The organism is Bacillus sp. FSL K6-2944, from assembly GCF_038005385.1.
In the GTDB taxonomy this organism is placed as follows: domain Bacteria; phylum Bacillota; class Bacilli; order Bacillales; family Bacillaceae_G; genus Bacillus_A; species Bacillus_A cereus.
Window position 1 is genome coordinate 1 of sequence record NZ_JBBOTE010000001.1, and the last position, 57,671, is coordinate 57,671.

Sequence of the window (57,671 nt, forward strand, 5' to 3'; positions counted from 1 at the left end):
TCATTCAAACTTCAAAATGCTGAATTAGGTCAAAATGCTAGTGAAGCGGATAAGTTGGAATTGGCGCAGAAACAACTACGTCAGCAAATGGAAATGACTGATAGGGTCGTCCACAACCTAGAACAACAATTAAGTGCCGCAAAGCGTGTGTATGGTGAGAACTCTACTGAAGTGCAGCAACTTGAAACTAAATTAAACCAAGCAAAAACGACAGTAAAGCAATTCGAAAACTCCTTGCAGAGTGTCGGGCGAAGCGGCTCACAAGCTGCGGATGGTATGGCGGAAATCAATAAGAAACTTGACATGAACAATGTAATGGAAGCCGCTGAAGTCCTACAAGGAATATCTGAAAAGTTAATTGAAATGGGAAAGTCGATTGTAAATACAGCAATAGAGTTTGATGGATCGCAGAGGAAAATTCAAGCTTCATTAGGGTTGACTGGAAAAGGTGCTGAAAATCTGCAAAAGATTGCTGTTGATACTTGGAAAAAAGGTTTTGGTGAAAATCTTGAAGAGGTAGACAATGCACTGATAAAAGTCTATCAAAACATGAGAGATGTTCCATATGATGAGCTCCAAATGGCATCGGAGGATGTTTTAACATTAGCTAAAGTTTACGATGTTGATTTAAACGAAGCGACTCGTGGTGCAGGGCAGTTGATGAGTCAATTTGGTTTATCTACACAAGAAACATTTGATTTACTTGCCGCCGGTGCTCAAGAAGGTTTAAATTATTCGGATGAGTTATTTGATAACCTCTCTGAATATGCGCCTTTATTCAAACAAGGTGGTTTTAGTGCGCAAGAAATGTTTACGATTTTAGCAAATGGAACAAAAAGCGGTTCGTATAACTTAGACTATATCAATGACCTGGTGAAGGAATTTGGTATACGTGTACAAGATGGTTCGAAAGGTGTATCAGAAGGATTTGGCGATTTATCTGAAGGGACACAAAAAGTGTGGAAATCATTTAATGAAGGTAAGGGAACGGCAGCTGATGTATTCAATGCTGTATTAGGTGATTTACGTAAAATGGATGATAAAGTAAAGGCAAACCAGATTGGTGTCGCTTTATTTGGTACCAAATGGGAAGACATGGGCGCTGAAGCTGTACTTAGTCTAAATAATGTACATGGTGGTCTTGGTGATGTAACTGGACGTATGGATGAAATGAAGAAACTTCAGGAAGAATCTTTGGGGCAGCAATTTCAAAAAGCATTAAGAGAAACGCAGGCTGCGTTAGAACCACTTGGAAAGAAATTTGCAGAATTAGCTAAAGATATTTTACCCCCAATTGTCGATGGAGTTAAAGCTGTAATGGATTGGTTTAGTAAATTGTCTGAAGCCGATCAAACGCTTTTAATCGTGATGGGTGCATTGAGTGCTGCGTTTATTATTCTAATTCCAATTGTAGCTGCTCTCGCCGTTTCATTTGGTGCGTTGAATCTGGCGTTTTTACCTGTGATAGCTACCATTGCAGCAGTTTCCTTGGTGATAACTGGTATTATCATGTTAATAAGAAACTGGGGTGCCATAACTGACTGGCTTTCTGAAAAATGGTCACAATTTAAAGAGTGGTTTGGCGAATTGTGGGCAGGTATAGTTCAGGCATGTAGCGATGGATGGTCTGCCACAGTTGAATATTTTTCGGAAGCGTGGTCTTCATTTATTGAGATGATGCATGAATTTTTTGATCCGATAGGTCAGTTTTTTAGCGATTTATGGTCGGGAATTGTCGAAACAGTATCTTCCTGGTGGTCGAATCTTGTTACGACTGCATCTGAATTGTGGAGTCAACTGACTCAAGCCTGGCAAGAAACTTGGAATACGATACTTACCGTCTTAGATCCAATTATTTCGGCGATATCTGTCGTTTTAGAAGCAGGTTGGTTATTAATACAGGCAGGTACACAAATTGCCTGGGCTTTAATAAGTAAGTATATTATTGATCCGATTATTGAAGCGTACAACTGGTGTAAAAATCAGCTTGGTGATCTCGTTTTCTGGTTAAATTCACAGTGGGAAACAGCGAAATCTTATACATTTGCAGCTTGGAATTTGGTAAAACAGTATGTTATCCAACCAGTTCAGGAATTGTGGAATACAACGAAACAAAAACTGTCAGATTTAGCAAATTGGATATTAATAAACTGGGATACTATAAAATCCTATACGCTAACAGCTTGGAATTTGATAAAAAAATACGTGATTGATCCAGTAACAGAGGCTTACAATTCAGCTAAGCAAAAATTTACTGACTTATATAATTCAGCACAAGAAAAATTTGATTCTGTAAAGAATGCAGCGCAAGAAAAATTTGATGCAGCAAAGAGATTTATCGTTGATCCGATAAAAGATGCGGTAGATAAAGTAAAGGGATTCATTGATAAAATCAAAGGGTTTTTCAGTGATTTGAAATTAAAGATTCCGAAACCGGAAATGCCTAAAATGCCACACTTCAGTCTGCAGACTAGTACGAAAAATATTTTGGGTAAAGACATTACTTTCCCATCTGGGATCGATGTGCAATGGCGTGCAAAAGGCGGTATCTTTACTAGACCTACAATTTTCGGTATGAGTAATGGTCAGTTGCAAGGTGCAGGGGAAGCGGGGCGAGAAGCAGTTTTACCGTTGAATAAAAAGACATTAGGTGAGATTGGTGAAGGGATTGCAGCAACGATGTCTACTGAACCAACTGTAATTCATATTTATAATCCGTCGGTGAGGGATGATCGTGATATCGACCGCATGGTCGGAAAAATAGATGATGCACTTGCTCAAAAAGGGCGTAATTCAAAAATAGGAATAGGGAGGACTTAAATTGCTAGACATAGGTATCGATAATCAGTTAGCAAGTGACTACGGAATATGTATGGTAGAACGCCCTGTTATTCCTACAGCAGAACAAGAAGTAGAACATATTGAAGTGTCTGGTAGACATGGTTCACTTACAAAAAAAGGGGCGTTTAAAGACGTTCCTTTAAAAATAAAGTTCAATATGCTTGAAGAAGAGAATATTAAGCCGTTAGTGCGACGTATGAAGTCGTGGTTGATGAATGGAAAAACATTATACTTTACTGATGATGATGTGTATCGAAAAATTAAACATGTTGTAGTAGGTGATATTGTAAATGAAATTGAAGGACACGGTGAATTTGAAGTGGATTTTAAGCTAGATCCCTTTGAATATACAGAGGATGTAAATCTAAAGCTCACCAAACCTGATGTAATTTATAATCCAGGTACAATTGAATCTGATCCTAAGTTTTGGATTGTGGGAAATGGTACTGTCCGTATAACGATCAATGACGTCTCTTTTCAAATAAAAGATGTGAATGGTTCTGTTATCATAGACTCAGAAATACTTGAAGCATATACCGATACCATATCAATGAATCATAAAATGGTTGGGCAGTTCCCTATATTTAACGTAGGAGAAAATACAATAGAGTGGTCAGGAGCCATTCAATTTATGGAAATCAGGCCAAGGTGGAGATACAAATGATTACTTTATATAAACCAAATGAGACTGATTTTACACACAATGGTATAGGAGCTTTAGATAAAAATATTTATAGCGCAGCTGTTGAGGAAGAACTCAACGGTTTATTTGCATTTACGTTTCGTTATCCGTTGTTTGCTCCACACGGCATAGAAATAGATGGTATGAGCATCATCAAGGCACCCACTCCTGATGGAGAACAGCTATTTCGAGTTGTTACTCCTAAAGTCAGTATGGGTGAGATGACAGCACAATGTTATCACATCTTTTACGATTTAACAGAAAATCTGATTGAAGATATTTTTGTTGAATCAACAAATGGCAATGGAGCTATGAATCGAATGTCAACAGGCTGCCAATATAAGCATCCTTTTACTTTTTATTCGGATATTCCTACTATTGCAAGTGCACGCATGGTCCGTAAAAATCCTGTGGAAGCATTACTGGATTCTAGTCAAGACAATTCATTTGTAAATCGTTGGGGTGGCGAATTAAAACGAGATAATTTTGATGTGAAGATGCTACAAAATCGTGGTATGGATCGTGGGGTAGTGATTCGTCATAAGAAAGATTTAGTAGGATATGAAGGGAATGTGGATTGGAAAAGTCCTATAACTAGAATCATGCCACAAGGTTTTGATGGGTTATTTCTTCCTGAAAAATATGTGGATAGCCCACTTATAAATAAGTATCCTCACCCTAAAATTAGAGTGGTTGAGTTTAAACATATTAAAGCGGCTATTGGTGAAAATGCTGATGATGAAGATGCAGTTCCGTTAGAAGAAGCATATAGATTATTACGCCAGGCAGCTAAGGATATGTTTGCTATTCAAAAGGTTGATCAGCCTAAAGCAAATTATAATGTTAAGTTTCAGGAGTTATCACAAACGGAAGAGTATAAGGATTATAAGCATTTACAAAGTGTTTATATGGCAGATACGGTTACGGTTGAGCATCAAGAAGATGGTATTGATATAAAGGCGAAGGTAATTGCTTATAAATATGATCCAATAAAAAAAGAGTATCTGGATATAACCATTGGTAACTTCAAAGAATCCTTTACGGACGTTTCCGGTAGGGTTGACCTGGTACAAGAAGAGTTATCCAATATGCCAAGCTCTATTTTGGATGCAGCAAAAGCAAATGCTACAAGCCTTATTAATTCAGGATTCGGAGGACATGTACGTATTTATCCAGATCGTATTTTAATTATGGACACGAAAGATGAAAAGAGTGCGAAAAAGGTTTGGCAATGGAACTTGAATGGATTAGGGTATTCTTCCACAGGTGTGAATGGACCATACGGAACTGCCATTACAAGTGATGGAAGAATTGTTGCTGATTTTATTACTGCAGGTACATTAAGCGGGAACGTTGTTCGAGGGGGAGAAATAACAGGTTCAACATTACGAACTTCAGATAGTGTGAACTATGTAAATATTTCAAAGCAATTTATACGCTTGTATGAGTCATCTAAAACAAGGGTGTTTGTAGGGTATTACAAAAATAGTAGAAATGAAATACAGCCTACTCTTATTTTAGGTGGAGATTCAGATTCCACAGGAGCAAATGGTGCTATTATGGTGTACCAATTCTCAGATACAAGTGTTAAGTCTGGTGGAATTGGTATTACAAAAGGACTCGATGGTAATGGATACTTGAATGCAGCTTCTTTATACTTTTCGCAAACAGGGAATGCAATGCTTGATGCTGATAAAATGATTGTCCTAAATGCCGAAAGTGAAATGAGATTTAAGGTTAAAGATCAGTTCCGCTTTTATCGTAATGACAATTGGATTGCAAGTATTGGAGTTGCATCTGGAGGGGATACGGATATTATGCTCCCAAATGCGATCATACGAAATTCGAGTTGGGACAATGGGTATATCCAAGTGAAAACCGCTCTTGGGACATATTATCAAGGAGTAATTGCTTCAGACTTCAAAGTTTCTTCAAAAGAAACCTATAAAACCAATATCCGTCCTGTTGCATTCAGCGCACTTGAAAAGGTAATGGAATGGGAAATTAAACAATACAATTTGAAAACCGACATTCCAAAACTGTATGAGATGCGTATGAATCGTAAGGAAGGAGAGCCGACAATTACTACAGATGCAATCCCTACACATTATGGTTTAGTTATTCCAAAAGAAGCAAAAGAAAATGGTGTAGGTCTATACGGGATGCTTTCACAATTGACGAGCGCATTTCAAGAGTATGTGATGAAAACGGATGCCAGATTGGAAGAATTAGAGCCGTTAAAACCTAAAGGAAACATAAAGAATAGGAACAGAGTAAAACGTCAGAGAAGACCACTTAGACACGTAAAAAGGAGTAGCTAGAAAGAGGTGTAGTTATGCGAAATGAGGAAATTATGATAGATTTAGCAGATCCTGTGTTTACAAAAACAATTCGTTCTCGGCAGAATGACAAGAATGGATTGAAGCTTACGGTGTATGTAAGAGAAAAAGGGGAGAAGGTGGATTTAACAGGATATGTGGTTAAATATGAAGCGACAAATCATACAGGAGTATTCATTCGAGATGATGCTCAAATAGTTGATGCAAAGAATGGTGTGTTTTCATATACGTTTACATCTCAAGCTGTTTCTACATCAGATGATTGGACAGCTTATTTTGTGATGGAAAAAAATACAGAACGAATGAGTACACCAGACATTCGTATTGCATTAAGACGTGATGTGAAAGAAGGAAATATTAAAATAGAAAATTATATTTCTGATTTTGAGACTCTTAAGAAAACGATAGATGCTTTACAGCTAGCGGTTGATAAAATGGACGTCGTAAAGCGGTCAGGCGGGATGATGACAGGGTATCTAACAATGAGACCGACACTTGGCTCGAATATCGGAGTTGGATTTAATAGTGAGGATAAGGTATTAGATACTGGTCTTGTAGGGGTTGCGGATGGTCAATTATATTTAAAAGACTGGAAAAATAATAAAGTATTGTTTGAAAAATCGCCTACTGGAACATTCAATGTTTTTGCTGATAATCTTCTAAAAAAGGCTGGCGACATTATAAATGGATTACTTGAATTTAAGAGCGATAATGCAATTGTTTTGGGAAGTCGTTCTTTCAAGTCAGTTATTCATAAAGGGGCGCAAGGAGAACTGATCTTTGCACCTTCCACTCAAGAACAAGGTGATTCTTGGGATTGGTCTAAAAGGGTAGAATTCCGAACAAATGGAACAATTAGACAAGCGTATGATACAGGATGGATTAACCTTCCTACAACTGGGGTAGAGAATGTTCCTGATAGAATTTTAAAGTACAAGAGAAGTGGGGATCAGGTTACTGTAATCGGTTCTATTCGAAACCCAGTAAACACCACGATTTTTGCGACGCTTCCAACTGCGTTTAGACCTGTACAAAATATTGCTTTTCCGGCACTGGCATATGGTGCTGTACCAACAGTTTGTGAGGTCACAGTGAAAAGTGATGGTGGAATTTTCGTGAATGGTGTTCAGAGTGGGAATACCATTCATATTGCGCTGACTTTTACGTTATAAACGAAGTTTGTTAACAAGAGGGACAACACTGTCTCTCTTTTTTTATAGATGAGGAGCTGAAAAACATGAGTATTGAAATTGGCGTACTGATTGGAGCATTATCACTCGTCATCAGCTATTTTGGTTATGCACTGAATAAGTCCAAGTCCATAAAAGCGGATGGGCAACAAAGTGCAGAAGTAAAGGCAGAACTTGGATATATCCGAAAAGGTGTGGATGATATTCGGATTGACTTAAAAGCGAGTGAAAAACAAATGGTAGCACTCGGGGAACGCGTCACAAGGGTGGAGGAAAGTGCCAAACAAGCGCATAAGAGACTCGATACAATCGAAAAGGAGAGTAATTAGACATGAATTTATCAAAAGAAAATATAAAAAAACGATTCCGCAACTGGAAAACATGGGTCGCGTTTTTTTCCTTGCTTGGCTTTTTATGTACGAAATTTGGTTTATCAGAGGCGAAAACGTTCTTAGATGAATTGGCGCCTTATTTGTTAACGGTGGGGATTGCACTCGGGATTTGGTCAGATCATGAAGGAAATGATAAGGGAGATATGGAGTAATGGAAATCAGAAAAAAATTAGTTGATCCAAGTAAATATGATACGAAGTGTCCGTATACAATGCCTCCAGAGTTTATCACCATTCATAACACGTATAATGATGCAACGGCAGAAAACGAAATTGCTTATATGATACGAAATAATAATGAAGTGTCATTTCACATTGTGGTAGATGATAAAGAAGCTGTACAAGGTCTTCCGTTAGAGCGCAATGCATGGGCTTGTGGAGATGGGAATGGTTCAGGTAATCGGAAGTCTATTAGCGTGGAAATTTGTTATTCTTTAAGCGGTGGGGATAGATATAATAAAGCGGAAAATAATGCAGCGGTAGTTGTTGCCGGGCTCATGAAACAATACAATATTCCCATTAGCAAAGTACGCACACACCAATCGTGGAGTGGAAAGTACTGCCCACATCGTATGTTAGATGAAGGACGTTGGAATTCCTTTATAGAAAGGGTACAAAACGCCTATAACGGTGCAGGTGCATCCACACAATCATTAAATGGGGTAGGCGTTGTTACGATTACAGCGGATATATTACGCGTTCGTACAAGCCCAGGAACGAATTCTCGTATTGTGAAGAATGTGTACCGAGGAGAAAGATATCAATCTTGGGGGATTCAAAATGGTTGGTACAACGTTGGTGGAAATCAATGGGTGTCTGGAGATTATGTAAGATTTGAAAGGTAGATGCGCACATACTATAAATCTCAAGCAAAACCCATGAAATTTGTCGAGTAGCTCAACAAAGAAGTAAACGTTGCCATGTGCCATAAAAATCCAATCTTTTAATTTGAAAAACTGGACTTTTTATGTTTATAGTGCAAAATAACTCCTAAAAATAGTGAATTGCATCATAAGGGGCATTGTAGATGAACTGTTTTTAATCAATACAGAAATAATATTTTTTTCTTAAAATTCATATTATTAATAACCTTAAAAAATTAAATATTCCATTGTTTAAAAAAATGTATTATACTTTGAATTGCTGAGGGATATAAATCAGTGTTTTCTGGTAACTATTCAATTTGTTAAGGTGTTATTAATATTATGGTAATGAAAAATGTATACTTCCCCTTGAAGCTAAAACAATAACGGCAATCATATCGGAAAATCATAATAATAATTATTTTCTTAACAATATCACAGAGTTATAAAACAGAAAATTCAAACCCTTAAGTAATATTAAAGTGCTAAATAGAAATATTTAGACGAGAAGAGGAAGATAAATAAATGGAACAGAAAAAAAATTTAGATATTAAATTAACAGAATCAGGAAAAATTAATTATGCTCATGTACCTGATAGCCCTGGATGTGCTGGAGGATGCGTTGGAACAACATCTTGTACAGGTGTAGATCCTACAAAACCTGGTGTATGGCAAAGATGTTCTGGTAAATAATCAAAAAATCCATAAGTGGTTTTTAATTCAAGGGGAAATATTTTATTTAACAGGATAGTAAAAGAGAGTATCTCTTTTACTATCCAAATTGTATTTCTATGAAATTAGTTTAATAAGGAAATAGGAAGGGTAATGCTGGATGGAGAATGAACTACTTAATTATAAACCTATAATAGATGGTTATTCCTTTGTAAAAGAAAGTGATGGAGAGTTAATTTTTTTTAATAGAGATACATATATAACTTGTAATGGTGATTCCGTTGAAGACATACTTGCATTAATTCCATTATTTACAGGAAATTTAAGTACAGAACAATTAGCGGAAAAAGTAGAATTACCTGTAGAATATGTTTGTGACATAATCCAATTATTGGATAATAAAAACATTATAAAAAATTACGATATGAACGAAAAATGTATATTTACAAGTAAAGAATTGCAACGACATGAAAGATTTATCTCAAATTTAACAGGTTCTTTATCTAGCTCTTTTAGAGACATTGAAACTATGTATTCCCAAAAGATAGTTTTGATGGGAAATGAAGAATTACAGGGGAATTTAAAGAGAGCCTTTGGTACTAAATTTTCATTTCTAGAAATGAATCAAATTCAAAATGCGAACCTCATAATAGCAGTTGATTTCTTGGAAAATGAAAGTCTATATAACGAGGCTAATGAATTAGCGAAGAGTTTTAATATTCCTTTTTTAAGAGCTCTGTTGCAAGAGGAGCAATTTAATATTGGGCCAATATTTATTCCTAATGAAACTAGTTGTTATAATTGTTTTATAAGTAGGAAGATTACCAATTGCGAAAATTCCTATTTGAGCTATAAGTTCTTGAAGAAATATAATAGTGAATGGAATGAGGAACATATTAGTGTTCTGCCTGGGACAATAGAGATGTTTAGTTTTCATATATTAAGCTTTGTTATGAAATATTTCTCTAATTGTTTGACTTCTGAAATAATTGGGAAAGAATTTACTTACAATATACTTACTTTAAGTTCAAATTTGAATCCTGTATTAAAGGTTCCAGGGTGTTCTAAATGTACGAGTGCAAAAAAGAATCTCAAGAAAGATTTTGTATTGAACAGTTAGGAGTAGAAAAAATATGGGGATACAAAATGCTTTAGAATATATCATAAATAAGAATACTGGAATTATACATCATGTAAAGAATGAGATAGAGTTCAAACTTCCTTTCCCAATGCATATGTATTTTACATTTAGAAATGAATTGGTTGATGTTAATGAGGGTGTTAAAATTCGTGGGAATTACAGTGGGTTAGGATATAGTTATGATTCGGCTGATTCAGCATTAATATCCGCTGTCGGAGAGACTCTTGAGCGTTATTGTTCATGTTATCTTGACAGGGAAACTCTCATAAAGAGTTCATTCAACTCTTTAGTAGAAAAAAACATACCTGTTTTAAATCCATTATCAATTACACAGCCTTTAAATGAGCCATATGAGGGAACAAATCTTACCAATAAAGAAATTGATAGAGATACCGTATTTAATTGGGTTCAAGCAAATGATGAAATTCATAAAAGAAACATAGCAGTTCCTGCCAACACAATATATTTTGATGTTGATGAAGAGGTATTGTTACCACATATAAGGGATTCAATTTCTACTGGCTTAGCTACAGGTTCTACAAGGTTACAAGCGGTTGAAAATGCAGCACTGGAATGTATAGAAAGGGATGCGATTGTGATTACATGGTTGAATCAACTATCGGTTCCATTAATAGATCAACAGACGATTCCAGATGAAAGTGTGCAATATTATTTAAAAATTGCAAATGAAAAAGGTTTCGAAGTTTTCTTTTTTGATATAACCACGGATATAAAAATCCCTACATATCTCGTCTTGGTGAGAAATCTTTATAATAATTATCCCTATATACAAGTAGGTGCAAAAGCACATTATGACCCTCTTACAGCACTGAAAGGCGCTTTAATGGAAACGTTGGCAAGTTTAAATTTACTAGCCAATCCCAATCAGGACATAGCAGAGATTGTAGATATTAAAAATACAAAAAATATAAAAAGTATCAAGGATCATATGCTCTATTACGCATCAGGGAATGATAAAGATGCTTTTGATTTCCTAATTTCTAGTTCTACCAAACCATTTAATAATCATTCTGAAATCAATGATTTTGAAGAACTAAAGGATGAGCTTAAGGATATGGGTTTAAACCTTTATTCATATGATTTAACTACAGAAGATATAAGTTCTTTAGGTTTACATGTGTATAGAGTATTAATGCCAGAATTAGCTTTTTTAGAAATAACTATCCCTATGTTACGTTGTAATAGATTAGTAGATGCCCCGAAAAATATGGGATATACTCCAGCAAAAGCTTTTAATAAAAATCCACACCCATTTCCGTAAAGAATTTATAAAAAGAGGAGTTAAGAGGTATGAATAAATTTGAAGATCATACAGAGAAATATATCTTATCCAGAACCTATGATTGTAATACTAGAATATTTCCAAAGCTATTGCCGAGGCTTTCAAGACACTTAACACCATCTAACTACTTTACAAAAATAACAAAGAAACATTACTGTATTAAAAGCATCCCTCTTAGGCCTGATAAAAATTTGCTTAGACAAGAATTTTATCAAGTCTTGAATGATAGAAAATCTGTAGAAGAATTAGAAATCCGAACTAGGATTAGATTTGAAACGCTTTCGAATTTACTTCATTTTTCATACGGGTATATTAATAAGCCGCATAGTGCGGCTCCATCTGCTGGAGGAAAGTATCCTATAAATATTTATATAGCGGTTTTCAATGTCGAAAATTTAGAACAGGGTATATATTATTATGACAGGGAACAAGACGTGCTAGATATGATAAGAAGAGGAGACTTTAGAGAAAGCATTAATAATTTATACGTGGATAATACCCATATTCATTCATCGTCTTTTATTATGTTCCATGCTGCCAATCTTGATCAAACAAGTAGTAAATACGCAGATAGAGGATATAAGTTAATACATTTAGACATGGGACACCTTTCCCAAAATTTATATTTATTAAGCAGTGCACAACAATTAGGAATTAGAGCAATTTTTGGTTTATATGAAAATAAAGTAAATGATTTTTTAGAACTTGATGGTGAAAATGAATTTGTACTGCTTTCACACGTCTTTGGAGGCATAAAACTATCTACTCCAATTACTATGGATACAAAATTTAGTGATATATATTATGAAAACGAGGAAACAAAAAGTGAAGGATAAAACACTGTTGAAATTCCTTATAAATTTATATAAAACCCAAAAATATAAGCTAATTGTTTTGTTTATATTTTCTGGGTTTCTAGCTGGCTATGAAATAGTTTTTCCTCTTCTCTTAAAGTATATCATTGATAATGTTACAATTAATAATTTGTATGAATTTTCAATATCATATGGATGGATGTTTGTTTCTTTCATAATTTTTCAATTAACAATAAAATATTATACTTTAATTTTAGATAGTCAAATTGTAATTCAAAGTAATTTGGTATTAAGAAAATGTATAAACGAAACATTAAAAAAAGCCAATTATTATAGATTTATTAATCTTGAAAATAAAAATCTGACTCAGATTATTACATATGATGTTCCACAGTGCCAAGGGATTCTTAATTCCATCATATTTGATTTAATCATTCAATCTTTAGTTTTTATAGGAACTTTCTGTATTTTAATGACTCTTAATTTTAAATTAACTTTAATTATATTGGTAATTTTACCAATATATTATGGTGCTTTTTATATATTTAATAGCAAACTGAATGTGATTAATATGCAAATGGTTGATCACCGAGATTATTTATCAAACGTAATAGAAAAAATTCAGAGAAATTTGAAAAGTTACAAAATATATGCAAAAAAAAATGGTTTTGATACACAATATAACGACAGAATTGAAAAGATTTCTCAGACACAATTTAAAAATATAAAATTGGTTACAGTTATGAATATCACAATGACTACACTTTTTTGTTTATTAATTGGTACTGTTGCGATTATTGGATTTTTAGAGGTGAAGAATAACACATTAAGTATTGGTGCTTTGACTGCTTTTTTAATTTATACCATGAATTTTTTTTCACCAATTCAAAAAATCATGTCATTGTTTATTAATTTTAAAATTAGTGTAATCTCTATAAAAAGAGTACATGACTTACTATGTTTGGACTTAGAAAAAAACATACATGTAAAAATGAAAGACATTAACAAAGGAAACCTATCATTTCAAAATGTACAAATAAAGATAGGTGATGAAAATATTGTTAATAATATCAATGGAGAAATTATACGAGGTAAAATCAACTATTTAATGGGCAGAAACGCATCAGGAAAAACAACACTAATTCTATCTTTAATTCAATTTATTCAATCTAAAGGGGTTTACTTAGATAATTACGAGATAACAAAATATGACATCGAAGTATTAAGGAATAATATTACTGTCGCATTTCAAGAACCTGAATTTGTCACAGACACTGTAATCGACCAACTAAAACTAATAGAAGAATATAATCACAACAAACTTATAAAACCTGAGAAAAAAATAATGATTGATAAATATGTGGAATTTCTTTCCGGTCTTTTAGAACCCCAAAAACCTATTTCAGAGTTATCAGGTGGGAAGAAGCAATTATTATCTATTATTAGTAGTTTGAAGAACTATCCTGAAATACTCATTTTAGACGAAGCTTTTTCCAATTTAGATTCTGAAATTAGACACGAAATAAAAATTATATTGAATAGCTTGAAAGAGCATATCACAATTATTATTGTGGATCATTTTGCAAATCCATCATTACAGGATAACGTCATTAGCCTAGAACAAGAAAATTTTGTACAGGGGGAGTTTAAATGAAAAAGCACATAATTCCTGATTTTCCTTCTTTAGTTGGAAAACATTGTTCTTCCACTGCAATTCGAGAGACCACGATGTATTATAAGAATCCCTTAAGTGAAGCTATGATATTTGGGATTGGTAGCGGTTTGTTTTTTAGTTATTTCAGTTTCGCAAACAACTATCCAAGATTATTAATTACTCGAACACCTTATTTTGAAAATAATTTTTTTAATTCAATTAACCATAGGTTTAAGTGGTATAGTGGTGACGTTTTAGATGTAGATAAAATAATTTACTTTCTAGAAAACGATGTACCTGTATTGGTAATTTCGGAAACTGGATATCTAGATTTTTATGGGACTGCAGGTGGAAGAAATGTTGCTGGGCATACGTTTACAATAGTTGGATTTGATACAGAGAAAAAGATTTTTCTTGTATCCGATTATATATCTAATGAATATTTCCCATTAAGCCTGATGGACCTAAAAAAAACTGCTGGACAAGCAAAAGTACCTTATGATAGAAAAAACGTTTGGGCCCCTGTGCATCCTTTTATTATCGAAGATATTCGCGAAGCAATTGTAAAAGGTATACGGAAAAATGCTGAAGATATGCTCCAAGACAAAAATGATACCTATGGTATTTTAAACATCAAAAAATTAGCAGCCGAAATTCCTTATTGGACTGAATTGCCCGAATGGGAGGAATGTTGCGTCCATACTTACTTAATGATTGAAAAAATAGGGAGTGGAGGAAGCGGCTTTAGGAAATTATATTCCGAATTTTTAATAGAAGCATCTGCTTACTTACCCGAAATCGAACAATATTCTTGCATTACAAAAATAGAAGAAATACATAAACTATATAGGTTATTGGGAAGGAAATTCTTTTCTGCTGGACGAAATAAAGATAAAAAAGTTCTAATCGAAGTCCAACAATGCTTAGAAGATATATATATATTAGAAAAGGAATTTTGGGAGATCTTATCCCATATAACTAATACATATAGTGTTGTATCTTTAAATCAATAAATTTTTCGATAAGCTAGTTAATAGATTATTGAATTTAATCTTTTGATAGAGTTAAAAAAATCAACTTTATATTCTAATTTAGAAATTACTAGGTGGTGTCGGTAGTGTTTGAGTACCTTTTAGTTAAAGCTTTATTTACTATTTTCTTAATTAGCCTAATCGTGTTAATCAGTGTAATATGGACTAAAATAGAAAAAATTATGGACGAGACTGTATTTAAAAACGTTTCTGAAAAAACCAGATATGTAGTAACTATGATAATTGTTATGGTAGGAGAATTTGTTCTCATAGTCATTACTTCATTAAATTGGAAAGCTTCAATTATTGACACACTCTTTTTTGGTAGTATTATTTTGTTCTGCTGTATATGGCTAATACCTTATTTTGTTAATCAACAACAAAACGTCGCTAAAGTTATGGATAAGCATTTTAGTGGAGGGGTAGATTTAGGTGAAATTCAAGTTCATCGTGCGAAACTTTCTGCATTTAATTTAGGAAGTATTGTATTTTCTATAGTGGGAATTATTATACCTATTTGTTATTACTTTAGATATTTTTGATAGTCGTAGGACTAGAACCTGCGAGTGAATCGGATATTTGTAATTTTCTAATTTAATCGTTTGTTTTGTAACTACTCTGCCTCCTCATGGAGGCTTTTTTATGTGTGCCAGGCATGGCAACTATCTAGGTGGTGGAAGTCCACTGTGGGGGTACACATCGACCAACCACTAAGGAAGCGCAAGGTACTTACCGTGAGGTAAGGGCTGGAGGAAGCGTGGAATAAAATCTTGGCTCGACGAACAGAAATCTGATATGAAGGCTCTATAAAGGGATGAGGCTCCATAACAAGTTAAAGTCCAAAAGATGTGCGTAACTTTGTAGAGTAAATCAGGCGAGTAAAAGAAGAAAGATAGCTGCCTTACCCTGGGAGATCTTGCGGATGTACTAACAGTACAGTCGAAAATGGTTAACCGCAAGAAGTCAGCCGAAGCCATAGTAGTGGAATAAATTCATGAAGGGCCGAACAGTTTATAGTGTTTCAACGCCATGAATGCGTAAGTGACGTACTCCGAATATGTTAATGATAAAAGTATGAGCGTATCTCAAAGGATAATCAAAATGGAGTTGTCACTTACTACGTGAAGGGAAAGGAGAAACGAGTGTGGAACTCTTAGAAACAATTTTAAGCAATAAAAATATGAATGAAGCCTACTTACGTGTTTATAAAAACAAAGGTGTAAGTGGAGTTGATGGTGTAACAGTCGAAGAACTAAAGCAATATCTGAAAGAGCACAGGGATGAGCTACGTCAGCGCATTAGAACAAGGAAATACCAACCACAAGCTGCCTTACGAGTGGAAATCCCAAAAGAGAATGGCAAGATGCGCAAGCTGGGAATACCAACAGTAGTGGATAGAGTCGTTCAACAAGCCATTCATCAAATACTCAGCCCGATATTTGAGAAGCAGTTCAGTGAATTCAGTTATGGTTTTAGACCAAAAAGAAGTTGCGAGATGGCAATTGTGAAAAGCTTGGAATTTCTAAACGACGGATATGATTGGATAGTAGATATTGATTTGGAGAGATTCTTTGATACAGTTCATCACGATAAATTGATGCGAATTATATCTAACACAATACATGACGGAGACGTGATTTCTCTCATAAGAAAGTATCTAGTCAGTGGAATTATGGTGAATGGAAAATATGAAGAAACACCAGTCGGAACTCCGCAAGGAGGCAATCTCAGCCCTTTACTGAGTAACATTATGCTGAACGAACTGGATAAGGAACTCGAGGGTAGAGGACTTCAATTTGTGAGATACGCTGATGACGCTCTTATCTTTGTGAAGAGTGAGAAGGCAGCGGGCAGAGTGATGAAATCAATCGTGAGATTCATAGAAAAGAAACTAGGCTTGATAGTCAATACAGAAAAGAGTAAAATCTCTCGGCCAAAAGATTTAAAATTTTTAGGGTTTGGATATTATTACACCCCCAAGGATAAGAGATATCAAACGAAACCACATCCAATCTCGGTACAAAAATTTCAAAGAAAACTGCGCCAACTGACAAAACGAAGCTGGAGTGTACCGTTAGACTATCGAATATTGAAACTTAAACAAGTGATATTTGGATGGGTCAATTACTTCAGGAGTACAAATATGAAAGGTGTTATGGAGCGAATAGACCAGAAGCTCCGCTCCAGAATTAGAGTGATTATCTGGAAGCAATGGAAAGTACCAAAGAAACAAATCAAATCGCTTGTTCAACTAGGGATTCCGGAGGAAGAAGCGAAGGGATTAACCTACTGTCGAAAGGGCTTCCGATATATAGGGTTATCGAAAGTTGTTCAAAGAGCCATCTCAAATCAAAGACTAAAGAAGAGGGGAGTCCCTTCTTCTTTAGAACGATATCTAAAAGTTCACACTGTAATATAAACTGAACCGCCGTATACGGAACCGTATGTACGGTGGTGTGAGAGGGGCGAGAATAATTACTTTATTTTCCCTCTACTCGATTGACTAATAGAATATGTATTTTTTTTTTTTTTTGTACTGAAAACACTAGAAATTCTAGTTGTCTATCAAAAGGGACATAAATCTATTTGTGATTTCATTCTGTATCTTAGAAAATCAAATTTTAAAGGGAACATAGCGGAATTAGAAAAACGTTCTAAAAAACTCAAAAAGGTCATTAATCACCTTCTACAAGTGGTTTGGGCCAATTCCATTATAAAAAGTTTATGCAAGCCATCTCATCGTCAAATTAAAGGTCAGTTGGGCCACGAGTGGGGATTATACAATTGGTTTGACAACGACTCCATATCATAAGATTATAGATTCACCTGTGCATTGTACTAATTTGCATAGTTTCTTGAACCACGAATCTGTAAAGGGATTATCGCATTCGCCTGGTGTAAGACTTCTCGTTTATCAACTATTCAGTTTGTAGTCGTTTCATGAAGAAGTAAAAGAACAGATTTTTCAGTGGTTACATACTACCATCGCACTGGAGTGGACATTAATTTACTGCTTCATAAGAGAATGTTCTCTATTTGATGCAAATCTTTTCTCTTAGGGTAGTATTTTCTTTTTTATGTTTTCGAGTTGGAAACATATATTTGGCACGACGTTTGAGCTGATGATGAAGCTGTGTCGATACTAAATTTGTTAAATTTCCATTATACATGTTTCTAAACTATTAATAGGCTTCCGCCAAGCCATTGTCAAAACAGAATTTGTCCATTAAGTTATTTACATTCTCGTTAAAATAATTAAACTAAAATCGACCACATTTAATACAATCCCATCTTATCCGCTTCTTCTTTAGATATTTTGTCATATACACCTGGAATAAGAGAGTGGTCTATTGTACTTGTGAGAGGTATTTTTGAGCCATCAACTTCTAGCCAATTATAAAATATACCACCAGTGTATACAGTTGTCCTACGCTTTTCAAGAATATGTCTCTCCCTAAAGCTATCGATATAGTTATAGACCATCTGTTTAAATGTGCGTGTAAAGTAGCCAATTGGATTTTTCATCAAAGCACCGCTATGCTCGTATTCATGCGTTTTAGAAAACAAGACAGATGAAGCCTTCGCAAGAAGGCTGTCAAAAATATCTGTATCCGCTAGTAAATTGAATTTTTTTGCAGCTTTTCTTGCAATGTTTCTCGCATTACGGAAAGACTCATTGATCACGTTTGAATGAAAAGCATGTCCTAATATCCCGCGCATAGATTGTGGCACACGGTAATCGATGAAATCTACATCATGTGGATAAGATTGTGAAACGTCCTCTTTACGTATATTTTTACTCTTTTGTTTTAAAGAAATAGAGTTTGTTTTATTGGTAGGACACTTTGGTGGACTTTTTATATCTACCTTGTCGGACATTTCTTCTATAATTGGTTGAATGATAATAGCGTTAGAAGTTTGAAGCATATCTTTTTTACGCTTCATAGCTACTTGTGTAATCATTTCTAAATCCACAAGTTTGTTCATTAAACGTTGTACAGTTTTATAGGAAACCTTCAGCATATCAGCGATTGAATTTTTGCATAGGAAACTAACACCTACATATTTACAGCTGTGGCGTTTTAAAATTTCAAGTAATGTAATGAGTTTAGATTGTACATCGGTACGCTTAATAGACAGACGGATAGTGTCTCTGTATGTACGTACAGCTTTATTTAAGTCTTCCACATCTTTGAATGAGGATAAGTTGTGGAAGGATTCTTCATTTGCAATTACATTGATACGCTTTTTCATTATAGGGTCTCCTTTAGTGAAACAAAAAAGCAACGTCACCAATTTGGTAAACGTTGCTAAAGAAACCCTACATGATGTACAATAATTCATGAGAGTATGGCAAGTGTTTACCTGGGTGTTTCAGGTGGATGGTATATAGAGTGTTAGTCGCACTTTATATACACGCTGTACTTTTTGTTGTTAGAATTTTTTAATTCAACTTGTAGAAATGCATTATACATAAGTAAATTTCTTATAGTGGGGTGCCCACAAATTGCCCACATACTAATCATTTTGTAACTTTTTTTATCGGTAACAGTAAAAAATACAAAGTAAATAATCGTTGATTTTCATGTTTTTTTTCAAGTTCTTCGGTTGGTATCTTAAGGCAAAAAAGAAAAAGTATTTCTATAAGCAAATGGATTGATTTTGGTGGTGGTTGAAATGAATCGAAATTGGGAAGAATTTTTAGCACCTTACCACCAAGCGGTGGCAGAGCTAAAAGTGAAACTAAAAGGAATGCGTACTCAATTTGCAATGTTAACAGAGCATTCTCCAATTGAGTTTGTAACAGGAAGGGTAAAGTCGGTTGCAAGTATTATTGATAAAGCGGAGAAGAGAAATGTACCGCTAGACCGATTGAGAGAAGATATGCAGGATATTGCTGGGCTTAGAATGATGTGTCAATTTGTTGATGAGATTAAGCCTGTTGTAGAATATCTTCGAAAACGAAATGACTTTGAAATCGTGGAAGAACGTGATTATGTCACGCAAAAGAAAGATAGCGGTTATCGTTCTTATCATGTTGTCATTAGTTATCCTGTTCAAACGATTCAAGGTGAACAAAAAGTATTGGTAGAAATCCAAATACGCACGCTAGCAATGAACTTTTGGGCAACAATTGAGCATTCTTTAAATTATAAATATAGTGGACGTTTTCCTGAAGATATTAAAATACGATTGCAACGTGCAGCTGAAGCGGCGTTTTTATTAGATGAAGAAATGTCTTCTATTCGTCTTGAAATTCAAGAAGCGCAAAAGGCTTTTTCAAGAAAGCAAGAAACGAAAGATTCCGAATCATAAACTAAAGGGTGTTGGGCGATGAAATTTACAATTATGTCAAAGGGAGATCAATCATCAGATACACTGGCAAGCACGATGAAAGAGTACTTGCTAGATTTTGGATTTATAATGGATGAAAAGGAACCCGATATTGTAATTTCTGTTGGGGGAGATGGAACGCTTTTATATGCGTTTCATCGTTATTATAATCGATTGGATGAAACAGCATTTGTTGGTGTACATACAGGACATCTAGGTTTCTATGCAGATTGGTTACCAACAGAAGTAGAGAAATTAGTAATTGCGATTGCGAAAACACCATTCCAAGTGGTGGAATATCCGCTTTTAGAAGTTATTATTCGCTATGTGAATGGAAGTAAAGAGTCACAGTATTTAGCGATGAATGAGGCGACTGTAAAAAGTGCAGAAGGTACATTAGTAACAGAAGTAGAAATACGCGGAGAATATTTTGAAACATTCCGCGGAGATGGCCTTTGTATCTCTACTCCTTCAGGAAGTACCGCGTATAATAAAGCGCTTGGCGGAGCAATTATTCACCCATCTATTGAAGCGATTCAAATTGCAGAAATGGCGTCCATTAACAATCGTGTATTTCGTACTGTAGGATCGCCACTCGTATTGCCGAAGCATCATACATGTGTGTTAAAGCCAGCTGCAGGAATGAACTTACAAATTACAGTGGATCATTTAACGATGGTTCATCAAGATGTGAAATCAATCCAGTATCGCGTCGCAAACGAGAAAGTACGATTTGTTCGTTTCCGCCCATTCCCGTTCTGGAAACGAGTTCGTGACTCGTTTGTTGCAGATAAATAGAAAGGGTTATATATTTGAACAGATTTACATTGAAATGGGATATAGGGCCGGCTGAAGAGGGAACTTTAGTTAGGGAATTTTTGAAAACGAAAGGTATTTCTAAAGCCGCTTTAACGGATATAAAGTTTCATGGCGGAGCAATTGAAGTAAATGGTCAACATGCGAGTGTTCGTCATCAGTTGCGTGCTGGTGAAGAATTACGTGTCTTTTTTCCAGTGGAGGAAAGAAGTGAAGGGATGATGGCAGAAGATATTCCTTTATGCATTATATATGAAGATGACGCGGTTCTTATCATTAATAAAGAGGCGAATATGTCAACGATTCCGTCTAGAGAACATCCGGCAGGAAGTGTTGCCAATGCGCTGTTATCTCATTATGATAAGCAGCATCTTGCAAGTACAGTGCACATCGTAACACGTTTAGATCGTGATACTTCGGGGCTTATGCTTATTGCAAAAAATCGTTTCGTGCATCATCTTTTATCGAAGCAGCATCAACAAAAAGCTGTGAAACGAACGTATGAAGCAATTGTTCACGGAAAGATTGTAGAACGAGAAGGAATGATTGATGCACCAATTGGTCGAAAATCTGATAGCATTATTGAGCGAATGGTTTGTGAGGATGGACAAAGGGCAGTTACTCATTTTAAAGTAATTGATAGTACATATCATAAGACACATGTAGCGCTTGAGCTTGAGACAGGAAGAACGCATCAAATTCGTGTGCATATGGCTCATATAGGACATCCATTACTTGGTGATAGCTTATATGGAGGGAGAAGGGATGAAATGAAACGGCAAGCACTTCATAGTAAATCTTTGACGTTTTATCATCCTATTTTAGAGAAAGAGATGTCTTTCACTATAAAGCTTCCAAGCGATATGCAAGAAGTGTTGCGGCATACTTAAAAAGGGAACAAAATTCTTATATTATAAAGAATTTTGTTCCCTTTTTTCTTAGCGGAATAATATTAAAATTTGGTTTTCACCCGTACGCTTTATAACGAAAAATCCATTTTCGGCTTTTGTAGCAATGCCATTGTCATTTGGAAGACAAAATCCATGTGCTTCGCAAGTGCCGTCATCACGTACTAACATTTGTCCAATTAATCCGACAGGAAGCCACTCGGCGCGATCTTTTCTGGCTACATATTTGCGAGTTGGATCCCATTCTGTATTTAAAAGAGGTTGTATTTCTTCGGTTTCCGTCCATACATATTGGCGTTTTCCAAAGTTATCTGTTTTATAACGTTTTTCCCAACTTAAAGCCCCGCTATTTCCTATAAGGGCAGGGGTTGCACTAGATATTCCTAAAATGAACGAGTCGTGTGAAGTAGCTATCCGAATTTTTTCTTCGCTACTAAATGTAACGAAATAACCGACATCAATAGGTTTATGATCTTCGGTTTCAAACATTTGTGCAAAATCCGTTCCACTTGCATTGTAAGACGCACCCTCAATGTACATTTCTCCATTATGGGCAAGCCATTTAGCCCCGATATTATGGTCGGTGTCGCTTACACCATTTGCAATAAACCAAGAATAAGCTTCTTCTGCAGTGCCGAAGCGCCCCATAATATGGCTACCTGCAAAATGAGCTGTTGATGTATGATGACCTTCCGCATGAGAAGAGGATCCGTTAGCGATAGTTGCGGTTCCTTCTGCGTGTGCTGCTTCGCCTAAAGCAATCGTCTGTTTACCCTCTGCATGAGAATAAGCTCCGCCTGCTGTCGTTTCACTTCCCTCACTATGCGAACTATGTCCAGTTGCTTTTGAGTTTGATCCCTCTGCATGAGAGAAAGAACCTTTTGCGTGTGTTAATAAGCCTTCCGCATGTGCTGCCATGCCCTCCGCATGAGAGTGAAGCCCTTCCGCATATGCATATCGGCCGCCCCTTTTAACTTTTGTATTTTCAGGTGTAGGTGTCTCAATTATGAGTGGTTTTTCAGTTTGTATATCATTCGATGAAGCCAATGCCTCTTTTATTTTTTTTACTTTGTTTATAATAGCAGCTGGAATTTCTGGTTCCACTTTTTTATTTATTGCTACAGAAATATTTTCTTCCGTCTTTTCTTCTGTTTGATTAGAATGTATTACCTGTTCATCTTGATTTGAGAGCTGTTTATTTTTTTGTTGCATCTTTATTTTTCTGCGATCGATTATGCGGCTCATCACAGCATTTTCTAAAGAGACATATGTTGGTTTTACTTTGCTTTTTTTTGATGACTCTTGTTCTTCCAGTTCTTCTATCGCTGCAGCCCGAATGCTACACCAGTTGTTAATTCCGTACATGGGCAGATATAAAGGGGGAAATTTTCTTTTTTGTTTAGAAGATTTTTTCTTCATTCTGTCACCTCCTGCGACATTATATGTAGTGTAATTAAAAAAAGATGCACTTTATTGCATCTTTTTTTAATTACTTTACCTAGTTTTATATGAGATCTGCCTAAATAATACGGTAATCTTTCGCTAAGTAAGGTAGTTATGAAATTGGACGGAATTTCTCAGCGACAAAAGGTAAAGAAGAAGGAACAGAGATAGTCTCCATTTCAGGATAACGTAATCCGGTTAATTTGCCACCAAATACAGCACCAGTATCAATATTGACTGTCTGATTGACGAATCGAGGTTCTGCTACTGGTGTATGTCCATATACAATCCAAGCTTGCCCCTTGTACTCTTGCGCCCAATCGCGACGGACAGGTGAGCCATCGGCATGCTTTTCTCCTGTAATATCGCCATATAATACAAAGGTTTGTACTTTTTTATCTCGTCTTCCTATGTAATCTTGCCGAATCCCAGCGTGACATACGATTACTCTTTTTTCATCTAGTATGTGGTAGAGCGGTGATTGTTCATAAAGAGTGATAAACTTTTCTTTTATAATGTTTTGCTTATGAGAAGGGAGTGCCTCATATTCAGCAACAGTTGTTTCAAGTCCGTGAGCGACTGTTACATTACGCCCAAGGAAAAATCGATATAGTTTATTACAGTGATTTCCAGGAGCGTAATAAGCTTCTTTTTTATGTATGACAAGTTCCCATACAATTTCAATCATACGTAATGAATGAGGACCACGGTCTGTAATATCGCCAACGAATGCAAGTTTACGTTGGTCAGGGTGAACCGGTAGACCGCTACTCCAGTTATATCCTAGCTTCTCTGTTAAATTTTGAAACTCTTGGAAGCATCCATGAATATCTCCTATAATGTCATATTTCATATTTAAACCTCCATCGTATTTTTCATTAGTATATCTAAAAAAGGATAGAGATAAAAATATAGCGTTTTTGTGTTGTTCATTTAAACATAAAGATTTTCGTTCTTGAGCGAACATTTAAAATGAATCCAATCGCAATCATGTATGTAAGCAGTGAACTTCCTCCGTAACTCATAAGAGGTAATGTTATCCCTGTAATGGGAAGTAATCCGATTGTCATCCCGATATTTTGGAATACTTGGAAAGTAAACATTCCGATTGTACCAGCGCAAATGTAACTACCGAAAGGGTCATTACTTTCTAAAGCAATATGAATCATTCGAAAAATGAGTAAGAAAAAAAGAGAAATAATGACACTTGCGCCTAGAAAGCCAAATTGTTCAGCGACATTAGTGAAAATAAAATCTGTATGTGGTTCTGGAAAATATACTTGTCCATTTTCCCACCCTTTTCCTTGCATTTCTCCGGATCCAGTCGCTAAGAATGCTTGTCTTAATTGATAGCCTTGTGCATCATATTTGTAAGGTGCTAACCATCCGTAGAAGCGATTTAATTGATACTCTTTTAAAATGTGTGCTTTAAAGAAATCTGTGTGAGTAAAAAAAATATATATTAATGTAGATCCAGCAACGAAAGTACCTGAAACTAATCCAAAAATAAAACGCCATCGTATGCCAGAAACTAGTATCATTGCTGCAAGCATCGCTGAAATGACCATTGTGTTTCCTAAATCTGGTTCTTTTGCAATAAGTAGTAGTGGTGGCAAGCTTGTCGCAAATATTTTTCCAAGTAGTAAAAAATCGTCATGTATCGTTTGGGAAAAATATTTCTCATTATGATTTGCTATAATTCGTCCAATGACGATAATTAAAAACAATTTCATAATTTCAGAAGGCTGAAAATTTCCGATGCCTGGGAGCCTGTACCAAGCGGTAGCGCCTTTAATTGTAACGGCACCTGGTACTTGAAGTTCTAGTCCAATAAGTAGTACCATTGCAAAGCTGTACAAATACCAAGCAATTTTTTGATAACGATCGAAGTCGATAATCATAATAACACCAATGGCTATAAATCCAATGAAATACCATTGGATTTGCTTTAGTACAAAATTGACGTTTTGTAAAAATGGCGGTAAAGAGGCTTGCGCACTTGCAATAGCACAACAACTAACAATCCCAATGGCAAATAAAATAAATAGTAATACGTAGTCTATTTGATATTGAGAATTTGGATCTTTCAATGTAGGTATTCCTTTCTACTGCTCTTTATAGTAATGGATTTTATCCCGCATTAATGGGCAGTAAGACCCCCACCTCAAAATTCAGCGAAAGCGAAGAAGTTAGGTGGGGGATCAACTGCCCGTAAAAGCCCGATTGGTGAGAGCTGATTAAAGTTTCACTTTATAGTATGAGAAAGAATGTATGAACTATACGAATGATTCACATATAGTCCATACACTTTTAATTTTGCAGAGTAGTTTAATTGTTTAGCTCTTTAATAATTATATCCAAACAATGAGAGAGACGTACATGTGCGTCAGGAAAAATATCTAGTTGATGAAGATAGTATTTTAAGGAACTTTTACACCATTGGTAAGCACTAAGTAGAGCTGCTCTATAGTCCGTAGTATTTTGTAAAAAGCCATATTCTTTTGCTGTTATAACAAGGTGTGTGAAATCTTCACAACCTTGAAGGAGCTTATTGTGTATTTGTTGTCCAGCATGGTAGCGAAATTGACTTAAAGGCTCAGAAATGTATATTGCATTTCCTTTAGAAAGTAAAGAAATCCATGAGGCCATATCAACACTACAAGAATATTGTCGCTCTTTAAGGGTGCCAAAAGGTTCAGTGAGCAATTCCTTTCGGAACAAAGTAGTTGTAGGCTCACCGATAATGTTGTGTCCGCCCTTTAACATCCAATTACCTAAAAATATCCCGTTTAATGGGGTGTCTTCACTATATAACCTTTGTGTTGGATGGGAATCACCTATTAGATTTCCATGATCATCAATGCGTACTCGATAAGAAGTAACAAGAGCAAGATTTTTATTGGGATCTTGCTCAAAATAGGTCATCATTTTTTGTATTTTATGCTTATAAAACACGTCATCGTCCATTAAAAAATTTATATACTCACCATTTGATTTTTCTATGAGCATAAGGTCATTGTGAAATTGTCCTAGAGTAGGGGTATTTCGAATGTATGTTATATTTTTATAATTTGGTAAGTATTGTTCGCGTATTAAAGTTGCTGTTTCATCATTTGTACTATCATCTCCGATGATGATTTCAATATTTGAATAAGTTTGTGCCAATGCACTTTCTAGAGCAATTTTGAAATAATGAGGCCGATTATAAGTAGGAATAAGGATGGAAACGAGAGGTGGATTTTTTTCATTCATCATACATAACTTCCTTTCAGAAGCTTTTTTTTGTTAGAACAATATCTTGGTAACTTGTATATTCATGTCTGCCGCACCATAAACCGTAATGCGGCTTATTGATTATTTCTAGGCCGTACTTATTCAATAGATTGCAAATATCTGTCTCAGGATAAGCAACTGCGAAATTCGGAATATCTTTATTTACAACGTAGCAATTTTCGATTCGATGATAAAAACCTAATGTACTTTGTCCTGCATTTAAATAATAGGATGATTCAGGGTTTATAAGAAAGAATGTAATGAAACATCTCCCGTCTTTTTTTAATACACGTACAATTTCAGATACGTAATGTTCTAATTCTTTTGGGAGAAGATGTGTAAATACAGAAGTTAAAAAGATAAAATCGAATGTTCCGTCTTCATAGGGAAAACGATATTGAGAGGCATCTTCTTTTCCTTCCGGATTATAGAATTGATTGTATATGTCAACATGTTCAAAGTGAAAATTATTACGCATAGTTGAAATGTTATTTTGACACCAAGTAATTCCATCTTTAAACAAATCAAATCCATAATACGCTCCATCATCATTTAAGTAATTCATTAATGGTACAGCCATTCGGCCGACACCGCAGCCTACATCTAATACTTTTTCATTTGATTTTAAAGCACCAATTTGAATAAAATGCTTTAGGAACTCTTTTCCAACCTTTTTGAAGTCGCCACCTACATATTGGACGAGTTCAGGAGGGGGGAGTAAAGTCATTTCTTTGTTAAGTTCACTCATGAGTATACCCCTTTCTTGTATGAGAAGATGCAGTAAATCTATTAATAAAATTTTCAATTTGTAGTGAGAGAATACAGGAAAACAATTGTTATATGTAAGGAGATTCCGAAAAAGAATACTTAATTGGATTAGAAGTGAGAGAAGAATGAGTGAAAATGGAATCTCCTATAGATTAAATCTTTTTTTATTCTTTTCTCCAATAAACGCCAAATACATCAATTTTAGTAATAGGGGCTTTTAAATTTCGTTGGTTTCTAAAGTCTGTCACAGCCTCAGCGCATGGCGGTAGCCCGTAGTCATCGATAATTATATAGCCACCTTTAGAAACTTTATCATATAAGTTCACGAGACCATCCATTGTGGATTCGTACATATCACCATCAAGCCGTGCAATTGCTATTTTTTCAATTGGTGCTGTTGGTAAAGTATCTTTAAACCAACCTTTTAAAAATTTCACTTGATCATTTAGTAAATCATATTTTTTGAAATTCTCTTGTACTTGTTCTAAAGAGACGCGTAAGTAATCGAATGTGTGTAAATAATCACCGTAATCTTTTGGATATTGTTCTAGATTCGGTGCTGGCAAACCTTCAAATGAATCTGCAACCCACACATTACGATCCGTAATGTTGTTTGCTTGTAAAAAACCATTCATAAAAATGCATGATCCTCCGCGCCATACACCTGTTTCAATAAAATCACCTTCTATATTTTCACGAACAACGGTTTCCATCGCCTCTTGTAATTGGTTCATACGTTCTCGACCAATCATGCTATGTGCTGCTCTTGGCCAATCCATTCCATCATGACGTTCACTTTTAGAAACATTTGGTTTTACAATTTTTAAGTTATGGTTTTCAGCATATTGCTTAATGAATAAAGGGAGGGGGACTGTAACTGGTTCGAATTCTAGTTCTTTTGAAATATGTAGAGATGCGGGTAAGTATGCCTCATATTCTAACCATATTTCAAATAAAATGGTCTTCTTTAGCAATTCGAGATAAAGCTGAACAGCAGATTTACTTTCCATATTTGTGCCTCCTGCAAAATGTCATACAACAATATGATTATGTAGATAGCGAATGTTTCATGATTGAATTTGAAATTGAAAAAGCAGTAAAACTGATATCAGTTTTACTGCTAAGTAAAAAATTAAGCGATTTTTTCAATAATAATAGATGCATTTGTACCAAGAGCTAATGATAGCCCAAGTCCTGTAACGATTACTTCAACTAATGATGGAGTTGTCGTAATTTGCGTAATTGCTTGAACAACGATAGGTGCTCCAACTGAGATTAAAGTAGCCCCAGTACCTGGTACAGATACCCCATTTACTTGGATTGTAAGCCCCCCTAATACACTTATTGCCGCAGTATATACGATAACAGTGATTTTATAGAATCCAGTTTCAGCAATAACGAAAGTATCAGCATCTAATTGAGAAATTGCTGTACCAAACTGAGATCCAACAGTATTAAATGGTACTGGAGCATTTAGTCCAAGATCTAAAGAAATTCCAGCGGAGTTAAATGCATACAATCCTGCTGGAAGTCCTAGTCCGGATGGTCCAGTCGGTCCAGTAGCTCCAGTAGCTCCAGTGTCACCAGTCGGCCCTGTAGGCCCTGTAGGTCCAGTAGCCCCAGTGTCACCAGTCGGCCCCGTAGGTCCAGTAGCCCCAGTGTCACCAGTCGGCCCCGTAGGTCCAGTAGTCCCAGTGCCACCAGTCGGTCCAGTCGGCCCTGTAGGTCCAGTCGGCCCCGTAGGTCCAGTTGGCCCTGTAGGTCCAGTCGGAAGGGTAAACGGTGGTATCGGTGGTAATGTAGGTCCTACAAGATTAGGGTCAAATGCACTAGCTGATAAAGATTCATCGGGATTTAATCCATTTGAATAATTATTATTTGACATAAATTCACCTCCATAAAGCGTTCATTATATAGTAGATGCAAAACCGAAAGAAAATGACACGGACATTTGAATTATTGAAAAGAAATCTTAAACTACTTGAACAATTTAAAAAAATGGAAAGTTTAGTATATGTATAACATATGATTGATTTGGAAGAGGGTGATTATGTTGAACAAGCAAGGAATTACAATTAGTTTATGTATGATTGTTCGAGATGAGGAGGAGACAATAGCCCGTTGTTTAGAAACAGTTGAAAAAATTGTGGATGAAATTATAGTAGTTGATACAGGTTCCGTCGATCGAACGAAAGAAATCGTAGAGAAATACACTTCTAACATATATGATTTCCAGTGGATTGATGATTTTGCAGCAGCAAGAAATTTTTCTTTTTCAAAAGCGACGCAAGAGTATATATTGTGGCTAGATGCAGATGATGTCTTATTAGAAGATGCTCAAGAAGCATTGAAACTTTTAAAAAGAGAATTAGATCCTAAAATTGATGCTGTTTCGATGCCTTATCATCTTGCAATGGATTCTAACGGGAAACCTTTATATTGTACAAAAAGAAATCGACTTGTAAAGCGTGAAAAACAATTTCAATGGTTTGGAAAGGTTCATGAGTATTTAGCTATTTCTGGTGAGGTTTTTAGTAGTAATGTTGCTATTACACATAAAAAAGAAAAAAAAGTAACAAATCGTAATTTGAAAATTTTTCAAAATACTGTAGCGGCAGGTGAAGAATTAAGTCCGAGAGATTTATTTTATTACGCAAATGAATCTACGGATAACCAAAAATATGATGATGCAGTTCTTCTATATGAAACATTTCTTAATCAAGACGAAGGATGGTATGAAGAGAAAATTTATGCATGTGGTAAGTTAGGAGATTGCTATGCAAAGCTCGGAATGTGGGAGAAGGCAATCGAATCTTGTGTGAAGTCGTTTCGGTATGACGTCCCTAGAGGAGAGAATTGTACAAGAATAGGATATATATATATGGAACAAGAAAAATATAATGAAGCGATATTTTGGTTTAAACTTGCTACGGAAGTACCAATGGCAACGGAAAGTCCTTTCCATAGTCCAGCTAGCTACACATGGCTACCCTATTTACAAATGTGTATTTGTTATAGCAGGTTAGGGGAGCAGGATAAAGCGTATTATTACAATGAATTAGCAGCTTCTTATGTTCCGAATAATGCTGCAATTGAATATAACCGTAAATATTTTCGGGGAGTTTTTGATAAACCATATAAAGTGTAATAGGTTTCGTTTTTTAGAAATGATTTATCGCTATTCTAACTCTAATAGATTGGTTATATATTAGAGTATCAGTAACGTAACCAATATAAATAAAAGATTTTATACTGCTATTTGCGGGCTAATAATCATTGGGGGATGAACAAAATCTGCACTTTATAGAATTCATATGAGATTTATATTTCTAATTCAATTTGCATAAGGAGTGTGTGAAATGAATCGCGAAAAAAGTTCTTTATATGAAGAAAAATCCGAGCATTATTATAATGCAGCGAATCCGAATTTATTAAAGCATATAAAAAAGGAATGGAAAGAAGTTCTTGATATTGGTTGTTCGAGCGGTGCATTGGGAGCAGCTATTAAAGAAAACGGTACACGTGTATCAGGAATAGAGGCATTTCCAGAGGCGGCAGAAAAAGCGAAGGAAAGACTAGATCATGTTATTTTAGGGGATATAGAAAAAATAGATCTTCCTTATGAGGAGGGGCAATTTGATTGCGTCCTATTTGGGGATGTATTAGAGCATTTATTTGATCCGTGGGCTGTGATTGAAAAGGTTAAGCCATATATAAAGCAAAATGGTGTGATTTTAGCAAGTATACCAAACGTTGCTCATATTTCAGTATTAGCTCCCTTACTTGCTGGAAATTGGACGTATACAGAATATGGTTTATTAGATAAAACACATATTCGTTTCTTTACATTCAATGAAATGCTAAGAATGTTTTTAAAAGCAGGATATTCAATTAGTAAAGTAGATCGTGTATATGTTGATCATAAAATGTATGAGCCGCTTATTGAGGAGTTATATGGAATTTGTAAAAAATATCGTCTTGGAAGTGGCTTCATGGCTGAGACAGTTGTATTTCAGTATATTATTGAAGCTGAAAAATCACAATTATGAGTGCTGCAGACAAAACAATATTATTTGTTACATGTATAAATGATCGGAAATTGTATGCAAACTGCGTGCGACATATATTGCAATTGTTAGTACCGCCAGGGTATATTGTCCAATTTATGCCGATTCGAAATGCGAAAAGTATGACGAGTGGATACAATCAAGCCATTTCGCATCCAGCGAAGTATAAAGTGTATTTACATCAAGATGTTTTTATTATAAATAGGGCTTTTTTATACGGATTACTTCAATTATTTGAGGAACATGAAAACCTTGGGATGATTGGGATGGTTGGAGCGCAATATGTTCCTCCGACTGGCGTATGGAACGAAGGGCGTGGAATTGTAGGGAAAGTCATTGGTTATATGAATGATTTGTTTTATATGGCAAGTTTAGAACAACCGTATCATGAATCAAAAACATTTATTCCTGTAGAATGTATTGATGGTTTATTAATGGCCACACAATATGATGTTCCGTGGCGAGAAGACTTATTTGACGGATTTGATTTTTATGATGTATCTCAATCATTTGAATTTAGAAAAGCAGGATATACAGTCGGTGTACCTGTACAGCGCGATGCTTGGTGTATCCATTATCATTTTGATGTGAATATGACGAACTATGAAAAGTATCGGAAAATATTTGTGGAACACTATATGTCAGATGTAAATAAGGAAGAATAAAAGGGGGGACAAAAATGAAAGATCATACAATATTAGTCGTTGTTTGTGTAAATAATGAGGAGCTTTTCAAACAATGTGAGAGCCAAATAAGAAACATTTTTGTTCCCCCTGGTTATGTCGTGCAAATTTTTCCGATACGAGATGCGCAAAGTATGGCAAGTGCATACAACCGAGCTCTTTCATATCCAGCGAAATACAAAGTGTATATACATCAAGATACATATCTTATTAATCGAGACATGTTTTCTACACTTATATCTCTTTTTAAAGAAAATGAAAAGCTTGGTTTAATAGGAGTCGCTGGGGCTCAGTTTTTACCGAATAACGGGATATGGTGGGAAGGAAAAAATTTAGTAGGGAAAGTGATTGAGTATAGAAGACAGAATTATCAACTATTAAATTTAGATCAGGTTTTTTATGGTAATCAACCATTTTTGTCAGTTCAGGCAATTGATGGTTTATTCATGGCAACGCAGTATGATATTCCGTGGCGAGAAGATTTGTTTCAAGGGTTTCACTTTTATGATGTGTCACAGTCTTTAGAGTTTCAAAGGGCTGGTTATTTAATTGGTATCCCAAATCAAGCAAATTTATGGTGTATTCATTACAACGGGGATGAGTTTGATGCGGATACATATGAGAAGTACCGGAAAGTGTTTGTAGAACATTACAAAGATATATTATCTCCATCATAAAGGAGAGATGCAAAGTGAAAGGAATTATTTTAGCAGGTGGTACTGGATCGAGATTATATCCAATAACGAAAGTAACGAATAAACATTTACTTCCTGTTGGTCGGTATCCGATGATTTATCATGCGGTATATAAGCTAAAACAATGCGATATTACAGATATTATGATTATTACGGGTAAAGAGCATATGGGGGATGTTGTTAGCTTTTTAGGGAGTGGTCATGAATTTGGAGTGTCCTTTACGTATCGTGTGCAAGATAAAGCGGGCGGGATCGCACAGGCGTTAGGGCTTTGTGAAGATTTCGTCGGGAATGATCGTATGGTAGTTATATTAGGGGATAATATTTTTTCAGATGATATTCTTCCGTATGTTGAAGAGTTTGCAAATCAAAAAGAAGGTGCGAAAGTGCTATTGCAATCTGTAGAAGATCCCGAAAGATTTGGCGTAGCACATATTCAAAACCGAAAAATAGTTGAAATTGAAGAAAAGCCGAAAGAGCCGAAAAGTTCTTATGCGGTTACGGGAATTTATTTGTATGATTCGAAAGTCTTTTCTTATATTAAAGAATTAAAACCTTCTGCACGGGGAGAACTTGAAATTACAGATATAAATAATTGGTATTTAAAACGAGGGGTACTTACTTATAATGAAATGAACGGCTGGTGGACTGATGCGGGAACTCATGCTTCGCTTCAAAAGGCGAATACGTTAGCGCGTGATATTAATTTTGGGAAACAGTTTAACGGAGAATAGGTGAGAATATGAAAGTTGTAGAAACAAATTTTACCGATGCAAAATTGTTAGAACCGAGGTTGTTTGGAGACGAGCGTGGCTTTTTTTCAGAGAGTTATAATAAGCAGGTGCTAGAAACATTAGGGATAACGTATTCATTTGTACAGGATAACGTATCTTATTCGGCTAAGGCAGGAACGATTCGGGGACTACACTTTCAAAAAAAACCGAAAGCACAAACGAAACTCATTCAAGTTATGCAAGGGGCAATTTATGATGTTATCGTTGATTTACGAAAAAAATCACCAACATTTAAACAATGGAAAGGATATATTTTAAGTGCAGATAACCATCGGCAATTACTAGTGCCAAAAGGGTTTGCGCATGGATTTTGCACGCTTGTTCCGCATACTATCGTTATGTATAAAGTAGATGAATATTATAGCGCAGAGCATGACTCAGGATTACTTTGGGAAGATAAAGATTTAGCAATTCCTTGGCCAGTAACCGATCCTATATTGTCCGATAAGGATCAGATATTACCATTATTAGAGGAATATGAAGATAGTTTTTAAGTAGGAGCGTTGTTTATGAATATATTAGTAACAGGTGGGGCTGGATTTATTGGAAGTAATTTCGTTCATTACATGCTACAAAGTTATGAAACGTATAAAATTATTAATTACGATGCATTAACATATAGCGGGAATTTAAATAACGTAAAATCTCTTCAGGATCACCCGAATTACTCTTTTGTAAAGGGAGAAATTCAAAATGGAGAGCTATTAGAACACGTTATAAAAGAGCGGGATGTACAAGTGATTGTAAATTTTGCAGCTGAATCACATGTGGACCGTAGTATTGAAAATCCGATTCCTTTTTATGATACAAATGTAATTGGGACGGTCACTTTATTAGAACTAGTTAAAAAATATTCGCATATAAAACTTGTGCAAGTATCAACGGATGAAGTGTATGGCTCTTTAGGAAAAACAGGGAAGTTCACAGAGAAAACGCCGTTAGCTCCAAATAGTCCATATTCTTCAAGTAAGGCGAGCGCGGACATGATAGCTCTATCTTACTATAAAACATATCAATTACCGGTTATAGTAACGCGTTGTTCTAACAATTATGGGCCGTACCAGTATCCCGAAAAATTAATTCCGTTAATGGTTACGAATGCACTGGAAGGAAAAAAACTACCGTTATATGGTGATGGGTTAAATGTAAGAGATTGGTTACATGTAACGGATCATTGCAGTGCGATTGACGTTGTTTTGCATAAGGGACGTGTAGGAGAAGTATATAATATAGGTGGAAATAATGAAAAAACAAATGTAGAAGTTGTGGAACAAATTATTACTCTTTTAGGAAAAACAAAAAAAGACATTGAATATGTTACAGATCGTTTAGGGCACGATCGTCGTTATGCGATTGATGCAGAGAAAATGAAGAATGAATTTGATTGGGAACCGAAATATACGTTTGAACAAGGATTACAAGAGACGGTGAAATGGTATGAAAAGAATAAGGAATGGTGGAAACCACTAAAAGACCAGTAAGGGGCATGTTAAATGAAAGAGAGGGTTATCATAACAGGAGCAAACGGTCAATTAGGAAAGCAACTATTTGAAGAGTTAGACTCTGAAGAATATGATATATATCCATTTGATAAAAAGTTATTAGATGTGACAAATATATCCCGAATACAACAAGTGGTACAAGAAATAAAACCACATATAATTATTCATTGTGCTGCCTATACGAAAGTAGATCATGCGGAGAAAGAACAGGATCTTGCATATAGAATAAATGCAATCGGAGCTCGAAATGTAGCGGTTGCTTCACAATTAGTAGGGGCGAAGCTAGTTTATCTTAGTACTGATTATGTATTTCAAGGCGCCAGACCAGATGGATACGACGAATTTCATAGTCCAGCGCCGATAAATATATATGGGGCCTCTAAGTATGCGGGGGAGCAGTTCGTCAAAGAGTTACATAATAAATATTTTATCGTTCGCACATCGTGGCTATATGGTAAATATGGGAATAATTTCGTGAAAACGATGATGCGATTAGGAAAAGAAAGAGATGAAATATCTGTTGTAGCGGATCAAGTTGGCTCTCCTACGTATGTGGCGGATTTGAATATGGTTATTAATAAGCTCATTCATACTTCTTTATACGGTACATACCACGTATCAAACAGAGGCTCATGCTCTTGGTTTGAATTTGCACAAAAGATATTTTCGTACGTCAATATGAAAGTGAATGTATTACCTGTTTCAACGGAAGAATTCGGGGCTGCGGCTGCGAGGCCCAAATATTCTATTTTTCAACATAACATGCTAAGATTAAATGGTTTTTCACAAATGCCGTCTTGGGAAGAAGGATTAGAGCGGTTTTTTATAGAAACCAAAAGTCATTAACAAATTTCTGTTAATGACTTTTTTGTTTGCCTTTAAGCGGTTTTATGGTACTATAATTATAGTATCAGGTACTAATAACAAGTATAAGTATTTCTGGGAGGATATATCATGGAACTATTACAAGGGAAAACATTTGTTGTTATGGGCGTTGCGAACCAAAGAAGTATTGCATGGGGAATAGCTCGCTCTTTGCATAATGCAGGTGCAAAATTAATATTCACATATGCAGGAGAACGTTTAGAAAGAAACGTTCGTGAATTAGCGGACACATTAGAAGGACAAGAATCACTTGTATTACCTTGTGATGTAACGAATGATGAGGAACTTACAGCTTGCTTTGAAACAATTAAACAAGAAGTAGGTACTATTCACGGTGTAGCACATTGTATTGCTTTTGCAAATCGCGATGACTTAAAAGGTGAATTTGTAGATACTTCTCGCGATGGATTTTTACTTGCACAAAATATTAGTGCATTCTCTTTAACAGCTGTAGCAAGAGAAGCAAAAAAAGTAATGACAGAAGGCGGAAATATTTTAACGTTAACATACCTTGGCGGCGAGCGCGTTGTGAAAAATTATAACGTTATGGGTGTTGCGAAAGCTTCATTAGAAGCGAGCGTGAAATATTTAGCGAACGATTTAGGTCAACACGGTATTCGTGTTAACGCTATTTCTGCAGGACCAATTCGTACGTTATCTGCAAAAGGTGTAGGCGATTTCAACTCAATCTTAAGAGAAATTGAGGAGCGCGCACCACTTCGTCGTACAACAACGCAAGAAGAAGTTGGCGATACAGCAGTATTCCTATTCAGTGATTTAGCTCGCGGTGTAACAGGAGAAAACATTCACGTTGATTCAGGGTATCATATCCTAGGATAAATATAATATTAAATTTTAAAGGACAATCTCTAAATGATGAGATTGTCCTTTTTATTTGTTCTGAGAAAGAACGATTTTTAACGAAAGTTCTTATCAGGTGATGAATATAACTATAATAGTACACGATTTATTTAGCTACGTATGGAATTGGGAGGGACGAGTGTGAAGAATAAAAATAAAAGTTCAACAGTTGGAAAACCGTTGTTATATATCACGCAAGTAAGTTTAGAACTTGCTGCACCGAAAATAAAAAGGATTATCCTGACAAACTTTGAAAATGAAGATCAAAAAGAGAAAAGTAATAGACAAGAAAATATTGTAAGTAGTGCTGTGGAAGAGGTAATAGAACAAGAACAACAAGAAGAGCAGCAAGTGGAAGAAAAAATAGAAGAAAAAGAAGAACAAGAAGAGCAAGAAGAGCAAGAAGAGCAAGAACCAGTAAGAACTGTCCCGTATAATAAATCATTTAAGGATATGAATAATGATGAAAAAATTCATTTTTTACTAAACCGCCCTCATTACATTCCGAAAGTAAGGTGCAGAATAAAAACAGCTACAGTCTCATATGTTGGATCGATCATATCGTATCGAAATGGTATTGTATCTATTATGCCGCAAAATAGTATGAGAGATATTAGGCTGTCTATAGATGATATCCAATCGATTAGTATGGCCGGTTTTTAAATATGTAAAGGTGGTAGAAAGCTTCTACCACCCCAATAGTTTTTTAGTTTACTTTACGATAGAAACGTCGCGTAAGCATTGAATCGCACAGAAACAGCTTAAATCAACAGTAATGCAAGTAGTTGTAGATATTAATCTTGCATTTGGTACAGCTAAAAACGTACAAATTGGATCGTCACCAGGTGGTACCGGAGAACTGTCACCTAAAACTACAGTTAATACACGTAGTACAGCACAGCTATCGTCATCTACACTTTCCACACGGAAAATTGGAGAACGGCAGCTAGTAAGGCTTGATGATGGTGCAAATGCTTCAAAAGGTTCTCCAGTTTTTGTGTATAAAATAAAAGGGCGTGTATTAGCTACTGATGCAGTATTGTGTGCACCTAAGAATGGGATTTCACAACCAGATCCACATGTTGTTGTAGAACAATCTTGTAATTCATTGATGAATTTTACAACGTCAACTACACAATGAGAAGAGCCATGGTGTTTATTTTCGTTACAACTCATTAATGTCACTCCTTATCTTCTTGTTTGTATTTACATTAATAAGATATTGGAGTCGAGGAGATTTGGTCACAATCTCAAGACCTTTTTTTTTAAATAGGCGAAAGAGGATAAGGGAAGGTGGAATCATGCTGTTTACAAGCTGGCTTTTATTTTTTATTTTTGCGTTAGCTGCTTTTAGGCTCACTCGTTTAATTGTTTATGATAAAATTACAGCCTTTTTGCGAAGACCATTTATTGATGAATTAGAGATTACGGAGCCGGATGGAAGTGTATCAACGTTTACAAAAGTGAAAGGTAAAGGATTAAGAAAGTGGATTGGCGAATTGTTAAGCTGTTATTGGTGTACAGGTGTATGGGTTAGTGCTTTTTTATTAGTCTTATATAATTGGATTCCTATCGTTGCAGAACCGTTACTTGCATTATTAGCCATTGCAGGAGCAGCAGCAATCATTGAAACAATTACAGGATATTTTATGGGAGAATAATATATTTTCATAATAAGAGAAAAAGCGGAGTTTAAAAGAATGAGGGAACGGAAATAAAGAGTTGTTCATATAGTAAATAGACAGAATTGACAGTAGAGGAGATGTTTGCTGTGAGCAATAATCCAAGGCAAAATTCATATGACCTGCAGCAGTGGTATCATATACAGCAACAACACCAAGCACAACAACAGGCATATCAAGAACAATTACAACAACAAGGATTTGTGAAGAAAAAGGGATGCAATTGTGGGAAAAAGAAGAACACAATAAAACAATATGAAGAATGAAACACTCATGCTACTGTGAGTGTTTTTTATTATATATAAAAAGCGGTATTTCTGTATTAGAAATACCGCTTTTTACTAGCTAATTTGTGCAACTGTTAATGCTGCAGCACGAATGTCTACAGTTCCAATTAACTGAACTGGCACAATTTGAATTAAGTCACCAGGATTTAAGTTAATAAGAATAACACCGCTGGATACGTCTACTTCACCAGTACCAATAACGTTAGAACGAACTGCTGTACCTGATCCAGGAATAATGTTAGCTGGTGTATTTAATGATAAGAAGAAACGACCAGCTTCTGGTGCAACAGGTGAGTTATCAAGACTAATTGTTAATGTATAACTGATTTGATAAATACCAGCTCGTAGAATTCGAATGCCATCTCCGACACTTACTGTATCATTTATTACAGGAACAGTAATATTTGGGTTTGGACTTACGCTAGGTAATAATAGTGGTGTAAATAGTGAAGCAAACTGAGGTGCAGACGCGTTGAAAGCAAAACCAAAGGCAGGTAGTGTACTAGCTGGCTTCGCCTCGCAATCGATTTTAGTAAATTCGCAATCAGAAGAGAACATGTTTTTCACTCCTTTATCTGTTTCTACTTTCAGTTAATGAAAAGGACAGGTTCTATGTTCTAGACAAGTTCCCAATTTTAAGAAATTTACATAAGAATACTCTTTAAGCATGGATTGGGTGGCAGAATTATCTGCCACCCAATCCATGCTTAACTCATTATTTAGTTTTAAATAGAAACATCGCGTAAGCATTGAATAGCGCAGAAGCAACTTAAATCAACAGTAATGCAAGTGGAGGTTGATATTAGTCTTGCATTTGGTACAGCTAAAAACGTACAGATTGGGTCGTCACCAGGTGGTACAGCGGTACCATCACCTAAAACTACAGTTAATACACGCAATACAGCACAGTCATCATCATCTATACTTTCTACGCGGAAAATGGGAGATCTGCAGCTAGTAAGGCTTGAAGATGGTGCAAATGCTTCAAAAGGTTCTCCAGTTTTTGTGTATAAAATAAAAGGACGTGTATTCGCTACTGATGCATTGTTATGTGCACCTAAAAATGGAACTTCGCAACCAGATCCACATGTTGTCGTTGCACATTCTTGTAGTTCATGTATAAAACGAACAACATTCGATACACAGTTGAAATCACACTCATGTTGATGATCTTCATTACAATTGCAGCTCATTATGTTCACTCCTTCTCGTGAGTTCTGACATACACTATTACAATATGAGTGGAATATGGCTGATATTACGTTAATTCTCACGATAAAAACAAGGAATTTATATAGGAGGGATGTACATAACGTGATATAAAAAAAAGACATCCTTATTTAGTGGATGTCTTTTCAGGTAAATCTTTTCGCACAGTATATAAAAAACGAGATATATCTAATTTCTTTCCTCTGAAAAATTGCGGAGAAGAAATATAAAGTTCTTCTTTCGCACGTGTAATGGCGACATACAGTAATCGGCGTTCTTCTTCTAACGCTTCAGAAGTTTCCGTAACACGATCATTTGCATCTTTTAAAGAAGAAGTGTGGGGCAGGATTCCATCACTCGCTCCAAGTAAAAAGACACATGGAAATTCAAGGCCTTTTGCGTTATGGATTGACATAAGTGAAACGGCATCTTTTTGCGGCATTGTTTTTAATGCTTCCATTTCTTTTTGACCTTGAATCGCCTCGTCGATAAATTGTAAATAAGCTGGAATATCGGTGAAACGAGTTGCAGACTCCATTAATTCTTCCAACATTTCTTCTTGTATGTCTTTATGCATCGTAAAGGAAGAACGATCGTTACTTTGTAAGTATTCTAAATATTTTCCTTTACCATGAATGATTTCTTTTAATGCTTTTTTCGGTTCTAATTCTTTAATAAACTTAATAAAATCGATGCGCTCATTTACCTTTTTCACTTGAAAAGGTTTTAAGCTTGGGTTTAATAGTAAGAAATGAAGAAGAGAAGGGAAGCGACCCTCACCATATTTCCATTGTTCACGTTCAATAAATGAAATACAATCATCACGTCCGATATACATCGTCGGCAATATGTTTGAAAGTGATTCTAGTCGAAACGGCTCAATCACGAGTCTTAAATGATCTAATACAGGCTTGATTAAAGAATGTTCATAAAATGATTGGCTCGCCCCGTGTTTAATAAACGGGACTTTATGAATGGTAAGCTGATCAAGTAACGAACGACTTACAGAATGTGTGCGATACAGTAAACAAAAATCTTTATAGTTTCGGTCACCGCTATCTACTTTTTCTTGAATGAGCTGCAAAATTTGATTTGCTTCATCAAGAGTCGTAGCAGGTCTTGCATAAAAAGGTTGTACACCTTCTTCACGAACGGAGTATAGCTCTTTATCAAAACGTTCTTGATTTAATTTTATAACTTCATTTCCAAGCCCGACGATAAAGGGATTGGATCGATAATTCGTATTTAGTGCAATGATTGTTGTGTTATCAAATTCTTTTGGAAAAGATAAAATAATTTGGTGACTTGCCCCTCGCCAGCCATAAATTGCTTGATCATCATCACCTGCGATGAACAAATTATTTCTTGGCGTGGCTAACAATTTTACAATTTCATATTGTGCATAGGATGTATCTTGAAACTCATCTACTTCAATGTAGTGAAAACGTTGTTGTAATTGAGTTAGTAAAGGAGCATTATTTTCTAACATGTAATATGTTTCCAATAAGATGTCATCGAAATCAATATAATTGTATCGTTGTTTTACCTCTTCAAAACGTTCATATACTTCTTTAAATTCTTGTTCCACTGGTGTTTTCGCTTTTACATCTTTCGGACGATTTAATTTGTTTTTCTCAAGTGAAATCATCGCGAGCATCGTTTCCGCATCATAATCGTCTTTTAAACGCAATTCTTTTAAGATTTTCTTTATCATAATTTGTTTATGTTTTTCATTTGCTAAAATTTGCTGATTATAACCTTGACTACGAAGCAATTTTAAGAAAACAGAGTGAAATGTACCAGCAACAACGTAGCTACTTGCTGCATGATTCATACCTGGTAACTTCGCAACACGACTTCGGATTTCTTCAGCTGCTTTTTGTGTAAATGTAAGTAATAAAATATTTCGTGGATGAACTTGTTTTACATTTACTAAATAACCAACGCGAGTTGTTAAAACAGATGTTTTCCCGCTTCCAGCACCAGCTAGTGTAAGAACAGGACCTTCTGTTGTGCGCACGGCTTCTAATTGTTTTTCGTTTAAAAAAACATTTTGTTGTTCAAGAGCGCGGAAATAAGCCGCATCTACATCTTCTTCCATAATTAAATGGGTAGATGTTTTCGGAATATGATATGTCGCACGCGGAATATCAGCGTGTGTTAACGATTTTTGTGAAAATTTTTCTTGTGTCATATGTTCACCTTCAAAACTATAGCATCAACATTTAACTTTAGCGGAAGAAAAAGAAAATAGCAATGTAAAAAAACAGGAGGGGTTACCTCCTGTTTTCAAATTACAATTTTTTTATCATTACGACGTGCGGGATATTTGCTTCCATAAATACATCAGAACTTGTTACATATCCAAGTTTTTTATAGAAATCTTCAGCATGTGTTTGAGCGTGAAGTTTCAATTTTGGTAGCGAATTTTCTTTTGCATACGCTTCAAGAGAATCCATAACAATTTTTCCAATCCCTTTTTTGCGATGGGAATTTAGCACGCAAATGCGTTCCATTTTTCCTATACCATCAAGGATGCGAAAACGTCCAGCACCAACTGGAACATCATTGTCATATATAACAACGTGTGTTGAAGTTTCTTCAAACTCATCGTACTCTTCTTCAGCAGAGACACGTTGTTCATTTACAAACACTTGTTTACGTACAGAGAATGCATCTCTTAGTTGTTCGTCCGTTTGTACAATCTGTGCGTGCAAATTAGTTGTTCCCCTTTCCAAGACGGAATGTTTCGTGTACAGTCCATGTTCCATTTTCTAATTGATATAGAAGATGGAAACGATCAATTGGCTGTTCGTAATAGAAATCTTTCATACGTAATCGGCCCAACACATCAGCATGCTCTGCATCTGATAAGCCTTGTCCGATTGTTAAATGAGGTACGAAAGCATATTCGCGTTCTTGCGTGAATAACCCGCTATGCATTTCTTCATTTAAGAAAGTAAGTTCAGGTGTTTTTTCTACTTTAAAGTAAAGGACGTTATTAACAGGTGCGAAAGAACCAACTTTCCCAACATGAAGGGTGAAAGGGTTCGTTTTACTTGCGATTGTATGTAACTCGTTTACAATCGACTCTAATTGTTCATCTTGCGCCTCAAAGGGTGTTTTCAATGTAATATGTGGCGGAACTAATGCGTAGTGCGGGTCATAACGTTTACGCAATCCGTTCGCTTTATCTTGAATCATTTTAGATGGAAAAATTACAATGCCTAATTTCATGTTCCAATTCCTCCCTTTGTAAGTCTAGTTAGATTTTGAGATAAATAAATCTCTTTATCTATTATATCAAATTATTCTGAATACTGCTCTCTATTATTTCATTGATAGAATATGAGAGAAGGCTTTCGGTAAATCAGTCTGCCAATATTTCCAAGTATGATTGCCTTCAAATTCCTCGTAATGCGTGATGAAGTTTCTATCTGTAAGAAGCGTATTTAACTCACGGTTCGGCCCTACGAAATCAGATACTTGTCCATCAGTACGCTTTACAGCCGTTTCTTCTGTACCGATGACGTGATACAGTTCTAACGCCTGTGGATCTTTGAATTCTTTTGCTAAGTTCATCACTGTCTCATCCACAAATGGTGATTGCATAACGACTTTACCGAATGTATGCGGATACATAAGTGCAGTCATAAAGGAAACTGTTCCGCCAAGAGAATCACCAATTAAAACACGACCTTTTCCCATTTGATACGTTGGATAATTTTCATCAATATATGGTGCAAGTTCATGAGCAAGGAAACGAATATATGCAGCATTTTTCACTTCATTTGGGAAATATTTTTCTTTACGATCATGTACATTTTTATATGGAATACCGACAATAATTGTACGGTCAATTTCTTCGGTTTCACGAAGGCGCTCAATTACACGGTGCGCTTTACCGAGCTGAAAATAATCTCTACCATCTTGTGCAATTACAACTGTATGTTTGTGCAGTGGTGTGTAATTTACTGGTAAATAAACGAGAAGTGTAACATCTTCTTGAAGTGATGCGCTATAAAATGAAATTTCTTCAATTCTCCCTATTGTTTGACTCATGTAGATCCCCCTAAATAAAAATTTACTGTAACGATTGTAAGAGCGACGCTTGTAGTGAAAAGGAAAGAAATATTCACTAATTGGTGCCTTAATTTCTATTTTACCATAATGGTACGAAGAATCTAAAAAATTAGTATTTAAGTTACGAAAGAAAACGGATATAATGAAGTGGGATTTTTGACAGGTGAGAGGGGAGACAGGATTTGAAACAAGAAAAATCAATCGCACTACCATTGGCTATTTCTATAATTGCCATTTCCTTTGCAGCAGTTTTTGTAAAGATGTCCTCAGCACCATCTTCAATATTAAGTATGTACCGCTTATGGATTATCGTACTTATTATGCTGCCTATCGTATGGAAAAAAAGAGAGGAATTTAATAGGATTCAAATGAAAGATTGGGGCTTTTTAATTGGATCTGGTTTCTTTTTAGCACTTCATTTTCTTTTATGGTTTGAATCTTTAAAGCATACAACAGTTGCTAGTTCAACAATTATTTTGGCGCTTCAACCAATCGTATCTTTAGTTGGAGGTTTTTTTCTATTTAAAGAAAGAACAACATATTCAGCCATTGCAACGATGGGAATCGCTATTTTAGGAGTAATGTGCATTGGTTGGGGAGATTTAGGTTTAAGTAAGCAAGCAATTTATGGTGACATATTATCCTTTCTAAGTGTAATAGCGGTTGTCGGTTATTTATTTATCGGGCAAACGACAGTGAAGAAAGTATCGCACTGGATTTATAGCTTTACAGTCTTTGCGTTCGCAGGTCTTTTTATGGGGATTTATAATGTCATATTACAAGTTCCCTTTACAGGTTATACGAGGTGGGATTGGACTGTTTTTCTTTTACTTGCAATTGTGCCAACAGTGTCACATGTAATTAATAACTGGCTATTAAATTATGTAAATGCAACGACAATTTCAATGAGTATTTTAGGAGAACCTGTTGGAGCATCTATACTTGCGTTCTTCTTACTTGGAGAAAAATTAAATGCAATGCAAATTATCGGTAGCATGCTCGTATTGTTTGGTGTATCTGTTTTCTTACTGCAGCAACAAAAACGTACAGCAAAAAATGTCGTAAACGAGCCGGTGTATACACAGGAATTATAGTGTTAGGGGAGAAAAGAGAAGTTGTGATACTTCTCTTTTTGTTTTATAGAAATACGGGTGTAGAAGGGGGAGGAAAATGGAATTTCCATCAAAAAAAGATGTATGGTTACATCCAATTTTTTTTATTGTTGTAGGCGCCTGTTTTGCTCCTATATTTGCAGGGAGAGAATATTTCCTTTTGCTTTTTACAATTCCATTAGCAATGTTGTTTAGTTGGAGTTGATTTTTGGCAAAATATATTGCCGGGAAAGAAACAATTACGATTAGATCGGGTCTCGTTACAAAACGTATATTTATACGAGATATAAAACAAATTTCAAATACGAAAAATCCAATAGTAGCTCATGCATTATCATTTGAACGACTTGAAATTGTTTACGATACACATAAAAACAGAAATTATTTCTCCAAGAAATAAAGAACAATTTATTAACCTTGTAAAAAGTAAAAACTCAAATATTGAAACAAAGTAAAAGAGTGGCTACGAAGCCACTCTTTTACTTTGGGTTTGTCATATAAGGTTGTACGTGAATGACACATAGGTCACGGAATTTGCCTTCAGCAGTTGTGACAATTACGACTGCTTTACCTGCACTTTTTCCAGTAATCGTCACGGTGTCACCTTTTGGATATATGGTGATGATATCAGAATTCATATTTGACCAAATAAGCTCTTTATTCGTTGCTTGTATTGGCAAAGTAGAAGCTCCTAACACAATGTTTTGTCCCGTTTTTATTTTTAATTTATGTTTTTCCATATGAACACCGATGACTGAAATAACAGAAGGAGCAATTGAAATTTTAGGCGGATTAGGTTGCATGTTTAAACAAGACGCAGAAGTATTTGTGATAGGTGAAAATTTTCGTGTTTGTTGTTGCTGGAAAGCTGCTAACATGTTGGAGTCCCCTTTCTGTATAAGTGCTGATACTCATACTATAAAGGAGTAGTGTTATGTTAAATTTAACGAAACATAAAGAATTTGTTAAATTTGATAAGAAGATTGTCGAACTGTAAAAAATCTCTGCTGTTACGATAACAGCAGAGATTTTTTTATAAATTATGACGATGTTGTTTTTCGAAATCCTCAAATTGCTCTTCAACTTCTTTTGAAGGTTGTGTTAGTAAACTAACAATTACGATGGCTAGTAAACTAATAGCGAAACCTGGAATCATTTCATATAAGAAATCTTTTAAGAATTTGAATTGAGTCCAGATAATAACAGTAGCGGCACCAGAAATCATACCGGCAAGTGCGCCCCATTTCGTCATACGTTTCCAATATAAGCTTAATAAAATAGCAGGTCCAAATGAAGAACCGAACCCAGCCCAAGCGTATCCAACAAGAGCTAAAATTGTATCATTTTGTTTAAACGCTAAAGCGCATCCAACTAATGCAATAACAAGTACAGCCATACGACCGACAAATACAAGCTCTTTATCAGAGGCAGAGCGTTTAAAGAATGTGCGATATAAGTCTTCCGTTACTGCACTTGAAGTAACAAGTAACTGAGATGAGATTGTACTCATAATCGCTGCTAAAATAGCGGCTAATAAGAATCCAGTAATAAGTGGATGGAATAAAATTTTTCCTAGTTCAAGGAAAATTGTTTCTGGGTTAGATAATGTTAACTCTTGTTGTGAATAGTAAGCAATACCGATAAGACCAGTAAACATAGCTCCGACAACAGAGAAAATCATCCAGCTCATACCAATTCTTCGTGCGCTTTTCAATTCTTTTACGGACGAAATCGCCATAAAGCGTACGATAATATGAGGTTGTCCAACATAACCAAGCCCCCATGCGAATAAAGAAATCATTCCTAAAGTAGAGGCCCCTTTAAAAATATCTAAACGTGTTGGATCTACAGAGCGGATTGTATCAAATGCAGGTCCAAGTCCATTCGAATTCATAATTGTTACGATAGGAACAAGAATAAGAGCGACTACCATAATGATTCCTTGCACGAAGTCTGTCCAACTTACTGCTAAGAACCCACCAAATAATGTGTAAGCTACAACAACGCCTGCAACAATGAATAATCCAACGTGGTAGTTCATACCAAATGAATTTTCAAATAATACAGCGCCTGAAACTAATCCTGAAGCTACATAGAAAGTAAAGAAAATCATAATAACAAGTCCAGATACTAAACGTAGCATATGAGATTTGTCGTGGAAACGGTGTTCCAAAAATTCTGGAATAGTAATAGAGTTATTTGCAATTTCTGAGTAGGTACGTAAGCGAGGAGCAACATAAAGCCAGTTTGCGTATGCGCCTAGTGTTAGGCCGATCGCAATCCAACTACTACTTAATCCAACGCTAAACATTGCACCTGGTAATCCCATTAAAAGCCAACCACTCATATCGGATGCTCCAGCACTTAATGCCGTTACTGCGGGTCCTAGTGTACGCCCGCCAAGCATATAATCTGTTAAGTTGGACGTTCGTTTATAGGCGAAATAGCCGATTACTAACATCCCGAGCATGTAAATAGAGATTGAAGTTAAAGTTAACATCTGCGTACTCATGAAGTTCCCCTTCCTTTTGTCATGTCTTTTGATGCGTTAATACCTGATTGATTCAACTAATAATCAGTGGGGATGCACACCCCCACTGATTAAAGTTTCACTTTATAATCTATCATGATTATTCTGAAAAATCCATATAGAAATATGAATTTTCAGAAATGTAAGCGTTTTTTGATGTCATTTTAATTTTTTAATATATAATATTCATACAAAAAACCTTATTTTTAATAGAGTATTTATTATATTTACATAAAAAGAGGTTGTTTTGTCAATATAATATTGAAAGGAAAGAAAAATAAAATTTTTGAAAAAGTATTGACTTGTGAAAAAAGTTAGGTCTATAATGAGTGCAACTTAAAAAAATGCAAGCGTTGATGAAGAAGAGTACACATGATGAACATGTCAGAGAGCTGATGGTTGGTGCGAATCAGTATGGAATTGATGTGGAATGGGCTTCGGAGCTTCCAAACCGAAACGAAAGAAGTAGGCTTTGGCGACATGATCTCATCGATACAAGAGACACGTATTGTTTTTGATACGGTAAAGTGCGTTACATTTGTAACGAATTAAGGTGGCACCACGGGAGTACCCGTCCTTTCTATAGGATGAGTACTCCCTTTTTGTGTATAAAAAATTAAATAAGTGAAATCGTTTAAGTAAGAAGAGTACGTATATTGGAGACGTTACAGAGAGCCGGGAATAGGTGGGAGCCCGGTACGGTGCCATATACGGAATGGGCTTACGAGAGGTATGCTGAACAATTATTTTCAGTAGGCAACCCGGGTTCCGCCGTTACAAGGATAAGGTATAAATTTTGTACCTGAACAAAGCGGGATGCTTTTGCATCCAACACGAGGTGGTACCGCGGTATATTTATCGTCCTCTACATATTTTCGATATGTAGAGGATTTTTTTATTTTTCAGGGCGAGGTGAAGGACATGATGACGAAAGAAGAATTTATAAAACAAAAAAGAGAGAGAAAGACATTTTTAGTAATCACTGAAGAAGAAGGAGATAGCATTACGCCAATTTCTTTATATAGACGTATGAAAGGGAAGCAGAAATTCTTATTAGAAAGTTCACAGCTTCATCAAGATAAAGGGCGTTATTCTTACTTGGGATGTAATCCTTATGGAGAAGTGAAAAGCGTTGGTACGGAAGTGGAACGAACGATTTACGGCCGGGTAGAAAAGTTACAAGGTAATGTACTGCAAGTGTTAGAAGAAGTAATCGCACCATCACAAGTAGACAGTCCATTTCCATTTTGCGGAGGAGCAGTTGGGTATATTGGATATGATGTCATTCGGCAGTATGAAAACATTGGAGCGGATTTACACGACCCATTAAATATTCCGGAAGTACACCTTTTACTATATCGTGAGTTTATCGTTTACGATCATTTACGCCAAAAGTTGTCGTTTGTATATGTATGCAGGCAAGATGATTCAGCAGATTATGAAGAAGTATACGAAAGGCTACGAGTATACAAAGAGGAAGTGCTACAAGGAGAAGAAGCTGAAGTAAATACAATACAATCCCCATTATCATTTACTTCTTCTATAACGGAAAAAGAGTTTTGTGGGATGGTAGAAATGGCGAAAGAACATATAAGAGCCGGAGACATATTCCAAGTCGTACTGTCACAGCGTTTACAAAGTGAATGTATTGGTGATCCATTCGCGTTATACCGAAAACTTCGAATTGCAAATCCATCACCATATATGTTCTATATCGATTTTCAAGATTATGTTGTACTCGGTTCTTCGCCGGAAAGTTTGCTATCAGTAAGGGAGGATAAAGTAATGACGAATCCAATTGCTGGTACAAGACCGAGAGGGAAAACGAAGAGGGAAGATGAGGAAATCGCAAAAGAACTGTTAGACAATGAGAAAGAGCGAGCAGAGCATATGATGCTTGTAGATCTTGGGCGAAACGATATTGGTAGAGTGAGCGAAATCGGCTCGGTTACGATAGATAAATATATGAAAGTAGAAAAATACTCTCACGTTATGCACATTGTATCTGAAGTTTACGGAACATTGCGAAAACAAATGAGCGGATTTGATGCATTAGCGTATTGCCTACCAGCAGGAACGGTTTCTGGGGCTCCGAAAATTAGAGCGATGGAAATTATAAATGAGCTAGAGAATGAAAAAAGAAATGTATACGCGGGTGCAGTTGGATACGTTAGTTTTTCAGGAAATCTTGATATGGCGCTCGCTATTCGAACGATGGTCGTAAAGGATGAAAAAGCATACGTTCAGGCAGGAGCGGGAATTGTTTATGATTCAGACCCAGTAGCTGAATATGAAGAAACGTTAAATAAAGCGAGAGCACTATTGGAGGTAATGAAATGATTGTACTAATTGATAATTATGATTCATTTACTTATAACTTGTATCAACTGTTAGGTGAATACGAAGAAGATATTGTAGTCGTAAGAAATGATCAAATAACGATAGAACAGCTAGAAGAGATGAATCCAACAGGAATTGTGCTTTCACCAGGACCAGGAAAACCAGAGGATGCTGGTATTTGTATCGAAGTGATTCGTCATTTTTATAAGAACGTTCCCATATTAGGTATTTGCCTTGGTCATCAGGCGATTATATCAGCATTTGGAGGAGACATTGTTAGAGCAGAACGTATTAAACATGGGAAAACATCACGCGTGAAACATAATGGAACGTCAATTTTTTCATACGTTACACAGCCGTTAACAGCGATGCGCTACCATTCCCTTGTTGCAGCGCAAACGAGCTTGCCAGAGTGTTTTGACATACTAGCGACAGCGATGGACGATGGAGAAATTATGGCAGTTCGTCACAATTATTATCCGCTATTCGGATTACAGTTTCATCCGGAATCAATCGCGACAGAAGAAGGCGGAAAGTTAATACGTGCCTTTTTAACAGAAGTGAAGGAGGAGGAAAGAGTATGAATAGCTATCTTCGTAAATTAGTGGAGGGGAAACATTTAACAGAAGAGGAAATGTATAGAGCAGGGCTTCTTTTATTAAATGAAAACATATTGGAAAGTGAAATTGCAGCTTTTTTAGTCTTACTGAAAGCGAAAGGTGAAACTGCAGAAGAAATATACGGCCTTGTTCGAGCTCTTCGCGAAAAGGCACTACCATTTTCGAACCATATACAAGGAGCGATGGACAATTGCGGAACGGGTGGTGACGGTGCTCAAACGTTTAATATTAGTACAACATCGGCATTTGTACTGGCAGGAGCTGGCGTAAAGGTTGCAAAACATGGTAATCGTGCTGTTTCTAGTAAAACAGGAAGTGCGGACTTATTAGAAGAATTAGGTGTAAATATTAGCAGTACGCCAAGCGAAATTGATTATTTACTAGAGCATGTGGGCATTGCATTTTTATTTGCACCAGCGATGCATCCAGCACTAACGCGCATTATGAAAATAAGAAAAGAGTTAAACGTGCCGACGATCTTTAATTTAATTGGTCCTTTAACAAATCCGGTAAATTTAGAAACACAATTTGTCGGCATTTATAAACGAGATATGTTACTACCAGTTGCGCAAGTATTACAGAAGCTGGGAAGAAAACAAGCGCTTGTCGTAAACGGAAGTGGATTTTTAGATGAAGCATCATTACAAGGAGAGAATCATGTTGTCATTTTAAAAGATAATGAAATAGTAGAAATGAGTATTGATCCAGAAAAGTATGGTTTTTCAAGAGTGAAAAATGAAGAGATTAGAGGAGGGAATTCAAAAGAAAATGCAAAGATTACGCTTGAAGTATTGAGCGGAGAAAAGAGTGTTTATCGCGATACCGTTTTATTAAATGCAGGTCTAGCTCTTTTCGCAAATGGAAAAACGGAAACGATTGAAGAAGGAATTAAACTCGCGGCACATAGCATTGACTCTGGAAAAGCATTAGCCAAATTAAACTTATTAATTGTAGCAAGCAACGAAAAATTAGAAAGGGTGAACTAAAGTGGGGACGATTTTAGATAAAATTGTAGAACAGAAGAAAAAGGAAGTTGCGGAGTTATATGAAATATATACACCAGTAAAAACAAAAAGAAAGACACAGTCACTTGTAGAAGCGTTACAGCAGTTTACTGTCATTGCAGAAGTAAAGCGAGCATCACCATCAAAAGGAGATATCAATTTACACGTTGACGTACGAAAACAAGTGGGAACATATGAGAAATGTGGTGCAGGAGCAGTATCTGTTTTAACAGATGGTCAATTTTTTAAAGGATCGTTTCACGATTTACAAACAGCAAGAGAAGAAAGTAACATTCCGCTTTTATGTAAAGATTTCATAATCGATAAGATTCAAATCGATAGAGCGTATGAAGCGGGAGCAGATATTATTTTACTAATTGTAGCAGCGTTAACGAAAGAGAAGTTAAAAGAGCTGTATAGCTACGTGTTAGAAAAAGGATTAGAAGCGATTGTTGAAGTTCATGATGAACAGGAATTAGAAACTGCGATTGTATTAAATCCGCACGTTATTGGCATTAATAATCGTAATTTAAAAACGTTCGAAGTAGATTTAAGCCAAACTGAAAAGCTTGGAAAAAGATTGAATGAGGAGAAACTACTTTGGATTAGTGAAAGTGGCATTCATTCAAAAGAAGATATTATTCGTGTTAAAAGAGCTGGAGCCAAAGGTGTATTAGTTGGAGAGGCGCTTATGACATCATCTTCTATTAGTAGTTTTTTTGAAGATTGTAAGGTGAATATATGAAAGTGAAAATTTGCGGCATCACTGATGTGGAAACAGCGAAAAGTGCGTGCGAATATGGCGCAGATGCACTCGGATTTGTTTTTGCAGAAAGTAAGCGGGAAATCACTCCAAAGAGAGCGGAAGAAATCATTCAGGAGCTTCCAGCCAACGTGTTAAAAATCGGTGTTTTCGTAAATGAATCAGTAGAAGTGATCCAGAAAATTGCAGATGAGTGCGGGTTAACACATGTACAACTACATGGGGATGAAGACAATTATCAAATTAGAAGATTGAATATTCCGTCTATAAAGTCACTAGGAGTAACTTCAGAGAGTGATATGAAAAACGCCCAAGGGTATGAAGCGGATTATATATTATTTGATAGCCCGAAAGAAAAGTTTCATGGAGGAAATGGAAAGACATTTTCATGGGAACTACTTAGAGATATGCCAAAAGAATTGCGAAAGAAAATGATATTAGCTGGTGGATTAAACGCTCTTAATATAGAAGAAGCAATTCGAACTGTTCGGCCATACATGGTCGATGTGAGCAGTGGAGTAGAGACAGAAGGAAAGAAAGATGTAGAGAAAATAAAACAATTTATTATAAAAGCGAAGGAGTGTTCCAAATGAACTACGCATATCCAGATGAAAAAGGACATTACGGTATATACGGAGGACGATATGTTCCAGAAACGTTAATGCAATCTGTACTAGAACTAGAAGAAGCATATAAAGAAGCGATGCAAGATGAAGCATTTCAAAAGGAATTAAATCATTATTTAAAAACGTACGTCGGAAGAGAAACACCGCTATATTATGCTGAAAATATGACGAAGTATTGCGGTGGTGCAAAGATTTATTTAAAACGTGAAGATTTGAATCATACAGGAGCTCATAAAATTAACAATACAATCGGTCAGGCACTACTTGCAGTGCGAATGGGCAAGAAAAAAGTTGTCGCTGAAACAGGAGCTGGACAACACGGAGTTGCAACAGCTACTGTATGTGCTCTTCTCGGATTAGAATGCGTCATTTTTATGGGAGAAGAAGATGTAAGACGTCAAAAATTAAATGTGTTCCGAATGGAATTACTCGGAGCGAAAGTAGAAAGTGTAGCGGCAGGTAGCGGTACATTAAAAGATGCGGTAAACGAGGCGCTTCGTTACTGGGTTTCACATGTGCATGATACGCACTACATTATGGGATCTGTTCTCGGACCACATCCATTCCCGCAAATTGTCCGTGATTTCCAAAGTGTAATTGGAAATGAAACGAAAAAACAATATGAGGCGTTAGAAGGAAAGTTACCAGAAGCAGTCGTTGCTTGTATTGGCGGTGGTAGTAATGCGATGGGGATGTTTTATCCGTTCGTACACGATGAAGAAGTTGCTCTTTACGGCGTAGAAGCAGCTGGAAAAGGCGTTCATACAGAAAAGCATGCAGCAACTTTAACGAAAGGAAGCGTTGGCGTTCTCCACGGATCAATGATGTATCTTCTGCAAAACGAAGAAGGACAAATTCAAGAAGCACACTCTATTTCAGCAGGACTTGATTATCCAGGTGTTGGTCCAGAACATAGCTTGCTAAAAGATATTGGCCGCGTTTCTTATCATTCGATAACAGACGAAGAAGCATTAGAAGCATTTCAATTATTAACGAAAAAAGAAGGCATTATCCCGGCGTTAGAAAGCTCGCATGCTGTCGCATACGCATTAAAATTAGCTCCGAAAATGAAGGAAGATGAAGGACTTGTTATTTGTTTATCTGGCCGTGGTGATAAAGATGTAGAGAGTATAAAACGTTATATGGAAGAGGTGTAAAAAATGGGAGTAGAAAAAATTAAAGCAGCGTTTGAAAATGGCAAGAAAGCATTTATTCCGTACGTAATGGGCGGAGATGGTGGCCTTGAAAAATTAAAAGAAAGAATTCGTTTTCTAGATGAGGCTGGAGCAAGCATCGTTGAAATTGGTATTCCGTTTTCAGATCCAGTTGCAGATGGCCCAACGATTCAAAGAGCAGGGAAACGAGCGCTAGATAGCGGCGTAACATTAAAAGGCATTTTTCAAGCGTTAGCAGAGGTAAGGAAAGAAGTACAAATGCCTTTTGTTCTTATGACATATTTAAATCCGGTACTTGCATTCGGAAAAGAGAGATTCATTGAGAACTGTATAGAAGCAGGTGTAGACGGCATCATCGTTCCAGACTTACCGTATGAAGAACAAAATATTATTGCGCCGTTACTTCGAGAGGTAAACATTGCGCTTATTCCACTCGTTACCGTAACGAGTCCTATTGAAAGAATTGAAAAAATTACGAGTGAATCAGAAGGGTTCGTTTATGCTGTTACAGTAGCGGGCGTAACGGGAGTACGTCAAAACTTTAAAGAGGAGATTCATAGTTACTTAGAAAAAGTAAAATCACACGTCAACTTACCAGTAGTCGCTGGATTCGGCATCTCAACAAAAGAACATGTAGAAGAAATGGTTACAATATGCGACGGAGTTGTCGTTGGAAGTAAGGTCATTGAGCTTTTAGAAAATGAAAAGCGAGAAGAAATATGTGAATTAATATATGCAACAAAACAAAAAGAAGAGGCATAGTCTCTTCTTTTTGTTTTGCGTAATAAATGTTAAAATATACAGAAAATACATATAAATTAGAGGGGGAGAAGGCATGCTAAGACGTAAATTACTATATCTATTTTTAACTGTACCATTATACGCTTGGCTCATTAGCATGACGAAAATAGAGTTAATGGCTCTATTTTTAGGGTATGTATTCATCTTTTCCAACTTAAATCGCATTCAAGAACAGTCTATTTTAGAAATATGTCTATTTTCGATTAGTATAGAATTATTTAGTATCGTTTCGATTGTATTATTAAACGAATTATTTCTACGGATTCATTCATTTACATTAATGAAATTTTGGAATATTATATTGCAAGCAATATGTACTTACATTGTGTTTGTTGTGTTGAAAGAAATAGTCGGAAAGCAGACAGTTTTTCAGGATAATAGAAAATGGGAGTGAATGAAAAGGAGCCGTTTGGTTCCTTTTTTGAATCTGTTTTAAAAACAATTGAAAATTATAGCATCTGTTATATAATAGTTAAAAATTGTATTTTAAACGAAATGAGATGATAACATGGCCATATTGTTGGCACTTATCCCAATTATGATGATTTTCATTTGTTTATTTTTATTTAAACAAACGTCATTAAGGTCTTCGTTAATTTCTTATGCTGTATGTGTTGGAATCGTTTTACTCTCGCCAACGTTTCAATTAGGGATAAGTGAAACTGTGCACGCAACGATTAAAGGGTGGTTAATTTGTTTTATTGTCGGGTACGTTTTATTTTTCGGTATTTTTTTATTTCACCTCATGAACAAAATGGGGTACATCGATCAAGTGGCACGTTTTCTAGAAGCAGTGACGCAAGATCGCTTATTACAAATGCTGCTTATGTGTTTTGGCATTTGCCCGCTTATTGAATCAGTAAGTGGATTCGGTATCGGCTTCATGGTTGCAGCACCTATTTTTCTTTCACTAGGATATAAACCATTTCAAGCTGTACTACTCTCATTCATCGGCTTACTAGCTAGTTCATGGGGCGCAATGGCAACTGGTACGATTATCGGTTCGCAGCTAATAAATATGCCTCTTACAACACTTGGCACAAATACAGCGCTATTAAGTATTCCGATGTTTGCTTACTTTGTTATTCTTTCTTTACACGTTGTTGGCGGCTGGCAAGCGGTTATAGAAAAGTGGAAAGAAGGGGTAGGATTCTTTCTATTATTTTCTCTCGGAATCTATCTTTCTAATGCGTACGTAAGTGTTGAACTAGCAGGGATATTAAGTTCTATCGTTACGATTACATTTGGCTTTCTTATCATTAAATTAAAAGGAAAAAGTGGGCAAAATCTTATAACAGAACATGCCGCTGCAACGGAGAGAGAAGTATCCATTATAAAAATTATTAGCCCTTATATATTTCTAACAGTTTGTATTTTACTTTCTCGCCTCGTTCCAGCATTACATGATTTGTTCAGATCATATGCGGTTCTTGATTTGAAATCATACTCTTACAAACTAGAGTTACTATATTCACCAGGATTTTGGCTCGGTATGACTTGCTTATTTACTATTATTTTCTTCCGCATCCCGTCTAATATTATTAAACAATCACTCTCACAAACGATCAAACAATGGATTCCTTTTGCGATTACGACGACAATGTTTATCGCCATTTCAGAACTAATGGGTGCATCAGGCATGCATTCATTACTCGCAAAGACAGCTGGTGATACATTTGGAACATTTTTCGTTTTCGTTGCGCCGTTTATTGGCGCTATTGGTGGATTTTTAACAGGTAGTAACGCAGGATCAAATGCAATGTTTATAAAACTACAAATGCAAACCGCACAAAACGTAGCACTCCCGTGGCAATATGTCACAACACTTCAAAACACCGCATCATCAGTAGCGACAATCGCTTGTCCATCACGGATTACACTAGGTGCTTACTTATGTAATATCCCTTACCGTGAAAATGAACTATTAAAGAAGACGACGTTAATGATCTTTGGTGCGGTTTTGCTTGTAGTGGTAGAGGTTATTGTTTGGTATATGTTGAGAAATTAAAAATCCTCCTAACATAGGAGGATTTTTTTTATGAATGGATAATGTTTTAAATATGAAAAGCTTCTACTAGATGAATAGGAGATGAAATGTATGCCCTTAAAAAATTACGGCGTGTTAAAAGGTACAGTTATACAATCAAAGATGGGAAAAGGGAAAACTCCTCATTATCAAGTTCATTTACAAGATGAAGCAGAAGTAGATTATCGTATTGCAATTAACGTAAAATCGCAAAGTTATCCGTCAGAAGTTTTATATTTTGCGAGTAACAATATTAAGTCAGAGGCGATTCATATTTTACCGACATTACCATTCGGTTTTACAGAAATAAAAAACAATGAACCGAAAGTAGCTTTAGATTATATAAGAGGAAATCTATTTGACTCAAATCAAATGATTCCTTTACCTCCCGAAAAAGCAGGAGCAGATAATGATTTAAATGAAAAAATAGAACGTTATATAAAACGAGCGATAGAAGAAAAA

The 57,671-nt window shown here is 35.8% G+C and carries 58 protein-coding genes, 1 pseudogene and 2 other annotated features (1 of these 61 running past the window's edge); of the genes and pseudogenes, 42 read left to right on the plus strand and 17 right to left on the minus strand.

What is annotated here, in order from left to right; all coding sequences use genetic code 11:
* The 15 genes from MHH55_RS00005 to ltrA form a co-directional block, all read left to right on the plus strand.
* Positions 1-2,820, plus strand: a 2,820-nt coding sequence (locus MHH55_RS00005; RefSeq protein WP_340880225.1) for a phage tail tape measure protein, incomplete at its 5' end; no start/stop codon positions are given.
* Position 2,821: 1 nt separating this feature from the next.
* Positions 2,822-3,505, plus strand: coding sequence for a phage tail domain-containing protein (locus tag MHH55_RS00010; RefSeq protein ID WP_277547725.1), 684 nt, complete (start codon positions 2,822-2,824; stop codon positions 3,503-3,505).
* Entirely contained in the window at positions 3,502-5,844 is a 2,343-nt protein-coding gene (locus MHH55_RS00015; RefSeq protein ID WP_340880227.1) for a phage tail spike protein, read from the plus strand. The genes MHH55_RS00010 and MHH55_RS00015 overlap by 4 nt, the downstream gene beginning before the upstream one ends.
* A 14-nt stretch (positions 5,845-5,858) precedes the next feature.
* Positions 5,859-7,034: a BppU family phage baseplate upper protein gene (locus MHH55_RS00020; protein ID WP_277547723.1), complete on the plus strand. Its 1,176-nt coding sequence runs from the start codon at positions 5,859-5,861 to the stop codon at positions 7,032-7,034.
* A 65-nt stretch (positions 7,035-7,099) separates the two neighbouring features.
* Complete coding sequence (locus MHH55_RS00025; protein ID WP_277547722.1) at positions 7,100-7,381, plus strand: hypothetical protein; 282 nt, start codon at positions 7,100-7,102, stop codon at positions 7,379-7,381.
* A gap of 2 nt (positions 7,382-7,383) precedes the next feature.
* Positions 7,384-7,596, plus strand: a complete 213-nt coding sequence (locus MHH55_RS00030) for a hypothetical protein (RefSeq protein ID WP_208742763.1) — start codon at positions 7,384-7,386, stop codon at positions 7,594-7,596.
* Positions 7,596-8,288, plus strand: a complete 693-nt coding sequence (locus MHH55_RS00035) for an N-acetylmuramoyl-L-alanine amidase (protein ID WP_277547720.1) — start codon at positions 7,596-7,598, stop codon at positions 8,286-8,288. Before MHH55_RS00030 ends, MHH55_RS00035 begins: the two co-directional genes overlap by 1 nt.
* Positions 8,289-8,831: 543 nt before the next feature.
* Positions 8,832-8,999: a hypothetical protein gene (locus tag MHH55_RS00040; RefSeq protein WP_208742761.1), complete on the plus strand. Its 168-nt coding sequence runs from the start codon at positions 8,832-8,834 to the stop codon at positions 8,997-8,999.
* A gap of 139 nt (positions 9,000-9,138) precedes the next feature.
* Positions 9,139-10,098 carry a hypothetical protein gene (locus tag MHH55_RS00045; RefSeq protein WP_208742760.1) on the plus strand — a complete coding sequence of 320 codons (960 nt, stop codon included), beginning with the start codon at positions 9,139-9,141 and terminating at the stop codon, positions 10,096-10,098.
* A 13-nt stretch (positions 10,099-10,111) separates the two neighbouring features.
* On the plus strand, positions 10,112-11,401 hold the full coding sequence (locus MHH55_RS00050; RefSeq protein ID WP_208742759.1) for a YcaO-like family protein: 1,290 nt from the start codon (positions 10,112-10,114) through the stop codon (positions 11,399-11,401).
* 29 nt (positions 11,402-11,430) lie between these two features.
* Positions 11,431-12,258, plus strand: a complete 828-nt coding sequence (locus MHH55_RS00055) for a SagB/ThcOx family dehydrogenase (protein WP_277547718.1) — start codon at positions 11,431-11,433, stop codon at positions 12,256-12,258.
* A complete protein-coding gene (locus MHH55_RS00060; protein ID WP_340880231.1) occupies positions 12,248-13,891 on the plus strand; it encodes an ABC transporter ATP-binding protein in 1,644 nt (547 codons plus the stop codon). Before MHH55_RS00055 ends, MHH55_RS00060 begins: the two co-directional genes overlap by 11 nt.
* A complete protein-coding gene (locus MHH55_RS00065; protein ID WP_208742757.1) occupies positions 13,888-14,904 on the plus strand; it encodes a BtrH N-terminal domain-containing protein in 1,017 nt (338 codons plus the stop codon). Before MHH55_RS00060 ends, MHH55_RS00065 begins: the two co-directional genes overlap by 4 nt.
* Positions 14,905-15,008: 104 nt before the next feature.
* The gene (locus MHH55_RS00070) at positions 15,009-15,464 is read left to right on the plus strand and encodes a hypothetical protein (protein WP_208742756.1); all 456 of its coding nucleotides are present in this window, start codon (positions 15,009-15,011) and stop codon (positions 15,462-15,464) included.
* Between the two features lie 602 nt (positions 15,465-16,066).
* The gene (gene ltrA / locus MHH55_RS00075; protein ID WP_277548318.1) at positions 16,067-17,341 is read left to right on the plus strand and encodes a group II intron reverse transcriptase/maturase; all 1,275 of its coding nucleotides are present in this window, start codon (positions 16,067-16,069) and stop codon (positions 17,339-17,341) included.
* A gap of 857 nt (positions 17,342-18,198) precedes the next feature.
* On the opposite strand, the gene MHH55_RS00080 is transcribed toward ltrA, so the two are convergent.
* Complete coding sequence (locus tag MHH55_RS00080; RefSeq protein ID WP_340880236.1) at positions 18,199-19,176, minus strand: cytosolic protein; 978 nt, start codon at positions 19,174-19,176, stop codon at positions 18,199-18,201.
* Between the two features lie 423 nt (positions 19,177-19,599).
* Between MHH55_RS00080 and MHH55_RS00085 the strand changes: the two genes are divergently transcribed.
* From MHH55_RS00085 to MHH55_RS00095, 3 genes are read left to right on the plus strand one after another with little or no spacing between them, the layout of a single operon-like run.
* Positions 19,600-20,238, plus strand: a complete 639-nt coding sequence (locus MHH55_RS00085) for a GTP pyrophosphokinase (protein ID WP_001081482.1) — start codon at positions 19,600-19,602, stop codon at positions 20,236-20,238.
* Positions 20,239-20,256: 18 nt separating this feature from the next.
* Positions 20,257-21,054, plus strand: coding sequence for an NAD kinase (locus MHH55_RS00090; RefSeq protein WP_000673190.1), 798 nt, complete (start codon positions 20,257-20,259; stop codon positions 21,052-21,054).
* Positions 21,055-21,068: 14 nt separating this feature from the next.
* Positions 21,069-21,962 (plus strand): RluA family pseudouridine synthase, encoded by an 894-nt coding sequence (locus MHH55_RS00095; RefSeq protein ID WP_001079134.1) that lies wholly within the window; start codon positions 21,069-21,071, stop codon positions 21,960-21,962.
* A 48-nt stretch (positions 21,963-22,010) separates the two neighbouring features.
* Here the strand turns inward: MHH55_RS00095 and MHH55_RS00100 are convergent, their stop codons facing one another.
* The 7 genes from MHH55_RS00100 to MHH55_RS00130 all read right to left on the minus strand — a co-directional run bounded on the left by MHH55_RS00100 (position 22,011) and on the right by MHH55_RS00130 (position 29,349).
* Positions 22,011-23,399 (minus strand): peptidase G2 autoproteolytic cleavage domain-containing protein, encoded by a 1,389-nt coding sequence (locus tag MHH55_RS00100; RefSeq protein ID WP_000730517.1) that lies wholly within the window; start codon positions 23,397-23,399, stop codon positions 22,011-22,013.
* Between the two features lie 136 nt (positions 23,400-23,535).
* Entirely contained in the window at positions 23,536-24,276 is a 741-nt protein-coding gene (prpE, locus tag MHH55_RS00105; protein WP_000872698.1) for a bis(5'-nucleosyl)-tetraphosphatase PrpE, read from the minus strand.
* A 76-nt stretch (positions 24,277-24,352) separates the two neighbouring features.
* A complete protein-coding gene (locus MHH55_RS00110; RefSeq protein WP_000654702.1) occupies positions 24,353-25,513 on the minus strand; it encodes an FtsW/RodA/SpoVE family cell cycle protein in 1,161 nt (386 codons plus the stop codon).
* Between the two features lie 238 nt (positions 25,514-25,751).
* The gene (locus tag MHH55_RS00115) at positions 25,752-26,678 is read right to left on the minus strand and encodes a glycosyltransferase family 2 protein (RefSeq protein WP_000980807.1); all 927 of its coding nucleotides are present in this window, start codon (positions 26,676-26,678) and stop codon (positions 25,752-25,754) included.
* A gap of 13 nt (positions 26,679-26,691) precedes the next feature.
* Positions 26,692-27,444, minus strand: a complete 753-nt coding sequence (locus tag MHH55_RS00120) for a class I SAM-dependent methyltransferase (protein ID WP_001292843.1) — start codon at positions 27,442-27,444, stop codon at positions 26,692-26,694.
* Positions 27,445-27,628: 184 nt separating this feature from the next.
* Positions 27,629-28,474 carry a TylF/MycF family methyltransferase gene (locus MHH55_RS00125; RefSeq protein ID WP_000444381.1) on the minus strand — a complete coding sequence of 282 codons (846 nt, stop codon included), beginning with the start codon at positions 28,472-28,474 and terminating at the stop codon, positions 27,629-27,631.
* Positions 28,475-28,596: 122 nt separating this feature from the next.
* Positions 28,597-29,349: a BclA C-terminal domain-containing protein gene (locus MHH55_RS00130; RefSeq protein WP_340880240.1), complete on the minus strand. Its 753-nt coding sequence runs from the start codon at positions 29,347-29,349 to the stop codon at positions 28,597-28,599.
* A gap of 165 nt (positions 29,350-29,514) precedes the next feature.
* On the opposite strand from MHH55_RS00130, the gene MHH55_RS00135 reads away from it, so the two are divergent.
* From MHH55_RS00135 to MHH55_RS00180, 10 genes are all read left to right on the plus strand, one after another.
* Complete coding sequence (locus MHH55_RS00135) at positions 29,515-30,612, plus strand: glycosyltransferase (RefSeq protein WP_000932913.1); 1,098 nt, start codon at positions 29,515-29,517, stop codon at positions 30,610-30,612.
* Between the two features lie 211 nt (positions 30,613-30,823).
* Positions 30,824-31,513, plus strand: a complete 690-nt coding sequence (locus MHH55_RS00140) for a class I SAM-dependent methyltransferase (protein WP_001078432.1) — start codon at positions 30,824-30,826, stop codon at positions 31,511-31,513.
* Positions 31,510-32,196 (plus strand): glycosyltransferase family protein, encoded by a 687-nt coding sequence (locus MHH55_RS00145; protein ID WP_001271188.1) that lies wholly within the window; start codon positions 31,510-31,512, stop codon positions 32,194-32,196. The genes MHH55_RS00140 and MHH55_RS00145 overlap by 4 nt, the downstream gene beginning before the upstream one ends.
* A 14-nt stretch (positions 32,197-32,210) precedes the next feature.
* Complete coding sequence (locus tag MHH55_RS00150) at positions 32,211-32,891, plus strand: glycosyltransferase family protein (protein WP_000651524.1); 681 nt, start codon at positions 32,211-32,213, stop codon at positions 32,889-32,891.
* Positions 32,892-32,905: 14 nt separating this feature from the next.
* Positions 32,906-33,643 (plus strand): sugar phosphate nucleotidyltransferase, encoded by a 738-nt coding sequence (locus tag MHH55_RS00155; RefSeq protein ID WP_000676157.1) that lies wholly within the window; start codon positions 32,906-32,908, stop codon positions 33,641-33,643.
* 8 nt (positions 33,644-33,651) lie between these two features.
* Positions 33,652-34,197, plus strand: coding sequence for a dTDP-4-dehydrorhamnose 3,5-epimerase (rfbC, locus tag MHH55_RS00160; RefSeq protein WP_000869415.1), 546 nt, complete (start codon positions 33,652-33,654; stop codon positions 34,195-34,197).
* A 15-nt stretch (positions 34,198-34,212) separates the two neighbouring features.
* The gene (rfbB, locus tag MHH55_RS00165) at positions 34,213-35,184 is read left to right on the plus strand and encodes a dTDP-glucose 4,6-dehydratase (protein ID WP_001024171.1); all 972 of its coding nucleotides are present in this window, start codon (positions 34,213-34,215) and stop codon (positions 35,182-35,184) included.
* A 12-nt stretch (positions 35,185-35,196) separates the two neighbouring features.
* Positions 35,197-36,051, plus strand: a complete 855-nt coding sequence (rfbD, locus tag MHH55_RS00170; protein WP_078186219.1) for a dTDP-4-dehydrorhamnose reductase — start codon at positions 35,197-35,199, stop codon at positions 36,049-36,051.
* 108 nt (positions 36,052-36,159) lie between these two features.
* On the plus strand, positions 36,160-36,930 hold the full coding sequence (fabI, locus tag MHH55_RS00175) for an enoyl-ACP reductase FabI (RefSeq protein WP_000421886.1): 771 nt from the start codon (positions 36,160-36,162) through the stop codon (positions 36,928-36,930).
* A 141-nt stretch (positions 36,931-37,071) separates the two neighbouring features.
* Positions 37,072-37,614: a spore coat CotO family protein gene (locus tag MHH55_RS00180; RefSeq protein WP_078186218.1), complete on the plus strand. Its 543-nt coding sequence runs from the start codon at positions 37,072-37,074 to the stop codon at positions 37,612-37,614.
* Between the two features lie 48 nt (positions 37,615-37,662).
* Here the strand turns inward: MHH55_RS00180 and exsY are convergent, their stop codons facing one another.
* Positions 37,663-38,127: an exosporium assembly protein ExsY gene (gene exsY / locus MHH55_RS00185; protein WP_001277744.1), complete on the minus strand. Its 465-nt coding sequence runs from the start codon at positions 38,125-38,127 to the stop codon at positions 37,663-37,665.
* Positions 38,128-38,252: 125 nt separating this feature from the next.
* Between exsY and MHH55_RS00190 the strand changes: the two genes are divergently transcribed.
* The gene (locus tag MHH55_RS00190; RefSeq protein WP_000899662.1) at positions 38,253-38,612 is read left to right on the plus strand and encodes a DUF1360 domain-containing protein; all 360 of its coding nucleotides are present in this window, start codon (positions 38,253-38,255) and stop codon (positions 38,610-38,612) included.
* Between the two features lie 101 nt (positions 38,613-38,713).
* Positions 38,714-38,899, plus strand: coding sequence for a hypothetical protein (locus MHH55_RS00195; protein ID WP_029948404.1), 186 nt, complete (start codon positions 38,714-38,716; stop codon positions 38,897-38,899).
* A 75-nt stretch (positions 38,900-38,974) separates the two neighbouring features.
* Here the strand turns inward: MHH55_RS00195 and exsF are convergent, their stop codons facing one another.
* The 6 genes from exsF to MHH55_RS00225 all read right to left on the minus strand — a co-directional run bounded on the left by exsF (position 38,975) and on the right by MHH55_RS00225 (position 44,191).
* Entirely contained in the window at positions 38,975-39,478 is a 504-nt protein-coding gene (gene exsF / locus MHH55_RS00200) for an exosporium protein ExsF (RefSeq protein WP_000492939.1), read from the minus strand.
* 167 nt (positions 39,479-39,645) lie between these two features.
* Positions 39,646-40,113, minus strand: a complete 468-nt coding sequence (gene cotY, locus MHH55_RS00205; protein WP_001277719.1) for a spore coat protein CotY — start codon at positions 40,111-40,113, stop codon at positions 39,646-39,648.
* A 143-nt stretch (positions 40,114-40,256) separates the two neighbouring features.
* The gene (locus tag MHH55_RS00210) at positions 40,257-42,323 is read right to left on the minus strand and encodes an ATP-dependent helicase (protein ID WP_000191200.1); all 2,067 of its coding nucleotides are present in this window, start codon (positions 42,321-42,323) and stop codon (positions 40,257-40,259) included.
* A 100-nt stretch (positions 42,324-42,423) separates the two neighbouring features.
* Positions 42,424-42,846: a GNAT family N-acetyltransferase gene (locus MHH55_RS00215; RefSeq protein ID WP_000543296.1), complete on the minus strand. Its 423-nt coding sequence runs from the start codon at positions 42,844-42,846 to the stop codon at positions 42,424-42,426.
* 1 nt (position 42,847) lies between these two features.
* Entirely contained in the window at positions 42,848-43,366 is a 519-nt protein-coding gene (locus tag MHH55_RS00220) for a YjcG family protein (protein WP_000765863.1), read from the minus strand.
* Between the two features lie 93 nt (positions 43,367-43,459).
* The gene (locus MHH55_RS00225; protein ID WP_000084013.1) at positions 43,460-44,191 is read right to left on the minus strand and encodes an alpha/beta hydrolase; all 732 of its coding nucleotides are present in this window, start codon (positions 44,189-44,191) and stop codon (positions 43,460-43,462) included.
* Positions 44,192-44,394: 203 nt separating this feature from the next.
* Here MHH55_RS00225 and MHH55_RS00230 point away from each other — a divergent pair, with 203 nt between their 5' ends.
* Together MHH55_RS00230 and MHH55_RS00235 are read left to right on the plus strand one after the other, a co-directional pair.
* Positions 44,395-45,306, plus strand: a complete 912-nt coding sequence (locus MHH55_RS00230) for a DMT family transporter (RefSeq protein ID WP_000806943.1) — start codon at positions 44,395-44,397, stop codon at positions 45,304-45,306.
* A 76-nt stretch (positions 45,307-45,382) separates the two neighbouring features.
* Positions 45,383-45,779 (plus strand): annotated as a pseudogene (locus MHH55_RS00235) (PH domain-containing protein).
* A gap of 24 nt (positions 45,780-45,803) precedes the next feature.
* Here the strand turns inward: MHH55_RS00235 and MHH55_RS00240 are convergent.
* A complete protein-coding gene (locus tag MHH55_RS00240) occupies positions 45,804-46,202 on the minus strand; it encodes an Ig-like domain-containing protein (RefSeq protein WP_000878732.1) in 399 nt (132 codons plus the stop codon).
* 155 nt (positions 46,203-46,357) lie between these two features.
* On the minus strand, positions 46,358-47,836 hold the full coding sequence (gene putP / locus MHH55_RS00245) for a sodium/proline symporter PutP (protein WP_000107210.1): 1,479 nt from the start codon (positions 47,834-47,836) through the stop codon (positions 46,358-46,360).
* A 362-nt stretch (positions 47,837-48,198) separates the two neighbouring features.
* Positions 48,199-48,436 (plus strand) — a binding site (T-box leader).
* A 42-nt stretch (positions 48,437-48,478) separates the two neighbouring features.
* Positions 48,479-48,723, plus strand: a binding site (T-box leader).
* 52 nt (positions 48,724-48,775) lie between these two features.
* Here putP and trpE point away from each other — a divergent pair.
* The 10 genes from trpE to MHH55_RS00295 form a co-directional block, all read left to right on the plus strand.
* Positions 48,776-50,194, plus strand: a complete 1,419-nt coding sequence (gene trpE / locus MHH55_RS00250) for an anthranilate synthase component I (protein WP_139362403.1) — start codon at positions 48,776-48,778, stop codon at positions 50,192-50,194.
* The gene (locus MHH55_RS00255; protein WP_000636337.1) at positions 50,191-50,778 is read left to right on the plus strand and encodes an aminodeoxychorismate/anthranilate synthase component II; all 588 of its coding nucleotides are present in this window, start codon (positions 50,191-50,193) and stop codon (positions 50,776-50,778) included. Before trpE ends, MHH55_RS00255 begins: the two co-directional genes overlap by 4 nt.
* Positions 50,775-51,800 carry an anthranilate phosphoribosyltransferase gene (trpD, locus tag MHH55_RS00260; protein WP_001089853.1) on the plus strand — a complete coding sequence of 342 codons (1,026 nt, stop codon included), beginning with the start codon at positions 50,775-50,777 and terminating at the stop codon, positions 51,798-51,800. Before MHH55_RS00255 ends, trpD begins: the two co-directional genes overlap by 4 nt.
* 1 nt (position 51,801) lies before the next feature.
* Positions 51,802-52,563, plus strand: a complete 762-nt coding sequence (trpC, locus tag MHH55_RS00265) for an indole-3-glycerol phosphate synthase TrpC (protein ID WP_000536703.1) — start codon at positions 51,802-51,804, stop codon at positions 52,561-52,563.
* Positions 52,560-53,174, plus strand: a complete 615-nt coding sequence (locus tag MHH55_RS00270; RefSeq protein ID WP_000865141.1) for a phosphoribosylanthranilate isomerase — start codon at positions 52,560-52,562, stop codon at positions 53,172-53,174. The genes trpC and MHH55_RS00270 overlap by 4 nt, the downstream gene beginning before the upstream one ends.
* Complete coding sequence (gene trpB / locus MHH55_RS00275; protein WP_001105035.1) at positions 53,171-54,364, plus strand: tryptophan synthase subunit beta; 1,194 nt, start codon at positions 53,171-53,173, stop codon at positions 54,362-54,364. Before MHH55_RS00270 ends, trpB begins: the two co-directional genes overlap by 4 nt.
* 3 nt (positions 54,365-54,367) lie before the next feature.
* Entirely contained in the window at positions 54,368-55,144 is a 777-nt protein-coding gene (gene trpA, locus MHH55_RS00280) for a tryptophan synthase subunit alpha (protein WP_000537825.1), read from the plus strand.
* Positions 55,145-55,217: 73 nt separating this feature from the next.
* Entirely contained in the window at positions 55,218-55,577 is a 360-nt protein-coding gene (locus MHH55_RS00285) for a DUF4029 domain-containing protein (RefSeq protein WP_000946131.1), read from the plus strand.
* 114 nt (positions 55,578-55,691) lie between these two features.
* Positions 55,692-57,191: an L-lactate permease gene (locus tag MHH55_RS00290; RefSeq protein WP_078186217.1), complete on the plus strand. Its 1,500-nt coding sequence runs from the start codon at positions 55,692-55,694 to the stop codon at positions 57,189-57,191.
* Positions 57,192-57,281: 90 nt separating this feature from the next.
* Positions 57,282-57,671, plus strand: partial view of a DUF2278 family protein gene (locus MHH55_RS00295; protein ID WP_074554787.1) — the 5' portion only. Its footprint extends 297 nt past the window's final position; the window shows 390 of its 687 coding nt (coding positions 1-390); the start codon lies at positions 57,282-57,284; its stop codon lies beyond the right edge, outside the window.

Excerpts from the sequence above, each read along its gene's own strand:
- MHH55_RS00180 (WP_078186218.1), top strand. The coding sequence starts at position 37,072 with ATGGAATTGGGAGGGACGAGTGTGAAGAATAAAAATAAAAGTTCAACA.
- MHH55_RS00120 (WP_001292843.1), bottom strand. The coding sequence starts at position 27,444 with ATGAGTGAACTTAACAAAGAAATGACTTTACTCCCCCCTCCTGAACTC.
- MHH55_RS00210 (WP_000191200.1), bottom strand. The coding sequence starts at position 42,323 with ATGACACAAGAAAAATTTTCACAAAAATCGTTAACACACGCTGATATT.
- rfbC (WP_000869415.1), top strand. The coding sequence starts at position 33,652 with ATGAAAGTTGTAGAAACAAATTTTACCGATGCAAAATTGTTAGAACCG.
- MHH55_RS00240 (WP_000878732.1), bottom strand. The coding sequence starts at position 46,202 with ATGTTAGCAGCTTTCCAGCAACAACAAACACGAAAATTTTCACCTATC.
- trpA (WP_000537825.1), top strand. The coding sequence starts at position 54,368 with ATGGGAGTAGAAAAAATTAAAGCAGCGTTTGAAAATGGCAAGAAAGCA.
- MHH55_RS00195 (WP_029948404.1), top strand. The coding sequence starts at position 38,714 with ATGTTTGCTGTGAGCAATAATCCAAGGCAAAATTCATATGACCTGCAG.
- MHH55_RS00130 (WP_340880240.1), bottom strand. The coding sequence starts at position 29,349 with ATGTCAAATAATAATTATTCAAATGGATTAAATCCCGATGAATCTTTA.
- MHH55_RS00065 (WP_208742757.1), top strand. The coding sequence starts at position 13,888 with ATGAAAAAGCACATAATTCCTGATTTTCCTTCTTTAGTTGGAAAACAT.
- MHH55_RS00115 (WP_000980807.1), bottom strand. The coding sequence starts at position 26,678 with ATGATGAATGAAAAAAATCCACCTCTCGTTTCCATCCTTATTCCTACT.
- MHH55_RS00150 (WP_000651524.1), top strand. The coding sequence starts at position 32,211 with ATGAAAGATCATACAATATTAGTCGTTGTTTGTGTAAATAATGAGGAG.
- MHH55_RS00255 (WP_000636337.1), top strand. The coding sequence starts at position 50,191 with ATGATTGTACTAATTGATAATTATGATTCATTTACTTATAACTTGTAT.
- MHH55_RS00050 (WP_208742759.1), top strand. The coding sequence starts at position 10,112 with ATGGGGATACAAAATGCTTTAGAATATATCATAAATAAGAATACTGGA.
- MHH55_RS00285 (WP_000946131.1), top strand. The coding sequence starts at position 55,218 with ATGCTAAGACGTAAATTACTATATCTATTTTTAACTGTACCATTATAC.
- MHH55_RS00125 (WP_000444381.1), bottom strand. The coding sequence starts at position 28,474 with ATGGAAAGTAAATCTGCTGTTCAGCTTTATCTCGAATTGCTAAAGAAG.
- trpB (WP_001105035.1), top strand. The coding sequence starts at position 53,171 with ATGAACTACGCATATCCAGATGAAAAAGGACATTACGGTATATACGGA.
- MHH55_RS00080 (WP_340880236.1), bottom strand. The coding sequence starts at position 19,176 with ATGAAAAAGCGTATCAATGTAATTGCAAATGAAGAATCCTTCCACAAC.
- MHH55_RS00190 (WP_000899662.1), top strand. The coding sequence starts at position 38,253 with ATGCTGTTTACAAGCTGGCTTTTATTTTTTATTTTTGCGTTAGCTGCT.
- MHH55_RS00015 (WP_340880227.1), top strand. The coding sequence starts at position 3,502 with ATGATTACTTTATATAAACCAAATGAGACTGATTTTACACACAATGGT.
- MHH55_RS00140 (WP_001078432.1), top strand. The coding sequence starts at position 30,824 with ATGAATCGCGAAAAAAGTTCTTTATATGAAGAAAAATCCGAGCATTAT.
- prpE (WP_000872698.1), bottom strand. The coding sequence starts at position 24,276 with ATGAAATATGACATTATAGGAGATATTCATGGATGCTTCCAAGAGTTT.
- MHH55_RS00270 (WP_000865141.1), top strand. The coding sequence starts at position 52,560 with ATGAAAGTGAAAATTTGCGGCATCACTGATGTGGAAACAGCGAAAAGT.
- MHH55_RS00290 (WP_078186217.1), top strand. The coding sequence starts at position 55,692 with ATGGCCATATTGTTGGCACTTATCCCAATTATGATGATTTTCATTTGT.
- MHH55_RS00145 (WP_001271188.1), top strand. The coding sequence starts at position 31,510 with ATGAGTGCTGCAGACAAAACAATATTATTTGTTACATGTATAAATGAT.
- putP (WP_000107210.1), bottom strand. The coding sequence starts at position 47,836 with ATGAGTACGCAGATGTTAACTTTAACTTCAATCTCTATTTACATGCTC.
- MHH55_RS00225 (WP_000084013.1), bottom strand. The coding sequence starts at position 44,191 with ATGAGTCAAACAATAGGGAGAATTGAAGAAATTTCATTTTATAGCGCA.
- rfbB (WP_001024171.1), top strand. The coding sequence starts at position 34,213 with ATGAATATATTAGTAACAGGTGGGGCTGGATTTATTGGAAGTAATTTC.
- MHH55_RS00135 (WP_000932913.1), top strand. The coding sequence starts at position 29,515 with ATGTTGAACAAGCAAGGAATTACAATTAGTTTATGTATGATTGTTCGA.
- exsY (WP_001277744.1), bottom strand. The coding sequence starts at position 38,127 with ATGAGTTGTAACGAAAATAAACACCATGGCTCTTCTCATTGTGTAGTT.
- MHH55_RS00220 (WP_000765863.1), bottom strand. The coding sequence starts at position 43,366 with ATGAAATTAGGCATTGTAATTTTTCCATCTAAAATGATTCAAGATAAA.
- MHH55_RS00035 (WP_277547720.1), top strand. The coding sequence starts at position 7,596 with ATGGAAATCAGAAAAAAATTAGTTGATCCAAGTAAATATGATACGAAG.
- MHH55_RS00025 (WP_277547722.1), top strand. The coding sequence starts at position 7,100 with ATGAGTATTGAAATTGGCGTACTGATTGGAGCATTATCACTCGTCATC.
- MHH55_RS00085 (WP_001081482.1), top strand. The coding sequence starts at position 19,600 with ATGAATCGAAATTGGGAAGAATTTTTAGCACCTTACCACCAAGCGGTG.
- cotY (WP_001277719.1), bottom strand. The coding sequence starts at position 40,113 with ATGAGCTGCAATTGTAATGAAGATCATCAACATGAGTGTGATTTCAAC.
- trpE (WP_139362403.1), top strand. The coding sequence starts at position 48,776 with ATGATGACGAAAGAAGAATTTATAAAACAAAAAAGAGAGAGAAAGACA.
- MHH55_RS00045 (WP_208742760.1), top strand. The coding sequence starts at position 9,139 with ATGGAGAATGAACTACTTAATTATAAACCTATAATAGATGGTTATTCC.
- MHH55_RS00055 (WP_277547718.1), top strand. The coding sequence starts at position 11,431 with ATGAATAAATTTGAAGATCATACAGAGAAATATATCTTATCCAGAACC.
- exsF (WP_000492939.1), bottom strand. The coding sequence starts at position 39,478 with ATGTTCTCTTCTGATTGCGAATTTACTAAAATCGATTGCGAGGCGAAG.
- rfbD (WP_078186219.1), top strand. The coding sequence starts at position 35,197 with ATGAAAGAGAGGGTTATCATAACAGGAGCAAACGGTCAATTAGGAAAG.
- MHH55_RS00030 (WP_208742763.1), top strand. The coding sequence starts at position 7,384 with ATGAATTTATCAAAAGAAAATATAAAAAAACGATTCCGCAACTGGAAA.
- trpD (WP_001089853.1), top strand. The coding sequence starts at position 50,775 with ATGAATAGCTATCTTCGTAAATTAGTGGAGGGGAAACATTTAACAGAA.
- MHH55_RS00090 (WP_000673190.1), top strand. The coding sequence starts at position 20,257 with ATGAAATTTACAATTATGTCAAAGGGAGATCAATCATCAGATACACTG.
- MHH55_RS00020 (WP_277547723.1), top strand. The coding sequence starts at position 5,859 with ATGCGAAATGAGGAAATTATGATAGATTTAGCAGATCCTGTGTTTACA.
- fabI (WP_000421886.1), top strand. The coding sequence starts at position 36,160 with ATGGAACTATTACAAGGGAAAACATTTGTTGTTATGGGCGTTGCGAAC.
- MHH55_RS00100 (WP_000730517.1), bottom strand. The coding sequence starts at position 23,399 with ATGAAGAAAAAATCTTCTAAACAAAAAAGAAAATTTCCCCCTTTATAT.
- MHH55_RS00040 (WP_208742761.1), top strand. The coding sequence starts at position 8,832 with ATGGAACAGAAAAAAAATTTAGATATTAAATTAACAGAATCAGGAAAA.